This is a genomic window from Nitrobacter vulgaris, from assembly GCF_002028545.1.
GTDB lineage: Bacteria > Pseudomonadota > Alphaproteobacteria > Rhizobiales > Xanthobacteraceae > Nitrobacter > Nitrobacter vulgaris.
This window is the reverse complement of sequence record NZ_MWPQ01000031.1, coordinates 54,990-98,758: the sequence shown is the minus strand read 5'-3', so window position 1 is coordinate 98,758 and position 43,769 is coordinate 54,990. Positions and strand designations below refer to the sequence as shown.

40 protein-coding genes and 1 tRNA gene (1 of these 41 only partly in view) are annotated in these 43,769 nt (G+C 58.8%); 20 read left to right on the top strand and 21 right to left on the bottom strand.

Annotation, left to right across the window (positions count from 1 at the left end):
* Positions 1-93 precede the first annotated feature (93 nt).
* Positions 94-183, bottom strand: a tRNA-Ser gene (locus B2M20_RS07365).
* A gap of 353 nt (positions 184-536) precedes the next feature.
* Here B2M20_RS07365 and B2M20_RS07355 point away from each other — a divergent pair.
* The 13 genes from B2M20_RS07355 (at position 537) to B2M20_RS07290 (ending at position 13,433) form a co-directional block, all read left to right on the top strand.
* Positions 537-740 (top strand): cold-shock protein, encoded by a 204-nt coding sequence (locus tag B2M20_RS07355; protein ID WP_079446424.1) that lies wholly within the window; start codon positions 537-539, stop codon positions 738-740.
* 98 nt (positions 741-838) lie between these two features.
* On the top strand, positions 839-1,171 hold the full coding sequence (gene hmuQ / locus B2M20_RS07350; protein ID WP_079446416.1) for a heme-degrading protein HmuQ: 333 nt from the start codon (positions 839-841) through the stop codon (positions 1,169-1,171).
* Between the two features lie 352 nt (positions 1,172-1,523).
* Positions 1,524-1,787 (top strand): PilZ domain-containing protein, encoded by a 264-nt coding sequence (locus B2M20_RS07345; RefSeq protein ID WP_079446415.1) that lies wholly within the window; start codon positions 1,524-1,526, stop codon positions 1,785-1,787.
* A gap of 182 nt (positions 1,788-1,969) precedes the next feature.
* A complete protein-coding gene (locus B2M20_RS07340; RefSeq protein WP_079446423.1) occupies positions 1,970-2,902 on the top strand; it encodes a septal ring lytic transglycosylase RlpA family protein in 933 nt (310 codons plus the stop codon).
* A gap of 124 nt (positions 2,903-3,026) precedes the next feature.
* Positions 3,027-4,268, top strand: a complete 1,242-nt coding sequence (locus B2M20_RS07335) for a D-alanyl-D-alanine carboxypeptidase family protein (protein WP_079446414.1) — start codon at positions 3,027-3,029, stop codon at positions 4,266-4,268.
* On the top strand, positions 4,268-4,942 hold the full coding sequence (gene tmk, locus B2M20_RS07330) for a dTMP kinase (protein ID WP_079446413.1): 675 nt from the start codon (positions 4,268-4,270) through the stop codon (positions 4,940-4,942). The genes B2M20_RS07335 and tmk overlap by 1 nt, the downstream gene beginning before the upstream one ends.
* Positions 4,939-5,979: a DNA polymerase III subunit delta' gene (locus tag B2M20_RS07325; protein WP_079446412.1), complete on the top strand. Its 1,041-nt coding sequence runs from the start codon at positions 4,939-4,941 to the stop codon at positions 5,977-5,979. The genes tmk and B2M20_RS07325 overlap by 4 nt, the downstream gene beginning before the upstream one ends.
* Positions 5,980-6,031: 52 nt before the next feature.
* On the top strand, positions 6,032-8,062 hold the full coding sequence (gene metG, locus B2M20_RS07320; protein WP_079446411.1) for a methionine--tRNA ligase: 2,031 nt from the start codon (positions 6,032-6,034) through the stop codon (positions 8,060-8,062).
* Positions 8,063-8,492: 430 nt separating this feature from the next.
* Positions 8,493-8,675: a hypothetical protein gene (locus tag B2M20_RS19975; RefSeq protein ID WP_079446410.1), complete on the top strand. Its 183-nt coding sequence runs from the start codon at positions 8,493-8,495 to the stop codon at positions 8,673-8,675.
* A 410-nt stretch (positions 8,676-9,085) separates the two neighbouring features.
* Positions 9,086-10,525, top strand: coding sequence for a porin (locus B2M20_RS07310; RefSeq protein WP_244553447.1), 1,440 nt, complete (start codon positions 9,086-9,088; stop codon positions 10,523-10,525).
* A gap of 629 nt (positions 10,526-11,154) precedes the next feature.
* Positions 11,155-11,427, top strand: a complete 273-nt coding sequence (locus tag B2M20_RS07300) for a hypothetical protein (RefSeq protein ID WP_079446408.1) — start codon at positions 11,155-11,157, stop codon at positions 11,425-11,427.
* 414 nt (positions 11,428-11,841) lie between these two features.
* Positions 11,842-12,633: a TatD family hydrolase gene (locus B2M20_RS07295; RefSeq protein WP_079446407.1), complete on the top strand. Its 792-nt coding sequence runs from the start codon at positions 11,842-11,844 to the stop codon at positions 12,631-12,633.
* Positions 12,630-13,433: an MBL fold metallo-hydrolase gene (locus B2M20_RS07290; RefSeq protein ID WP_079446406.1), complete on the top strand. Its 804-nt coding sequence runs from the start codon at positions 12,630-12,632 to the stop codon at positions 13,431-13,433. Before B2M20_RS07295 ends, B2M20_RS07290 begins: the two co-directional genes overlap by 4 nt.
* A gap of 49 nt (positions 13,434-13,482) precedes the next feature.
* Here the strand turns inward: B2M20_RS07290 and B2M20_RS07285 are convergent, their stop codons facing one another.
* A complete protein-coding gene (locus B2M20_RS07285; RefSeq protein ID WP_079446405.1) occupies positions 13,483-14,124 on the bottom strand; it encodes a cation efflux transmembrane domain-containing protein in 642 nt (213 codons plus the stop codon).
* A gap of 436 nt (positions 14,125-14,560) precedes the next feature.
* Positions 14,561-15,208 carry a TetR/AcrR family transcriptional regulator gene (locus B2M20_RS07280; RefSeq protein WP_079446404.1) on the bottom strand — a complete coding sequence of 216 codons (648 nt, stop codon included), beginning with the start codon at positions 15,206-15,208 and terminating at the stop codon, positions 14,561-14,563.
* Between the two features lie 392 nt (positions 15,209-15,600).
* Here B2M20_RS07280 and B2M20_RS07275 point away from each other — a divergent pair, with 392 nt between their 5' ends.
* The gene (locus tag B2M20_RS07275) at positions 15,601-15,945 is read left to right on the top strand and encodes a carboxymuconolactone decarboxylase family protein (RefSeq protein ID WP_079446403.1); all 345 of its coding nucleotides are present in this window, start codon (positions 15,601-15,603) and stop codon (positions 15,943-15,945) included.
* 145 nt (positions 15,946-16,090) lie between these two features.
* Here the strand turns inward: B2M20_RS07275 and queC are convergent, their stop codons facing one another.
* On the bottom strand, positions 16,091-16,807 hold the full coding sequence (queC, locus tag B2M20_RS07270; protein ID WP_079446402.1) for a 7-cyano-7-deazaguanine synthase QueC: 717 nt from the start codon (positions 16,805-16,807) through the stop codon (positions 16,091-16,093).
* 134 nt (positions 16,808-16,941) lie between these two features.
* Here queC and mazG point away from each other — a divergent pair, with 134 nt between their 5' ends.
* Positions 16,942-17,790: a nucleoside triphosphate pyrophosphohydrolase gene (mazG, locus tag B2M20_RS07265; protein WP_079446401.1), complete on the top strand. Its 849-nt coding sequence runs from the start codon at positions 16,942-16,944 to the stop codon at positions 17,788-17,790.
* A gap of 72 nt (positions 17,791-17,862) precedes the next feature.
* Here the strand turns inward: mazG and B2M20_RS07260 are convergent, their stop codons facing one another.
* From B2M20_RS07260 to dusB, 9 genes are all read right to left on the bottom strand, one after another.
* Positions 17,863-19,299 (bottom strand): NAD-dependent succinate-semialdehyde dehydrogenase, encoded by a 1,437-nt coding sequence (locus B2M20_RS07260; RefSeq protein ID WP_079446400.1) that lies wholly within the window; start codon positions 19,297-19,299, stop codon positions 17,863-17,865.
* 201 nt (positions 19,300-19,500) lie between these two features.
* The gene (gene hflX / locus B2M20_RS07255) at positions 19,501-20,835 is read right to left on the bottom strand and encodes a GTPase HflX (protein ID WP_087881131.1); all 1,335 of its coding nucleotides are present in this window, start codon (positions 20,833-20,835) and stop codon (positions 19,501-19,503) included.
* Positions 20,836-20,903: 68 nt separating this feature from the next.
* Positions 20,904-21,152, bottom strand: coding sequence for an RNA chaperone Hfq (hfq, locus tag B2M20_RS07250; protein ID WP_079446421.1), 249 nt, complete (start codon positions 21,150-21,152; stop codon positions 20,904-20,906).
* A 180-nt stretch (positions 21,153-21,332) separates the two neighbouring features.
* Positions 21,333-22,190, bottom strand: a complete 858-nt coding sequence (locus tag B2M20_RS07245; RefSeq protein ID WP_079446398.1) for a D-amino-acid transaminase — start codon at positions 22,188-22,190, stop codon at positions 21,333-21,335.
* Between the two features lie 22 nt (positions 22,191-22,212).
* Complete coding sequence (gene ntrX, locus B2M20_RS07240) at positions 22,213-23,583, bottom strand: nitrogen assimilation response regulator NtrX (RefSeq protein WP_079446397.1); 1,371 nt, start codon at positions 23,581-23,583, stop codon at positions 22,213-22,215.
* A 17-nt stretch (positions 23,584-23,600) separates the two neighbouring features.
* Positions 23,601-25,901: a sensor histidine kinase NtrY-like gene (locus B2M20_RS07235; protein ID WP_079446396.1), complete on the bottom strand. Its 2,301-nt coding sequence runs from the start codon at positions 25,899-25,901 to the stop codon at positions 23,601-23,603.
* Between the two features lie 181 nt (positions 25,902-26,082).
* Positions 26,083-27,522, bottom strand: a complete 1,440-nt coding sequence (gene ntrC, locus B2M20_RS07230) for a nitrogen regulation protein NR(I) (RefSeq protein WP_079446420.1) — start codon at positions 27,520-27,522, stop codon at positions 26,083-26,085.
* 7 nt (positions 27,523-27,529) lie between these two features.
* Positions 27,530-28,705, bottom strand: a complete 1,176-nt coding sequence (locus tag B2M20_RS07225) for a two-component system sensor histidine kinase NtrB (RefSeq protein WP_079446395.1) — start codon at positions 28,703-28,705, stop codon at positions 27,530-27,532.
* Complete coding sequence (dusB, locus tag B2M20_RS07220) at positions 28,702-29,751, bottom strand: tRNA dihydrouridine synthase DusB (RefSeq protein ID WP_079446394.1); 1,050 nt, start codon at positions 29,749-29,751, stop codon at positions 28,702-28,704. Before dusB ends, B2M20_RS07225 begins: the two co-directional genes overlap by 4 nt.
* Before the next feature lie 191 nt (positions 29,752-29,942).
* On the opposite strand from dusB, the gene B2M20_RS07215 reads away from it, so the two are divergent.
* Entirely contained in the window at positions 29,943-31,139 is a 1,197-nt protein-coding gene (locus B2M20_RS07215) for a bifunctional 2-C-methyl-D-erythritol 4-phosphate cytidylyltransferase/2-C-methyl-D-erythritol 2,4-cyclodiphosphate synthase (RefSeq protein WP_079446393.1), read from the top strand.
* Position 31,140: 1 nt separating this feature from the next.
* Positions 31,141-31,767 carry a CinA family protein gene (locus B2M20_RS07210; protein WP_079446392.1) on the top strand — a complete coding sequence of 209 codons (627 nt, stop codon included), beginning with the start codon at positions 31,141-31,143 and terminating at the stop codon, positions 31,765-31,767.
* Between the two features lie 12 nt (positions 31,768-31,779).
* Here the strand turns inward: B2M20_RS07210 and B2M20_RS07205 are convergent, their stop codons facing one another.
* Both B2M20_RS07205 and lipA read right to left on the bottom strand, forming a co-directional pair.
* Positions 31,780-32,247 carry a type II toxin-antitoxin system RatA family toxin gene (locus B2M20_RS07205; RefSeq protein ID WP_079446391.1) on the bottom strand — a complete coding sequence of 156 codons (468 nt, stop codon included), beginning with the start codon at positions 32,245-32,247 and terminating at the stop codon, positions 31,780-31,782.
* 11 nt (positions 32,248-32,258) lie between these two features.
* Positions 32,259-33,218 (bottom strand): lipoyl synthase, encoded by a 960-nt coding sequence (gene lipA, locus B2M20_RS07200; protein WP_079446419.1) that lies wholly within the window; start codon positions 33,216-33,218, stop codon positions 32,259-32,261.
* A gap of 126 nt (positions 33,219-33,344) precedes the next feature.
* Between lipA and B2M20_RS07195 the strand changes: the two genes are divergently transcribed.
* Positions 33,345-33,968: a DNA-3-methyladenine glycosylase gene (locus tag B2M20_RS07195; RefSeq protein ID WP_079446390.1), complete on the top strand. Its 624-nt coding sequence runs from the start codon at positions 33,345-33,347 to the stop codon at positions 33,966-33,968.
* Here B2M20_RS07195 and B2M20_RS07190 read toward each other — a convergent pair.
* From B2M20_RS07190 to B2M20_RS07175, 4 genes are all read right to left on the bottom strand, one after another.
* Positions 33,949-35,115, bottom strand: coding sequence for an MFS transporter (locus B2M20_RS07190; protein WP_079446389.1), 1,167 nt, complete (start codon positions 35,113-35,115; stop codon positions 33,949-33,951). The genes B2M20_RS07195 and B2M20_RS07190 overlap by 20 nt on opposite strands.
* Positions 35,112-37,970 (bottom strand): valine--tRNA ligase, encoded by a 2,859-nt coding sequence (locus tag B2M20_RS07185; RefSeq protein ID WP_079446388.1) that lies wholly within the window; start codon positions 37,968-37,970, stop codon positions 35,112-35,114. Before B2M20_RS07185 ends, B2M20_RS07190 begins: the two co-directional genes overlap by 4 nt.
* Positions 37,971-38,283: 313 nt before the next feature.
* Complete coding sequence (locus tag B2M20_RS07180) at positions 38,284-38,940, bottom strand: PopZ family protein (protein WP_079446387.1); 657 nt, start codon at positions 38,938-38,940, stop codon at positions 38,284-38,286.
* A gap of 287 nt (positions 38,941-39,227) precedes the next feature.
* The gene (locus tag B2M20_RS07175) at positions 39,228-40,637 is read right to left on the bottom strand and encodes a TolC family outer membrane protein (RefSeq protein ID WP_079446386.1); all 1,410 of its coding nucleotides are present in this window, start codon (positions 40,635-40,637) and stop codon (positions 39,228-39,230) included.
* Positions 40,638-41,152: 515 nt separating this feature from the next.
* Between B2M20_RS07175 and rpmG the strand changes: the two genes are divergently transcribed.
* A complete protein-coding gene (gene rpmG, locus B2M20_RS07170; RefSeq protein WP_007603295.1) occupies positions 41,153-41,320 on the top strand; it encodes a 50S ribosomal protein L33 in 168 nt (55 codons plus the stop codon).
* 309 nt (positions 41,321-41,629) lie between these two features.
* On the opposite strand, the gene B2M20_RS07165 is transcribed toward rpmG, so the two are convergent.
* Positions 41,630-43,003 (bottom strand): PleD family two-component system response regulator, encoded by a 1,374-nt coding sequence (locus B2M20_RS07165; protein ID WP_079446385.1) that lies wholly within the window; start codon positions 43,001-43,003, stop codon positions 41,630-41,632.
* A gap of 10 nt (positions 43,004-43,013) precedes the next feature.
* Complete coding sequence (locus B2M20_RS07160) at positions 43,014-43,379, bottom strand: response regulator (RefSeq protein WP_011314701.1); 366 nt, start codon at positions 43,377-43,379, stop codon at positions 43,014-43,016.
* 228 nt (positions 43,380-43,607) lie between these two features.
* Here B2M20_RS07160 and B2M20_RS07155 point away from each other — a divergent pair, with 228 nt between their 5' ends.
* Positions 43,608-43,769, top strand: partial view of a DUF3572 domain-containing protein gene (locus tag B2M20_RS07155; RefSeq protein ID WP_079446384.1) — the 5' portion only. 141 nt of this gene lie beyond the right edge of the window; 162 of the gene's 303 nt are visible here — the first part of the coding sequence; it begins with the start codon at positions 43,608-43,610; the stop codon falls past the right edge of the window.

Here is a 43,769-nt window from a genome sequence, read left to right as displayed (position 1 = left end):
ATGTGCCGGCGTCGTCGGCATTCTTCTCAGTCCAAGTCACTTGTTATGTCATGAGAAGAAATACGACATAACAAATTGATTTTATTGATGATATGGCGGAAGGGGTGGGATTCGAACCCACGGTGGGCTTGCACCCACGCCGGTTTTCAAGACCGGTGCCTTAAACCACTCGGCCACCCTTCCAAACGGTTGACACTGTTTAGCTATCGTCGCGAGGCCGGTTGTCGAGAAAGGCCATTTGCTATTCAACGTCTCTGGTGCGCTTGTTTATGGCGGCACGTAACGCATCGTCAACCTGCGCCACGGCGTCGGCCTCCATATTCGGCAGGACGTGCGAATAAAATCCAGCGTGATCCCGACCCTTGCTATGGCCAAGCCGTCGCTGGCGATCTTCGGATCTGCCTCTTACAGCATACTGCAGGTCTCTTCGATGGCGCCGAGCAAAGAGACTCGCCGGCTTGAGCCGGCGGTTTTCCTTGCGGCCAGCGAAGCGAGCGCTCATGATAGCTCGATCGTTCCAAAAGGGAGTTGCGGCTGTGGCGACAGGTACAGTGAAGTGGTTCAATGCGACAAAGGGTTTCGGGTTTATTCAGCCCGACAGTGGCGGTAAGGACGTGTTTGTCCATATCTCAGCCGTGGAGAAAGCGGGCCTTAGCTCACTCAACGAGGGCGCCAAAGTGAGCTACGAGGAAGTAGCGAACAGGGGAAAGACCTCAGCAGAAAACCTGCGGGTAGGCTGATCTTCTTGCCCGCCGGCGCTCGCCGGCGGGTGATTTTTCGTCGAAGGGAACGCGTTCCACACTCCCGAGACCGGTACAAATTACCAGGAGACTTTCCGATGTTCATTGCCATGAATCGCTTCCAGGTCATCAAGGGAAATGAAAAGGCTTTTGAACAAATCTGGCTCTCGCGTGACACCTATCTAGGGAGTGTGCCTGGATTCGTTGAATTTCATCTTTTGCGTGGACCTGAAGCTGAGGATCACACGCTTTATGCCTCGCACACGATCTGGAAAAGCCGCGACTCTTTCTATGCATGGACCAAATCAGAGGCGTTCCGAGCCGCTCACGCGAACGCTGGCAGCAATAAGCCACTCTATCTGGGTCATCCTCAATTGGAGGGATTCGAAACGCTCCAGACCGTGACTGGTTCTACAACTCAAAATGAGTAACCCATTGGGAGTCACTCAGCGATTCGCGGTCGACTCTGCCGATTCCTTCAGCAGAAGGTCAGCTGCTTAATAGAAGATTTTGCGAAATATATTAAATTACCGATCTTGATTTTAAGCTGCTCCCCATATTCCTCCCTTACCACCCTAAGGCGCCGCTGAACTCTTATAGAGTGTCGCGACCCGCTTCCGCGAGGAGGGCACCTGGCGCGTCCTGCACGGGGATGAGTGCGGCCCGAACATGTCGGAATTTCTTGCGATTTGTGTTTTAGCCGGCCGCATAGAGCCATCCCGCACCTTCGGATGACGATCATATTGACGCTGTAAAACAGACACGCGTGCGGACGTACAGGCAATGAATGCACCAACAGAAGACCGCCGCAAACATCCGCGCGTCGAAATCGACGAGCCGGCTTACATTTCTACAAGCGGATTAAGCATGCGGTGCCGGCTGTTGAACGTATCTTCGCAAGGAGCCGCCATCGAGGTCCCAAATCCGGCCCTTGTCCCGTCGCGTTTCCAGCTGATGACCGAAAAGGATCGGGTGATTCGATTCTGCCGGGTCATCTGGATCAAGCAGGACCGGATCGGAATTACTTTCGATCCGCCAACTGCCTAGGCGGGCTCCGGCGTCCGAGTCGCGACCTTGATTGACCACCCGTTTCGCTTCTGAAGGGCTCACCCCATTTCCGCCTTGTTTGCTCTGCGATATGTTCACGGCTTGGTATGGTTATGGACCATATCGTGCTGACCGGCGCGGTGAAGTGGGGCAGTCTGCCGGGGACCGGGTCTTGGGGACGGATGAGGAAACCAAATTCAGATCGAATTGGGCATGCTGCATGCGCTGTGGCCGTCGCGGGCGCGTGCCTGATGCTGGCCAATTGCGGTTCATCAAACAACCTCAGCCGGATCGATCCTAAGTATGGAGTTTCGAGCAGCCCTCGGGTGATCGCCTCTGGCGAGGCGGTGCCAAAAGGCGGCGGCACTTACCGGGTCGGCAAGCCCTATACAGTCGCCGGGCGCATTTACGTTCCCGAGGAAAACACCAAATATCGCGCCGAAGGGCTTGCTTCCTGGTATGGCGATAACTTCCATGGCCGTCTGACAGCCAACGGCGAGGTTTTTGACATGGCCTCGCTGTCTGCTGCGCATCCAACCCTTCCCTTACCGTGTTATGTCCGGGTGACAAACCTGGGCAACAGCAAATCCCTGGTGGTCCGCGTCAACGATCGCGGGCCGTATCACGGTAACCGGCTGATCGATGTCTCGAACAAGGCCGCCGAGTTGCTGGAGTTCAAGCAAAATGGTGTCGCCTCGGTGCGGGTCGAATACGTCGGACGCGCGCCGCTTGAAGGTTCTGATGATCGGCAATTGATGGCGACCCTGCGAACGGGTGTGCCCGCACCGTCGCCGTCCACCGTCAGGATCGCCTCGGCGCGGCCGTTTGTCCCCGAACTCGCGCCGTCAGAACGCTCAATCGGTGGCGATGTCACGACTCCGCGAGGCCGCTCTCATACGCCCGACCATACCTCGATGGACGTCGCATCGATCAACGCCGATTCCGAGATGTCTGCGTCCGGCCGCACCCCGGCGCGTCGGCAGGCCATGGAAGGACCGCGGGAGGTTTCATACGGCGAGGGCAACGTTGCAGGCCATGTCCGCCCCGTCACCGCTTATGCGCCGGTGGACCAGCGCGGACCGAGCGAGCTACTCTCGGGCCGAGGGCTCTATTAAGGGTCGCGCACCTACCGGGAAAGCTTGAAATCTGCTTTGATTTTGTCCGGCCGCGCCATAGGCGCGGCGCCATGTTGTTTGCGACCATCCCAACTGATAAAAGGATCTACTTCGGAATCGCACCATGACAACCAGATCTTCCACGCCCGACAGACGCGGGGGATTCGCCTGGCGCGGTCTGGTGGCCGCCGCCGTCCTCACGATCGGCCTCGACGGAATCGTGCTGGCTGCCAACAATAGCGTTCAGGGTGCCAAGAAGGAAGAAATCTACGAGACCAGCGCCCCGACCGCAATTTTGATCGAAGCAAAAAGCGGCAGCGTTCTTTTCGAAAAAAACGCAGACGAACTACGTGCACCGTCCAGCATGATGAAGCTGATGACGGTTGAAGTCGTGTTCAACGCCATCACGAAAGGCGAGATCAAGCTCACAGACGAGTACGTCATCAGCGAAAACACCTGGCGCAAGGGCGGGGCGCCTTCCGGCGGATCGACCATGTTCGCCGCGATCAACAGCCGCGTCGCAGTCGACGATCTTCTGCACGGGGCAATCATCCAGAGCGGCAATGACTCCTGCATGGCGCTTGCGGAGGGTATCGCCGGCAGCGAAAGCGCCTTCACAGAAAAGATGATGGCCCGAGCGCGGGAATTGGGCATGACCCGCTCCACCTTCGCGAATTCCAACGGTCTTCCACATCCCGACAACAAGATGACCGTTCGAGAGCTTGCGGCACTCGCGCGCCACATCATTTTGACCTACCCGGATTTTTACAAGCTGTTCGGCGAACGTGAATTCACCTGGAACAAAATTCGTCAGTTGAACCGCAACGCGCTTCTGACTGCGATGGACGGAGCCGACGGGCTCAAGACCGGCTACACCAAGGAGGGTGGATACGGCATGGTCGGCTCGGTGGTCCAAAACGGCACCCGGCTGATCGTTGTCGTGAACGGCCTCGAAAGCGCCGACGACCGAGCGGCCGCCGCCAAGAAGCTGCTGGAATGGGGTTTTCGAAATTTCGAAATCCGGACCCTGTTTGCTGCGGACCAGCCGGTCGGCTACGCCAAGGTATTTGGCGGTGATAGCGGCTCCGTTCAGGTCGCCACGTCAGACCCGGTTCAAATCATGGTTCAGAAGAACGGCAGCGACAAACTGCTCGCGCGCATCGTCTATACCGGGCCGGTCCGTGCGCCGGTTGCGCCGGAGCAGCCGATCGGGGTCATCAAGGTATGGCGAGGCAAGGAAGTGGCGGTCGAGATGCCGGTTCATGCCACGAAAGCCGTCGGTGTCGGCTCGACCATGCGCCGCGCGTTGGATGGAGCGATCGAGCTTGTCATTGGGATGGTGCGCTCGGGCGCCGCGAAACTCTAATGGCCGACGCCACGCCCAAAGCCGACCCGCCGCGCGGACGTTTTATTACCTTCGAAGGCGGCGAGGGGTCCGGAAAATCCACGCAGATCAAGATTCTCGTCGAACGTCTTCAGGCGGCCAAGCTGCATGCCATCGTCACGCGAGAGCCCGGAGGATCGCCGGGCGCCGAAATCATTCGACACCTCGTCCTGTCGGGCGTGGGCAAACTGCTCGGCGCTGACGCTGAAACCCTGCTGTTTGCGGCGGCGCGCGATGACCATGTTCGCACCGTCATCAGGCCTGCGCTGGAGCAGGGCATATGGGTGCTCTGCGATCGGTTTGCCGATTCGACCCGCGCCTATCAGGGTCAGCTGGGACACGTGCTACCCGGCGTGCTGAACGCGATGGAGCGGGTAACCATCGGCGATCTCAAGCCTGACTTGACGGTGATCCTCGATGTCCCCGTTGAGGTAGGTTTGCAGCGCGCAGCCGCTCGCCGTGGCAGCGGCGCGCCGGATCGCTTTGAGGCGGAGGACCTTGCTTTTCACCGGAAACTCCGTGACGCCTATCGCGAGATCGCAGCGAGCGACCCGCAACGCTGCGTGGTGATCGATGCCGACGCCGACGTCAATACCGTCGCCGCGCGAGTGTGGACGGCACTGCGCGACCGCGTGCTAACGGCGGACACCGCATGATAGCGCGCTCAGCCACCGCGGAAATGCCGGTCCCGCATCCGCGCGAAACCACCGTGCTTTTCGGTCACAGCGAGGCGGAGCGGACGTTGCTCAATGCCTATCGCGGGGGCCGTATCCCGCACGCCTGGCTGATCGGTGGCGCGCCGGGGATCGGCAAGGCGACGCTCGCCTACCGGATGGCGCGATTTGTGCTGGCGCACGGCGATCCCAGCATGTCCGATGTGCAATCAGCGGAAACGCTCAAACTGGACTCGATGCATCCGGTGGCGCGCCGCATCGCGGCCGATACGCATGGCGGGCTCCTGACGCTGGAACGAACGCCCAACGAAAAGGGCGTTATGCGCACGGTCATCAGCGTCGAGCAGACCCGGGAGACGATCGCTTTCTTCGGCTCGACCGCCACCGGGGATGGGTGGAGGGTGTGCATCGTCGATACTGTCGACGAACTCAACCCCAATGCCGCCAATGCGCTACTCAAGGTGCTCGAAGAACCGCCGCACCGGTCGCTGTTTTTCTTAATAAGCAATGCTCCGGCGCGGGTATTGGCGACGATGCAATCGCGCTGTCGCAAGCTGATGCTGCGCCCGTTGGCAGCAGACGATGTGATCCGCGCGGCCGCGGAAGCAGCGCAGATCGCGCCCGACGATACGTCCTTGCAGGAAATCGCCTACGCGACCGAAGGAAGCGTCGCGCGGGCGCTGGCGCTCCTGGGAGGCGGCGCGCTGAAGCTCCATCAACGGACGACGGCGTTGTTGAACAGCCTTCCGCAAATCGACCCGGGCGAACTCCATGCGCTCGGCGACGCCATCAGCGGCAGCGATCGCGCCTCGCTTGGCGCTTTCGTCGACAGCGTGGACCGCTGGATTGGCGAGCGACTCCACACCAGCGATGCGAACGCCGATCTTCCTCGTCTTGCACGGCTCGCGGAGGTATGGGAAAAGATCAACAACGCCGCGCGCGAGACAGAGACCTATAATCTCGAGCGAAAACCCCTGGTTTTTTCGGTGTTCGGGCTTCTCGCAGAAGCTACCCGATAAGCACTCGGCTCCTGACCGTTCTTTTTCCTGCCTGACCGATAAGGATTTTGTTGTGGCTCCCGCTAAGAAGAAACTGGCCAAGAAAGCCCGCGTGAAGGCGCACAAGTCGCGTCCCGCCGCCACTGGCCGTAACCCGACGAAGGCGCGCAGCAAGAAGGCGACTCGAAAGACCACCAAACGCAAGAAGACGAGCGCGAAGGCGACAACGAAAGCGCGCGCGCCGAAGACGGCTAAAAAGGCGGTAAAGAAGAAGACAGTCAAGAAAACGATCAGGAAGACCGCCCGGAAAACCGCAAGGAAAGCGGTTAAAAAGCAGCCGGCGACAAGAACCCCGAAAAAGGTCGCGACCAAGAAGACAGCGTCAAAAAAGGCGACGCCGAAGAAAGCCGCACCGAAGAAAGCGACGCCAGAAAAGGCCGCGCCGAAGCGATCCGTCACCACGCGTCCGGTGAAAAAGACAACGCCGCGATCGCCGAGCAAGGTTGGCGCCAAGGTCGATACGACCGCTGCATCGCTCCCCTGCAGCACGGCATCATCGCACACCAAAACGTTCTATATCACCACGGCGATCGTTTATCCGAACGGCGCGCCGCACATCGGCCACGCATACGAGGCCATTGCCACCGATGCGCTCGCGCGTTTCCAAAGGTTGGATGGTAAGGATGTGTTCTTCCTCACCGGGACCGACGAGCACGGCCAGAAAATGGTGCAGACCGCGCAGCGGGAAAACATATCGGCCCTTGAACTCGCCACGCGAAACGCCGAACTGCTTCGTAAATTGGATGAGACGCTGAACATTTCGTTCGATCGGTTCATTCGCACTTCAGAACCCGCGCACCATAGCTCGGTCCAGGAAATCTGGAGGCGCATGGCAGCGAATGGCGATATCTACCTGTCGAGCTACGCCGGCTGGTATTCGGTACGCGACGAAGCCTATTACGCGGAGGACGAGACGCTCGTCGGCGACGACAATGTGCGGCGCGGACCGCAGGGTACGCCGGTCGAGTGGGTGGAGGAAAAAAGCTATTTCTTCAAGCTGTCGGCCTATCAGGACAGGCTGCTTGCGCTGTACGAAAGCCAGCCTGACTTCATAGGTCCGGATTCTCGCCGCAACGAAGTGGTCAGCTTCGTGAAAGGCGGCCTGAAGGATTTGTCGATCTCGCGCACCAACTTCGACTGGGGCATCAAGGTGCCCGACGATCCCGAGCATGTCATGTACGTCTGGGTCGATGCGCTGACCAATTACATCACAGGCGTCGGTTTTCCAGACGAGAACGACCGCAACTGGCACTATTGGCCGGCCGACGTGCACATTATCGGCAAGGACATCATCCGCTTTCACGCCGTCTACTGGCCTGCTTTTCTGATGTCTGCGGGCATTCCCTTGCAGAAGCGGGTCTATGCTCATGGCTTCCTATTCAACCGCGGTGAGAAGATGTCGAAGTCGGTCGGCAATGTCGTCGATCCATTCAGTCTCGCCGCGCAATACGGCGTCGATCAGGTGCGCTATTTCTTCCTGCGCGAGGTGCCGTTCGGGCAGGACGGCAGTTACAATCACGAGGCGATCGTGGCGCGCATCAATGCCGACCTCGCCAATGACTTCGGCAACCTCGCGCAGCGCTCGCTGTCGATGATCGCCAAGCAGCACGGCGGCGTTCTGCCGGAGCCCGGAGACTTCAGCGACGCCGATAAGGCGATCCTCGCGCAGGCGGACGGCATGATCGCAATCACGCGCGAGGCGATGAATACGCAGCAGATTCACCAGGCGCTTAATGCAATCTGGACCGTCGTCGCCGAAGCCAACCGCTATTTTGCGGGCGAGGCGCCCTGGGTCTTGGCCAAAACCGATCCGGCGCGGCAAAGGACGGTGTTGTATGTCACCGCCGAGGTGGTGCGCCAGATCGCGATTCTGGCCCAGCCTGCGATGCCTGTCGCCTGCGCAAAGTTGCTCGATATATTAGGTATCCCGCAAGGCGAACGAAGTTTCGCGATGCTTGGTGGTCAAATCCGGATCAAACCGGGCACGGCTTTACCTGCACCGGTGCCGGTGTTTCCGCGCTATGTCGAACCGTCCGCAGCCTGAACGGTTTACGCTTATGCTGGTCGACAGTCAGCATGATGGCTATTGCACCCGAAGCCTGGACTTGTGGGTGCAATGAGACGGTTGCTAGTCAGGATGTCGCGTGATGGCGAATCACACCGTTTCATCCTTCGACATGAAGTGTGCGTACCGATGGACTAACGCTTCCGGCCTGATTTCTGATCATCTTAGCTCTTTGCGGCTACGATGAACCAGAAATCCTCGCTTCGGAGGGGCCCCTCAATCTATCCAGGGTAACCGGTCGTTATAAGTCGTAGCCGCCAAAGGGCGCGAACAAAAGGTGCCGCTACAGGCGTAGCTGTTCCGAATGCCGTCATCATAGGCCATGGTTGGGTTGCGATAAGCGGAACAGCCCCACCTGTCGCAGCGATAACCATAGGCCCCGGTGCGCCAGCCGACCCCACGCACTTCGATGGTGTTTTTAGAACTCATCGATTTCAACGTCGCCGATTGTGTGGGCATCGGCCCGGCCTGGGCGCTCATGCCAAACATAGCGATGGTTGCAGCAAAAACAGCGGTGCGAAGAGAACTCGAAGACTTCATCCTCAATCTCCCGTGCATGTGGCGGCGCATTGGCGCGGCCGGCGCCGGCTAATGAGGGCCGACGGTTCCAGGCCATGCTGATCCTGAAAATAAATCTGTACTATGTGCCATTTTGTCGCAAAACCGTCATCTTAGGCTCCCGTTACAAAACTGTCATTTTAGGTTCACATTGGTCAGCCTTATCCGATTATTGCCGCCGCAGATTTGGCTCGCCTACCGAAAACCCTCTAATCGGATGGACCAGCCGGCACTCTCTCCAGATTGATTTGGTGACGTCCTGCAACTATCCCGATGCGAAAGTGTGGGATTGGAGTGACACATTCGCCTTCTTTCTGATCCCTCGCTCTGAGGGTTTGCCATGTAACAAGGGTGTCACATGCGACTGGAATAAAGCCCGCGTTTCAGCGAGTTCCAAAGAAAGGGAGCTCGAAATGGGGGGCAGAATTGATAACGATAAAGGGATTGAGCGCAGCAATATGCAGCGTTGGCTTAACGCTCGGAGCTTCCATTTTTGCCCCGGCCGACGCCCAACAATTGGACCTGTACGTCGATACGGTTACCAAGCAGGTTTATACGGCGCCCGGTAAAAACCGGGTGAAAATGGGTACCTTTCAGCAGGTGCAGAAAGAACCAGGCCAGCAAACAAAGAAGAAGAATTCAGGTCAGCCGGCACCAAAAGATTCAAGTCAGCAGGCACAGAGAGAACCGGGGCCAAGCTTCGTCCACGAACCGCTGCCTGTAAAAGCCAAGGACGAACACTGGTACGACAGAATTCACATGCGAGGCTATACGCAAATCCGCACCGGTAGCACCGTGAGTGGAGACAATAAAGAAGTCGTCTACTGGCCTGATAAATCGGTCGGCGATAACACGAATTTCTTGATCAGGCGGGCACGTCTGATTTTCTACGGTGATGTGACCGATAATCTCTATCTGTATTTCCAGCCTGATTTTGCCAGTACGCCGTCTGGATCCACCACAGGCAATTTCGGGCAGTTAAGGGATGCCTACGCCGATATCTCCTTCGATGACAAAAAGGAATTCCGTGTCAGGCTCGGGCAATCAAAAATCCCTTTCAGTTTTGAGAACATGCAATCCAGCCAAAATCGTCTTACACTTGATCGTGCTGACGGTATCAACACGTGCTGTCGGGATGAGCGTGACATCGGCGCATTCTTCTATTGGGCCCCAGCTGAAATACGCGAGCGGTTCAGAGACCTGGTGGCGAACAATCTGAAGGGATCGGGCGACTACGGCGTGTTCGCCTTCGGCGTCTACAATGGACAGGGCGCCAACCGCGTCGAGTTAAATAACGACATGCATATGGTGGCCCGCGTCACCTACCCCTATCAATTCAGCAACGGTCAAATTTTTGAAGCAGGCGTAGAGGGTTTGCACGGGCGCTTCGTTACATCGAACGGCCCTATAAGCATCGTTACACCGAACGGCCCTGTAAACATTACTCCGGTCATGGTCGCGCCCGCGCAAGGATTTGTCGATGAGCGTGTCGCGGTGCATGCTGTCCTTTATCCGCAGCCCTTCGGGTTGCAGGCAGAATGGAATTGGGGACGGGGACCTCAGTTAAACGCCGCTCAGAGGTTGATTACGGACTCCTCGCTCAACGGTGGCTATGTCCAGGCCACATACAAATACGATGCTGGAGCTTGGGGAATCATGTTCCCGTTCGTCAAATGGCAATACTACGAGGGCGGTCAGAAATTCGAGCGCAACGCCCCGAGAAACCTCGTCAATGATTTGGAGTTTGGCGTTGAATGGCAAGTCACCAAAGCAATTGAGCTCACAGCTGAGTATCACATGATGAATCGTACCGACGTTCTGAATGCCCCTTACAACCAATTCAGGGCCGATGTCGTGAGAGTCCAGGTCCAGTGGAATTACTGATACTCTCAAAGCTTCTCATCTCGTTCGTCCGCTCGGCCGCGATCTGCCGCCGAGCGGATCAGCGTTTGCCGGACGAACGGACCTGGAAGACTGCGACCCGCCGGCAGAGTCCACTGGCGGGTTCCGCATGGAGGAAGGCTCGGGAGCCCGTCGGGTCAGGCCGGAAAGACGGTTGTAGAAAGACTAATCCATTCCTGCGTGAAATCTGGCCGTCAGGAATCATAAGCAGGTCACTGCTTGGACGCTAGGGCCTCCAACTCCTTTATGCCAGCCGCTCCTAACTTGCCCGGCGCAATTGCAGCGCCGGGCTTTTTCTTTTGGGGCGAGACCGTGAGGCGATAGGCGACGAAAACTTCGGCATCACTGAATGACTCTAGCAGCTCACTACAGATCGGGCAGCGGAAATCCCAGCCTTGATTGGGCAACGATACCAGCTCTAGTCGTCCGAAGGCGGCTCCGCACTTGGTGCAAAAGACATCGGCTTGTCTCAAGGTACCCCTTTGTATGCCCGTCATGAATCAGAGGTAAACTGTCCCTATACTAGCGGGAAATCTTTGGCGTTATCCCGCTCGCCAAACGCCGGCCCGCACTTAATGTCCCGCGGGGCTTCACGCATCTAGGGTGATGAAATGAACCGGTTGCAAATGTTCGTTGAGCATAGTGTGACTGGCGGCTACAGGTCGAAACGCGCTGCATATGCGTTTGACCCCGAGAACCTGCCGCCGCCTGGCGAAAATCTGGAGTGGAAAGCGGTGTCCTCGTTTAACGCCGCTGACGAGATAATGCGGGACTCCGGTTTAAAAGACATCTTCATACTCGCGGTCGATAAGGGTTGCGCCATCGTAGAGGAAAGGGTCGAGCTCGCGCTTAACTTCGAGAATAGTCGTCAGCGGTGCAGATGACCAAAGGCATCCAGCCATTCTGACCTCTGTTCCGTCCACTCACGGCGCCGGGTCATAACCGAGTGGACGGCCTCGATCACGGGCCTCTTGGCCGGGTATGAACCAAAGTCCAAAGCCGAACGGCTGATCGAGGAGGGGCTGTTCCTTCTCCAGCACAAAAGGGCCGCACGCGACGTCGCCCGTTACCGGGCTCGCCTTTGGTAACGCTATCTACAGAATGAAATGACGATCTCGGCAGGATTCGAACCTGCAATCCGCGGAGTAGAAATCCGTTTCTCGCGCGGAATAAACGATGCAGCCCTTGACCTCGCGGCCTGTTGAAGGCACCTGTTGGCTGACTGGCGTTGTAGCCCCGTTTGTAGCCCGGCCAGAATCCCAACTGTCTCATGCCGTCTCCCGAGGGATCTGCCTGAAATGCTTGTCGACAGTCACTGCCATCTCGATTTTCCCGATTTCGCCGATGATCTCGACGGAATTGTTTCGCGCGCGGAAGCGGCGGGAGTTCGCCGCATGGTGACGATTTCGACGCGGGTGAGGGAGCAAGCGAAGCTGATCGCAATCGCGGAGCGGTTTCCGAATGTCTATTGCTCGGTCGGCACCCATCCGCATCATGCCGACGAAGAGGACGGCATTTCTATCGACGAACTCATCGCGCTAACACAACATCCAAAGGTCGTCGCGCTGGGGGAGGCGGGACTTGACTATTTCTACGAGCACGGCTCGCATGAGGCGCAGGCACGGGGATTCCGCACTCACATCGCCGCCGCGCGCGCGACCGGATTACCTCTGGTGATCCACACCCGCGAGGCGGACGAAAATTGCGGTCACATCCTCGAGGAGGAAATGACGAAGGGTGCGTTTCGGGCGGTGCTGCATTGTTACACTGGTGGCCGAGAGCTCGCAATGAAGGCGGTCGCGCTTGGATTGTATATCGGCTTCACTGGAATTTTGACCTTCAAGAAATCCGATGCGTTGCGAGCGCTCGCTGCGGAGTTGCCGGACGAGCGCATTCTCGTCGAGACTGATGCACCGTATCTTGCGCCTGGCAAGTTTCGCGGCAAACGCAACGAACCTTCTTATGTTGTGGAGACTGCGAAAGTTCTGGCAGAGGCGCGCGGCGTTTCGCTCGACAAAATTTCGCGACAGACCACCGAGAATTTTTTTCGGTTATTCTCCAAGGTGCCACACCCGGACGCAGCCGCATGACGCTGACGCTGACCATTCTCGGCTGCGGTTCGTCCGCCGGCGTGCCGCGTCCGGCATTGGGCTGGGGTGCCTGCGATCCCGCCAATCCGAAGAACCGTCGTCGCCGCTGTTCGCTGATGATGGAGCGCGCATCGAAGCAGGGGACAACGCGCGTCCTGATCGACACCTCGCCCGACCTGCGCGAGCAATTGATCGATGCCAATGTCGATCATATCGATGCGGTGTTTCTGACGCACGAACACGCCGACCAGACTCACGGAATCGATGACCTGCGCTCCGTCGTACTGCATCAGCGCCGCCGGATTCCGGTCTATCTTAATCAATCGACGTCCAAGGATATCCTGTCACGTTTTTCATACTGCTTCGTATCGCCCGAAGGCAGCGGCTATCCGCCGATCCTGGACAGCCATTCCATCGAGGCGGGCGAAAGCCAAACGATTGACGGCAAGGGTGGCGCGCTCACTCTATCGGCCTTTCTTGTGCAGCATGGCAATATCCCGGCGCTGGGCTATCGGATCGGCAACGCTGCCTATACGCCTGACGTGCATGATATTCCGCATGAAAGTTGGCAGGCGCTGGAAAACCTCAATCTGTGGATTATCGACGGCCTGCGCTACGCGCAGCATCCCAGTCATTTCAGCGTCGCGGATGCGTTGTCGTGGATCGACCGCTTCAAGCCCAGGCGTGCCGTGATCACCAACATGCACTCTGATCTGGATTATGAAGTCCTGCGGCGCGAGCTTCCAGAAAATGTCGCACCGGCCTACGACGGGATGCAGCTAGCGATCGATCCGGCCTGATGGATCGATCGGCTGAGATCTGGGACGCCAACCAATTCTGCTGAGGTGTCTACTCGGCTGCGGCCATGCGGCCGATGCGCAATTCGGCCGCCGCCTGCCGGATCACAACTGCCGCGCCCTGCAACGCCAGCCCGGCCATGATCGAGGCCACGACAACGTCAGGCCAGCCAGCACCCGTTCCGAACACACCCAAGGCGGCCAGTAGCACGGCCAGATTTCCCACCACGTCATTTCGGGTACAAATCCAGGCTGAGCGCATATTGGCGTCACCAGCCTTGTAAGCCCACAGAAGCCCGAACGACGCCGTATTAGCTGCAAGCGCCGCGAAGCCGACCGTACCCATCGTGAACGCGCTGGGCAGCGTTCCGTGGGTCGCGTGCCAGATAACCGTTCCGACAACCCACAGCCCGAATACGCCCATGGTGACGCCCTTGGCGAGCGCAGCCGTGGCCCGATAGCGAAGTGCCATGCCGACCACGAATAAGCTTACGCCGTAGTTTGCGGCGTCGCCTAGGAAGTCCAGCGCGTCGGCCTGAAGCGATGCCGAGCCAGCCGCAAGGCCTGCCGCGACCTCGACAACAAACATGGCCGCATTGATGATGAGCACAGCCCACAGCACGCGCCTATGGGCAGCATTCTGCTTTGGCGTGCTATTCAAATTCAGCGGCGGCGCGCAACATTTATCAGCCATCTATTTGTTTTCCTTGCGCCTTCACCACGGCCATGAACGCCTTTTGTCAAGCTAAGTATCGCCCAGGAATATTCCATAATATACCTTATGCGAATTATACGACGGGCGACACACGCCTGCGTTTGCGTTTGCGTTTGATTTGTCACTGATGCTTGGGCTGATCTGGTCATTGGGTCTCCCCCTGCTTTTCCTCGACTAAATCCGTCGTGGCTCCCGTTTACGCAGACGCCCACCTGTTCCGCCGGCACCGCGCCATGTCGTATCGGTGCAGCGACATGCCGCAGGCCAATCAGGCTTGCGACTCCAAACCCTACGTCAGACCCAGACCTTGGCCGCACGTGGGTTCGCGCCAAACTTAAGCCGATGCCGAACCAGGTCATGGCTTATGGTTCAGCCGCCACTCAAACTCGCATCAAATCCGCAATCTGGTTGCAGTTTAATGAGTCGGTGAACTGTCACGGATCAGCGAAATCGCCATCAAGCGCGCTCGTTGAATCGCACCCGACTTAGGCCTAAACGCCGCAGTGACCAAACTGCCATCATAGAGGATGGAAAGTTGTTCAGCAATTTCCTTTGCTGGTTTGATCCCCGCGGAGGTAAGCATCCGTACGAACGCATCGCGCACGGCGACTTTGTGAATCCGAACCCAGCGAGGCGCGGGCAAATTTCGACCATGCTGCTCAATTGCGGCAACAACAAATGCGCAACCTCGGAAGGTCGATTTCGACGCGGCTTCCAACAGCAAGTCAAATACATCGCTGATTTTTGATTCTAACGACGTAGCCTGGATTTCTATGCTCCGCAGCCGTTCGAGAGAGGCTTTATGACGCGATTCAAGGCAAGCCTCTACGAGATCGTCTTTGCTTGGAAAGGCTGAATAGAATGAGGCTTTTGCGACACCAGCCTGATCAATCAGCTTATTGATTCCTGTTTCGTGAATTCCTTCGCTAAAGAAAAGATCGTTAGCCGTCGCGAGAACGCGCTCTCTAACACCAAGGGTTCGACGCTTTGATCTGTCGAAATGCGATCTGCCGCGGATCGCGCGAGGTGAGATTTCTGCTTTCTTACTATATCTTGTTCCCATCCGTTTATTATCGCTCCGTAATTAAGACGCCAAAGGCGAGACCTCCGCTCAAACGCCGGCGAGACTCGTCAATCGTCGTCGGACAATCGCGCGCTATGATCTATACCCGACAGATCAACGGTGACGCATACATTGCAAATCATTACTGCGCCCCGGCCAATAACTACCCCTCTTCTGTGCACCAGGCGTCCACCACCTTGTAGCCACTGAATCACGCGCAGAAACGCGGTTGACAGTAGCCGATGATTCGTTAGCATGAACAGACTTGTCTGTCTAACTTTGAAGACATTCGCACCTTGAGGAAACGAGGAGTGTGAGGAGAACCAACCTTTAAGGAGGTCTCCGTTGCCCTCGGAGAGCAGCATCAAACACTAACGAACGGGAGATAGCGTATGCTTGATTGGGCTAATGTCAGGAGCAAGTTGTCGTCACGTGTCGGTGAACTACGCAAACTTTCGCCTGACACCGTGGATGCCTATCGAATGGCCGGTGGCGCAGGTGCCAAGACCGGACATCTTGATGAAAAAACGCGCGAGCTCATTTCGCTTGCTGTCGCGGTAACGACGCGCTGTGACGGCTGCATCGCCGTTCACTCTGCGAAGGCGGTAAAAGAAGGCGCAACGCGCGAGGAGATCGCCGAGGCGCTCGGTGTTGCTGTCGCAATGAACACCGGAGCCGCTGTCGTCTTTTCCGCAAGAGTTCTCGACGCATTGGATTCGGTCGAAGGCGCGCGATAAGTCGCGCTCTCCATTGGTTTCGCGCCGTGCGCGAATGCAACTCTTCCGGCTCGGAGCTGATCGAAAGCAACTTCGAGTCGGTTTGGCGGGTGGGTCGGCCGCCGTTCTCATGCCGACCGTTTCAGTTCGGCATCGCCGGCTGTAGTTAAACGGAGCGCGCCACGTATTCGCGCCAACCTTTCGCGCGCAACCCGCATGCCGGGCAATCGCCACAGCCATAGCCCCACTCATGCCGCGCGCCGCGCTCACCAAGATAACAGGTATGTGAGTGTTCGCGAATCAGATCGACCAACCCGGCTCCGCCGAGTTCATGCGCAAGCGACCAGGTTGCGGCCTTGTCGAGCCGCATCAGCGGCGTATGCAGTTCGAACTGTCTGGCCATTCCAAGATTGAGAGCGATCCGCAAGGCTCTGATGGTTTCATCTCGACAATCGGGATAGCCGGAATAATCGGTCTCGCACATACCGCCGACGATATCCGTCACGCCGCGCCTGTAGGCCAATGCGGCGGCGAAGGTCAGGAACACCAGATTGCGGCCCGGCACGAATGTGTTGGGCAATCCACCCTCGCCCATTTCGATCGCGACGTTCCGGGTCAACGCCGTATCGGAGATCTCCGCCAGCGTCGGGATGGCAAGCGTATGACTCTCGCCGAGTTTATCCGCCCAATCCGGGCGCAGCGATTTCAGCCCCGCGAGCAGCTTGTCGCGACAGTCAAGTTCGATGGCATGGCGCTGGCCGTAGTCGAACCCCAGCGTTTCGACGCGCGCGAAACGTTGAAGCGCCCAGGCAAGGCACGTGGCGGAGTCCTGTCCACCGGAAAACAGAACCAGTGCGGTTCGAGAGGCTGGTTCGTCGATCATGGCGATGCCAATAGCATCCCTCGGTACCCCACGCCAATCGGCGGAGATTGCTTGGCCGGCTGCCTGCTTTTTGCTGGGATAAGGGTGCGGCTTCCGGCATAGAGAACGCGAAAGTCCTTCGAACCGGTGAACCGATGACCCCTTCCCGCGATATCTCACGCCTGATCGAAATCATGGAGCAATTGAGAACGCCCGGCACCGGCTGCCCGTGGGATCTTGAGCAGACGTTTGCGAGCATTGCGCCCTACACGGTCGAAGAATCCTACGAGGTCGCGGACGCGATCGCGCGCAACGATCTGATCGATCTCTGCGACGAGCTTGGTGACCTGCTGTTGCAAGTTGTCTTTCATGCGCGCATGGCCGAAGAGCAGGACGCCTTTTCATTCGGGGATGTGGTCGAAGCGATTACGCGCAAAATGATCCGACGACACCCGCATGTATTTCCCGACGGCTCAGGATACATTGCGTCATCGGACGTGAAAGGAACCTGGGAACGCATCAAGGCGGAGGAAAAAGCCGAACGTGCTGCACGTAAGCCGATGAAGGAAGCGCCGGCCTCAAGCCTGCTCACGGGCATCAAGGCCGGACAGCCTGCGTTGGCGCGCGCAATAGCCCTGCAGCAAAAGGCCTCGACCGTTGGGTTCGACTGGAACGATCCCCGTGCCGTGCTCGACAAGATCCGCGAGGAAGCGGACGAGATCGAAGCGGCGTTGGATCATGGCGACAAGTCCGATATCGCGTCTGAGACCGGCGATCTCATGTTCGCGCTGGTCAACCTCGCACGTCATGTCGATGCCGACCCTGAAATGGCGCTGCGTGGAGCCAATGCGAAATTCGAGCGGAGGTTCGCTTACATCGAACAGGCGCTCGTTGCGAGAAATCGTTCTCTTGAGGAAGCGACGCTCAAGGAAATGGACGCGCTTTGGAACGAAGCGAAAGAGCGTGAGAAAGAGGGATCTTTCCGGATTCCTATATCGTCCTGAGACCTTCGCCGCTTGCGTTTTTGCCCGCACCGCCCCACGCCACAGCAGAAGGCATCGGTCGCGGGACTGCCCTTACACACCGGTCTGACTAATGAACTTGGTGATAAGATAGGAGTCCATCGCCTCCGTTCCACCTTCCGAGCCGTAGCCGGAATCCTTGACGCCTCCGAAGGGATTTTCCGGCAGAGCCAGAGCGACATTGTTGATTCCGACCATGCCGCTCTCAATTGCAGCACCAATGGCAGTTGCTGTCCTGGTCGAACTGGTGAACGCATAGGACGCGAGGCCATATGGCAGCCGATTCGCTTCCTCAGCGGCCTCGTCGAAACTCGAGAACGGCGAAATCAGCGCCAGCGGACCGAACGGCTCCTCGTTCATGGCGCGGGCGTCCTTCGGCACATCAGTGATTACGGTCGGTTCGAAAAAATAGCCCTTGTTGCCGACACGATGACCGCCTGCCGCAAGCTTGCCGCCCTTCCCGACCGCATCTTGAACAAGGCCTTCCACTGCAGAAACGCGGCGCGAATTGGCGAGCGGTCCCATGTTTGATTCAGGGTCAAGCCCGTTGCCAACCTTGATCGCCTTGGCAGCTTCCGTGAACCTGCCGACAAAATCCTTATACACCTTGTCCTGCACAAGAAGGCGCGTCGGCGCAGTGCAGACCTGGCCGGCGTTGCGGAATTTGGCGCCCGAGATGATCTTGACCACGCTTGCAATGTCGGCATCGTCGAACACGATGGCCGGCGCGTGACCGCCAAGTTCCATGGTCGCGCGCTTCATATGCAGTCCGGCGAGCGCTGCGAGTTGCTTGCCTACCGCTGTCGAGCCTGTGAAAGATATTTTCCTGATGATCGGATGCGGGATCAGATACTCGGAGATTTCGGCAGGCACGCCGAATACGAGATTGATCACGCCATCGGGCACTCCCGCATCGACGAACGCGCGGAGCAGCTCGGCGGGAGACGCCGGCGCTTCTTCAGGCGCCTTGACGATGATCGAGCAGCCGGCGGAAAGCGCAGCCGACAACTTGCGGCAGACCTGATAGATCGGAAAATTCCATGGTGTGAAAGCCGCCACCGGACCAACCGGTTCCTTGATCGCAATCTGATAGATACCCGGCCCGCGCGCCGGAATGACGCGGCCATACGTCCGTCGAGACTCTTCTGCAAACCATTCGATGACGTCCGCCGCAACCAGCGTCTCGATTCTGGCTTCAGCAAGAATTTTGCCGTGCTCCATGGTCATCAGTGTTGCGATGCTGTCGACCCGCTCCCGCATCAAGGCTGCCGCCTTACGCATGATCTTGGCGCGCTCGAACGGCGCGACCGCTCGCCAGATCTTAAATCCTTTGTCGGCAGCGGCGAGCGCCTCGTCGAGGTCGGCACGGTTGGCATGAGCGACCGTTCCGATCTGCTCTTCGGTAGCGGGGTTGAAAACGGCGATAGTCTTGCCGGAGACGCTGGAGCGCCACCTCCCGTCGATCAGCAGCGATGTGTTCTGATAGCTCAAGGAGATCTCCTGCGGCTTTCGTGAAATTGGTGGAGCATGGAATAGTCCGCAGCTTTGCTGGTCAAGACCGATCCTGCGCGACCCTGCTTTGCGAAAAGGAATCCGGTGACGCAGCTCACAGAGTCGCGATTCAACTGCGTTGAATCAAACTCTGCTTTATTCTCTTTCAACTGAGCGGTTTCCACTTTTCGGGGCTATGCTCTAAAGCGGGCGTGGTACCGCGCCATATTTGTTGACGAGTATGTCTCGTTTTGTCTCATCGACCCTGACGGTCATATCGTAATGGCCGTCGCGCAGTTCCTTGGCGAGCACTTCGGAGTTTCGATGCAGCCAACTGATCGCCGCGCCATTCGAGGCATCGACCGAAAGGTCCAGCGTGGTTCGGGTTGCCGCAAGTTGATCCTCGATCGCCGCGAGCAGCGGCTCGACCCCCTCGCCAGTTTCGGCAGAGACGAGAAAACATGGCACATCCGTCGAGCGCCGTGCAGCTATATTTTCCAGATCTTTGCGCTGATCCGCATCGAAGCGATCGATCTTGTTCCAGACCTCGAGAACGCGCGTCGTCCCTCCGGGATCGATGCCAAGTTGATGCAGCACCGTTTCGACGTCGTGCTGCTGCGCCTCGGTATCCTCGTGCGAAATGTCACGAACATGAAGGAGAATGTCGGCCTCTATCACCTCCTCCAGCGTCGCGCGAAACGCAGCGACGAGCTGAGTTGGCAAATTGGAAATGAATCCAACGGTGTCCGATAGCATTGCCTTTGCACCGTGAGGTAACACAAGCGAGCGCAGCGTGGGATCGAGCGTCGCGAACAGCATGTCCGCTGCCTGAACATCGGCGCGCGTCAATCGATTGAACAGCGTCGATTTGCCGGCATTTGTATACCCGACGAGCGCGACCACGCGATATGGCACGCGTTGCCGCCCGGCGCGATGCAGCCGTCGCGTCGCCTGTACCTTTTTGAGTTCGCTTTCCAGTCGCGTGATGCGATCGCCGATCAGACGACGGTCGGCCTCGATCTGTGTTTCGCCGGGTCCGCCCATGAAGCCGAAGCCACCACGCTGCCGTTCAAGATGGGTCCAGGAGCGCACCAGACGGCTACGCTGATAGTTGAGATGGGCGAGCTCAACCTGAAGCGCACCCTCTTTTGTCTTGGCGCGGCGCCCGAAGATTTCGAGAATCAAGCCCGTCCGATCCAAAACCTTTGTGCCCCAGGCTTTTTCCAGATTGCGCTGTTGAATGGGTGACAACGCACAATCCATCACCACGAGACTCGCTTCATCGGCGACGATCAAGCCCTTCAACTCTTCGACCTTGCCCTTGCCGAGATATGTGGCAGGCCTGATCTGGCTGACCGGAGCGACTATCGCTTGAACCACATGGAGGTCGATCGCCCTCGCGAGGCCGGCGGCTTCATCCAGCCGCGCGTCGGTATTGCGCAGGGTGCGTCCTGTCCGGGGCGTCTCGGCATCGCCGCCCCGCGCCCGCACATAGGGACCGATGACGATCGCTCGTCCGGTCGGCTTGTTCTGCATCGACCCCGACGGGTCGATGCTCCCCTCTAATTGTCGGGTTTCCAATCAGGAAACTTTCAAATGCATGCTCAAAGCGGAGCGTCCTCGCCACCCTCAAACAACTGAATCGGAGCACCCGGCATGATGGTCGAAATCGCGTGTTTATAGACCAGTTGCGAATGGCCATCGCGTCTAAGGAGCAGACAGAAATTATCGAACCAAGTAACAATTCCCTGTAGTTTGACTCCGTTCACCAGAAAGATCGTCAGGGGCGTTTTCGTCTTGCGAACGTGGTTGAGGAAAGTGTCCTGTAGGTTTTGTGCGCGCTCTATCGCCATTTTTGTTATCCGCAGTTTAGCTTTGTTTTTTGAGCCGGAAACAACCCTCCCGGAGCGTCCCATGGCCGCCGGCTCCCTCTGAGTTCCTCCTCATGGATCCGGCATCCTGGATTAGAGGGCAGAGCATGATGTTACGCAAGCCAGTTCGGGCCATAGGTTCGCCCGGATTTACAAAAACCATCAGGAAAATGCTGAAAAGCGGTGGAATTCTTCCCGAAGCTGCCTTGTGATACCGCCCGGCTGACCATTTCCCACCACCCGACCGTCGATCGCGACGACAGGCATGACGATCTGAGAGGCCGAAGTTACAAAGGCCTCCGCCGCCTCGCGCGCTTCCGCAGGTGTGAACGGGCGTTCTTCCAGCCTGATCTGAAGAGCCCCCATGACTTCCACGAGCACGGCCCGCGTGATGCCTGCGAGAATGCCACGGTCCACTGACCGGGTGACAGCGCGCCCGTCCTTCGTCACGATCCAGGCGTTGCTCGACGCACCTTCGGTAACGAATCCATCGCTGTCGACATACCACGCCTCATAAGCCCCCTTCTCGCGCGCTTCCTGCTTCGCCAGCACATTAGGCAGCAGCGACACCGACTTGATATCCACCCGCGGCCAACGATTTTCCGCCAGCGTGATCACCTTGATGCCGGTAGCGGCGGTTTGCTGCTTTTTTTCGTAATCGAGCGCACGGGCTGTGACGACGACGCTCGGTTTCACAGAGCTTGGCGGAAATGCATGATCACGCCGAGCGACACCACGAGTCACCTGCAGATACACTATCCCGTACGTCACGCGATTCCGCCGCACCACCTCTCGCATAATGATCGCGAGCGCCGTGATCGGCATCGGTTCGTCGATCTGCAACTCGCGCAGCGACCGCTGCAAGCGGACCATGTGCCGGGGAAAATCAACCAGCCTCGCGCCGCGCACTTCGCAGACCTCATAAACGCCGTCGGCAAACTGATAGCCGCGATCCTCGACATTGACGCAAGCATCGCGCAGATCGCAATATCGGCCGTTGACATAAGCAGTTCGCGACATGCGGCGAGTTCGCTTCAGGGTTCTAGTTGACGCCGAGCGCCTTGAGTTTGCGATGCAACGCCGAGCGCTCCATGCCGACAAACTCCGCGGTCCGAGAAATATTATTGGAGAAACGGCTGATCTGAGCGATCAGATAGTCGCGCTCGAAAACCTCGCGAGCCTCGCGCAGCGGCAAGCCCATGATGTGCTCACCATTGACGCCTGACGGCATTGCCGGAACCATGGAGCCCACATCCTGCGGCAACATATCCGCGGTGATGATAACCTCGGGACCTCCGCCGGCCAGGATCATCACGCGCTCGACGTTGTTTCGGAGCTGCCGAACATTGCCGGGCCAGACATGAGATTGCAGCACCGCCATCGCGTCATCGCCGATCTTTCGCTTCGGTAGCCCGCTTGCGGCAGAGATATGATCCATGAAAAATTCAATCAGCTCGGGAATGTCCTCGCGGCGTTCGGACAGTGCCGGAACGCGGATCGGCACCACTGATAACCGATGGTAGAGATCTTCACGGAACCGGCCTGCGGCAATCTCCTCCTCCAGATTGCGCGCTGTCGACGAGATGATGCGCACATCCACCTTGATCTTGGTCGTGCCACCAAAGCGTTGAAATGTCTGATCGACCAGAACCCGCATGATCTTGTTCTGAGTCTCGCGCGGCATATCGCCGATCTCGTCGATGAACAGCGTTCCGCCATGCGCTTCTTCCAGCGCGCCGGCCTTGCGGGGCTGTTGGCCGTCGGTCTGCTCGACGCCGAACAGTTCGGACTCCATGCGCTCCGGTGTAATCGCCGCAGCGTTAATGACGACAAACGGTCCTTCAGCACGGCTCGACTGATTGTGAAGCGTTCGCGCTGCCAGTTCCTTACCGGATCCGGACGGGCCGACGATCATGATGCGGCTGTTGGCTTTCGCCGCGCGCTCGATGGTTTGCCGAAGTTGATTCACGCATGGCGAACGTCCGACCAGCGAGCTTGCCGCTGGCGCAAGCTGCTTCAGTTCACGCACCTCGCGCTTTAGACGTGACGTTTCGAGGGCACGCGTCGCCACTAGAATCAGACGATCGGATTTGAAAGGCTTTTCAATGAAGTCATAGGCGCCGCGTTTGATGGCCGCGACTGCCGTTTCGATGTTGCCATGACCGGAGATCATGACCACCGGCATATCGGGACTGTCCTGCTTGATCATTTCGAGCAGTTGCAGCCCGTCAAGCTTACTGCCTTGCAACCAGATATCGAGAAACACCATGTGCGGACGGCGGTTTGAAACCTCCGCAAGTGCTTCATCGCTGTTACGCGCTGTTCGGGTCGTGAAACCCTCGTCTTCCAGGATACCTGCAACGAGGTCGCGAATGTCCGCCTCGTCGTCAACAATGAGAATGTCGTGTGCCATAAATTGGATCCGCCTCGTCAGTCGCCGGTAGCGACCTCAGTCTTTGTTTTTTCTTCGGTCACGTTATCGCCGTTAGTCGCTCCATCCTTGCTAATGGTTCCAACATTCGCCTGCCCTGCTACTGCAAACCGCAACCGCATCCAGGCTCCCCGCGCCTCCGGTTTTATCGCAGAAGCGTCGTTGAGTTCGAGCTTGCCGCCATGGTCTTGCAAGACGCGCCCTACAATCGCTAGACCAAGGCCGGTGCCCTTTTCGCGTGTCGTTACGTAAGGCTCCAGCAGCCGCGCGCGCGCAACTTTCGGTAAGCCAACACCATTGTCGATCACGTCAATGACGATGTCGTCTTCTTCCCGCGCCGCGATAACATCGATCCGGCCTTTTCCGAGTATCTCCGGCGGCACGGCTTCGATGGCTTCGGCTGCGTTCTTGATGATATTGGTCAGCGCCTGCGAGATCAGCCGCCGATCAAACTGCGCGCGCATCGGTTCATGCTTGATGTCGGCTTCGATATCGATCTCGGGATATCCGACACGCATCAGGAAAACTGTCTGGCGGACCGTATCAGCGACATCCTCTCCTTCCATCACAGGCTTCGGCATTCGCGCGAAACGCGAAAACTCATCGACCATCCGCCTGATATCCTCGACCTGACGCACGATCGTATCGGTGCACTGCTCGAAGATTGTCTTATCCTGGGTAATCGCCTTGCCGAATTTGCGGCGAATGCGCTCGGCCGACAGTTGGATCGGCGTCAACGGGTTCTTGATTTCATGAGCGATTCGTCGCGCCACGTCGCCCCAGGCAGACGTGCGCTGCGCGGTCACCAGCTCCGTGATATCGTCCAAAGTAATGATGTAGCTGTCACGTGATTGACTGGTTTGCTCGGCACTGACGCGCACCGAGATGTTACGCTCGCTGCCGTCTCGATTGAGCGTGAGCTGGCCCTGCACCAGCCGTTGCGTTCCTTCCCTCGCCGTCTGCATGAGTTCGCTCAGCTCGGGTACTACCTCGGACAACGGATGCCCCAGAGTTTCCGATTCGGAATGGCCGATCAGCTTCTCCGCCGACCGGTTCAGGATGCGGATGGTATTGGCGCCGTCGACGCCGATGATGCCGGCGCTGGCCGACGACAATACCGCCTCGATGAAACGCCGCCGGCTGTCGATCAAGCCGCTCGCGCTAACGAGTTCGTCGCGCTGAGTTCGCAACTCGGCCGTCATCTTGTTGAAGGTTTCACCGAGCTGCGCGAGGTCTCCTTCGGATTTCAGAACGGGTACCTGAACGTTCAGGTCGCCGGTGGACACGATGTTGGCTGCGTTCATCAGACGCCGGACGGGCGCGACGAACCGGTCGGCGAAGTTCAGGCCAAGCAATACCGACGCCATCAGAATGGTCAGCGCAATGACGGCAAACATCAGCGCGAGCGCCACCTGGATGCCGAGGCGCCGAGCCTCGATCGTGGCGTATACGGCAAGGCTTGATTCGGTCTGTTTCAATTGCGCGACGACGTAGGGGTCGAGCAGTCTTGCGACATAAAGAAAAGTGTCCTGGAAAGCGCTCAGGCGAATGACGGCGGCGACATAGTTTGCCTCTGGAATTAACGCGATCTGCGGATCGTCCTCGTTGACATTCTTGAGAAAGTCGGGGTTCGGTGTGTTGTAGGCCAGCTTGATGCCGGTTTGCGCCGATACAAGCATGTGGCCTTCTTTATCAATCAGCATCGCACCCCGAAGGTTGCGGGCATTGGCGCTCGAGGTCAGGAGCTGGAGAAATGTCTTGCGGTCCTGGTCGTATAACGGCCGCGCGTTAGAGATGTCATTGGCCATGCCGAGAATGTCGCCCCGAATCAGTTGGGCGTGTTCGTTCGCATAGGCGTGTGCGACGATCCGCGAGTTCTCAATGACCTCCTTGATCGGTCCTGAAAACAGACGGTCGAGTCCGCGATCGATCGTGATGCTGGCAACGACCGAGACCACGACCGCCGGCAGCACGGCAATGACCGAGAACAGACCGACCACCTGAACATGCAGCTTCGCGGCGGCGCGACCGCGGCGGCGTGCTTGCACGACACGCCAGACTTCGCGAGCGATAATGCCAACGAGCAGAAGGATGATGCCCGCGTCTATCAGCAGAAACGTGATAACGACTCGGTGGGTCGGCTCGATCGGCGTGAGACGAACCAAGACCACAAACGTCAGGAATGCCGATAGCAACGCCAAGCCGATCGCGACTGGCGCCAATAGCCGGCGCATGGTCCAGCCGCGCGACTCGGCGAGTGTCGGATCGTGTGATGGAACCGGCGTGTCTGCTGTGGTCATTCGCGAGAAGGTTGAGTGTTGGGGCTGGCGTCGGTCAAACCAGCGAACTGATGCAATCGTACAACAATGTTGCACAATTGGGACATTTCCGCGGCGCAAACATCGGGCGCGAACCGGCAAAACAACTGGAATCGTCAATCAAACGTGAGCAGTGGAAAACTGACTGGATAGCCCCCCGCTTCTATCCTGCGGACCGGTAGACTTGGATGTCCAGATCGCGAATTTTTTTGCGGAGCGTGTTGCGGTTCAAACCTAGAAGGTCGGCTGCCCGGATCTGGTTGCCATGGGTAGCCGTCAGCGCGGCGGTGAGAAGCGGAACCTCAATCTCCCTGAGAACACGGTGGTACAAGCCCGGCGGGGGGAGTCCATTCGGGAAGCTGGCGAAAAGCGATGACAGGTGCATTTCAACGGCGCCACTGAGACCGTTGATATTATGTCCGCCGGTTCCGGAGGCCACCGCAGGTGATGCAAGTTCGCAATCGATCACCGGGCCGGTGATGATATCTTGCGGGTAGAGCGCCGCAAGCCTGCGCGCCAGGTTTTCCAGCTCGCGGACGTTGCCGGGCCAGCGGTGCCGCTTCAAGCGCTCGAGCGCAAGCGTGTCTAGTTTCTTGGGCGGCAGCCCATCCCTTTCAGCGAGGACAAAGAAGTGCCGGATAAGATCCGGCAGATCCTCGATGCGTTCGCGGAGCGGCGGCAAGCGCAGCGGTACCACGTTAAGGCGGAAAAAAAGATCCTCGCGAAATAGCCCCTGCTGGATCAGGATACGGAGATCCTTGTTGGTTGCCGCAACGATGCGGACATCCGTCTTGATGGCGGTCCTTCCCCCGACGGTGCAATATTCACCCTGCTGAAGCACGCGGAGCAGACGTGTCTGCGCCTCCATCGGCATATCGCCGATTTCATCGAGGAAGAGGGTCCCTCCTTCTGCCTGCTCGAAACGGCCTGACGCGCGAGCGTTTGCACCTGTGAACGCGCCGCGTTCGTGGCCGAACAATTCCGACTCGATAAGGTCGCGGGGAATTGCCGCCATATTCACGGCTACGAAGGGACCGTTGCGACGCTTGCCGTAGTCGTGAAGCGCGCGCGCGACCAGTTCCTTGCCGGTGCCGGACTCGCCGGAGATCATCACGGTCAGGTCGGTCTGCATCAGCCGCGCCAGCACGCGGTAGATTTCCTGCATGGCGGGGGATCGACCGATCAACGGAAGGGAATCGCATTCGTTCTCGTCGCTGCCGGTGGCCGCGCGCTCCTTGGGCTCAGCGAGCGCGCGGCCCACGATTGCGATGAGCTCCTTGAGATCGAACGGTTTGGGGAGATATTCATATGCACCGCGCTCGGAAGCGCGGACCGCCGTCATGAAAGTGTTCTGCGCGCTCATCACAATGACCGGCAAGTTCGGCCTGATTTTCTTGATGCGCGGCAGCAGGTCGAAAGCGTTCTCGTCCGGCATCACCACGTCAGTGATGACGATATCTCCTTCGCCCTGGCTGACCCATCGCCACAGCGTTGCGGCATTGCCCGTCAGGCGCACATCATATCCAGCACGCGACAAAGCCTGATTGAGCACCGTGCGGATGGCTCCATCGTCATCGGCGATAAGTATGTTGGCTGGAGGCATTTTGTCCTCATACTGGATGGCGTGCGGCGCGTGACGACATTCCGGATGCGGTAACGTCATTGCCAAGCTGGTCTACTGGACTGGAATCGAACATCGGTAGCAGGATCCGGAAGGTGGTCTTGCGCGGCTGCGACTCGCACTCGACGATGCCACCGTGGTCCCCAACGATCTTGGCGACCAGCGCGAGGCCGAGCCCGCTCCCGGTCTGCTTGGTGGTTACGAATGGATCGAACAGGTTTGGCAGCAAATCCTCCGCTACGCCGGGACCATTGTCCTTGACGCAAAATTCCAGCGGCAGCGAAACCCGCGCTTTCTTGCCCGGGAGGGAAAGGTGCAAGCCGGGGCGGAATGCGGTCGTGAACTGGATTTCCCCCTCTTCTCCGAGATCAGAAACAGCTTCCGCAGCATTTTTGACAAGGTTCAGAAAGATCTGAACCAGCTGATCCCGGTCGGCGAGGACCGGCGGAAGCGACGGATCGTAATCCTCGATGAATCTCACCTTTCGCGCGAAGCCTGACTGCGCAAGCCGTTTAACATGATCGAGGACAGCGTGAATGTTGACGGGCCCCCACCTCATTGGCCGCTCGTCGCCGAATACCTCCATGCGATCAACCAGCGTGACAATGCGGTCCGCCTCATCGCAGATCAGGCGGGTCAGCATTCGGTCGTCCGGCGTCGCCCCCTGCTCGAGAAGCTGCGCCGCGCCGCGAATGCCGGAGAGCGGGTTCTTGATCTCGTGCGCAAGCATGGCCGCAAGCGCAATCACCGAGCGCGCCGCGCTACGATGGGTCAGCTGCCGATCCATCTTGTCAGCGATGGTGCGCTTTTGGATCATCACCACCACATGAGCGGGCCGTTCCGTGAGGGGCGCGACATGCAGGTCGACCTGACGATCCCGGCCGATCCTCGGCGTGCCGAGATCGACCTTGAACTCGTTTACAGGCGCACCGCTCTCGCGAACCTGATCGATCAGGGCCAGAAGCGGGCTGCCGAAGGGGATAAGCTGCTTCAGCGGCTCGCGTTGCAGGAACTGCTTCGACATCTCGAAGAAGGACTCTGCCGCGATGTTGGCGTCGACGATCCGACCGTCGGGCGCGACCAGCAGCACGGGGTTCGGCAGTGCGTTGAGAATAGCCTCGCCATCGCTGGGCGCGACGCGCGGGCGCTGTGCGATCGAACTCATGCCGCAGCCCTCCACGCGAAGTCCTCGAACGCATCCACCAGTGATCGCTGTACGCAGGCCGGATCATCAGCCTTCAGAATTTTCCCCCGCCACGTCTTCAAGATCGGTGTTGGTACAGCACGAAGCGCTGCCGCCGTATCGAGCGCCCAGCCGAGATGTTTTCGCGCATGACGAAGCCCTATGCGCAGGCCATAGTGCAGGAGCAGGTCGTCATAGAGCGTGCGGATATACGCCAACTGGTCCGCGAGCGGAGGATGCGGTTCTTCGATACCGGTTTCGAGCTGCCGCCCAATCTGACCAGGCATCCAGGGTCGGCCCTGCGCACCGCGCCCCACCATGACAGCATCGGCCCCCGACGCCTCCAACGCAGCGACGGCTGCATCGAACGACGTGATGTCGCCGTTGACGACGACGGGAATGCGGACCGCTTCTTTCACCGCTCGCACGGCCTGCCAATCGGCGTGCCCCTTGTAGAACTGGCAACGCGTACGGCCGTGAACCGTAATCATGTGCACGCCAGCGGATTCGGCGCGCTGCGCCAGCGAAGGCGCATTGAGCGAGCCATCGTCCCATCCGAGGCGCATTTTGAGTGTGACCGGTACTTTCACCGCACCGACCGTCGCCTCGATCAGATCGAGGGCATGATCGAGATCGCGCATCAGCGCCGAACCCGACTGACCGCCTGTCACGTGGCGAGCGGGACAACCCATGTTGATATCGATGATGTCGGCGCCGGCCGCCTCGGCGATCCGGGCGCCTTCCGCCATCCAGCCTATCTCACAGCCGGCAAGCTGAACGACGTGCGGTCCGTGACCGGTGGCTTCACAGCGGAGCACGGACATGGGCCGCCCCCGGACGAGATCGTCGCTGGCAGTCATCTCGGAAACAACGAGCCCTGCCCCCAGCGCTTCGGTAAGGCGCCGGAAGGGCCGGTCCGTGATTCCCGACATCGGCGCGAGAAGAACGCGGTTACAGATGGAAATACCTCCAACCGCGAATGGCTTGAGCCCTGATGACGGAGCAGGACCGGTCGGGCTCGTGCTCATGGTCCAACTACTCCGTCGTAGCCTTCTGACCGAAAATCAGCTTATTTATTAGGCAAAATAGATGCATGCCTATACAATAGCCAGTTTCCGGTATCTTGCAACTGCTGCAACGATTAATTCGCCACCTGCAGTTTTGCTACCTTCATGGTAAGGGCTTGCTCAAACAACCTGATTCCTTCACAGCGAGTCCAATGCTCACCTCAAAACGAACTGCCGCCATCATCGTTGCCGCTGGCCGGGGCCTGCGCGCTGGTGCTGGAGGCCCTAAACAATACCGGACAATTGGCGGACGAACCGTGATTTCGCGGGCGATGGAGGCGTTCTGCCAGCACCCCGATGTATTTGCCGTTCAGCCGGTGCTCAATCCCGATGACCTTTCCATGTTCAATCAGGCCGTCGCCGGATTCCGCTATCGCGAGCCGGCGAATGGCGGGGCCACCCGCCAAGCCTCCGTTCGCGCAGGCCTCGAGGCATTGGCAGCCGACGCACCGGACATCGTGCTGATCCATGATGCCGCCCGCCCGTTCGTAACACCGGCACTGATCACGCGCGCAATCGACGCCGCGGATAAAGCCGGCGCAGCGGTGCCCGCTATTCCCGTTACCGACACCATCAAACAGGTTGATGCATCCGGCGCGGTCAACGCGACCCCCGACCGTGCAAAGCTGCGGATCGCGCAGACGCCGCAGGCATTTCATTTCGATATGATTCTCGATGCGCATCGCCGGGCGGCGCGCGAGGGCCGCGACGATTTTACCGACGACGCCGCGCTCGCCGAGTGGGTAGGATTGACGGTTGCGACATTTGAGGGCGATGCTGCAAACATGAAACTAACGACTCCCGAAGATTTCGTGCGCGAGGAAGCGCGCCTCGCGGCATCGCTCGGCGACATCAGGACTGGCACCGGCTATGACGTGCACGCCTTCGGCGACGGCGATCACCTCATGCTGTGTGGTCTGAAGGTTCCGCACAATCGCGGTTTCCTGGCGCACTCCGATGGCGATGTCGGGTTGCACGCGCTCGTCGATGCCATTCTCGGAGCGCTCGCGGACGGCGACATTGGTTCGCATTTCCCTCCCAGCGATCCTCAGTGGAAGGGTGCGGCTTCCGATAAATTTCTGAAGTACGCTATCGACAAAGTTACCGCGCGCGGCGGCCGCATCGCCAATCTCGAAGTCACCATGATATGCCAACAGCCGAAGATCGGACCTCTGCGCGACCAGATGCGCGCTCGCATCTCGGACATCACTGGGGTCGCCATCTCGCGTATTGCTGTCAAGGCGACGACCAGCGAACGGCTCGGCTTCACCGGGCGTGAGGAAGGAATCGCGGCGACCGCCAGCGCCACTGTCCGCCTGCCGTGGAACGACAAGGGCTGGGGCACCTGACATGAGCGGCAGCGACACACGCGCCCTGTCGCGTTCGCTGCTCGACCTTTGCCGGATGCGCAAGCTTACCATCGCAACGGCCGAATCCTGCACCGGCGGACTGGTCGTCGGGGCACTGACCGAGATTCCCGGCTCCTCGGACGTCATCGATCGCGGTTTCGTCACCTATTCCAATGACGCCAAGCGCGCGATGCTTGGCGTTAAATCCATCACGCTCGACAGTTTTGGCGCTGTCAGCAAGGAAACCGCGACCGCAATGGCAGTTGGCGCGCTGGAACGCGCCGGCACCGATCTGGCCGTCGCCATCACCGGGATCGCCGGTCCCGGCGGCGCGACACCCGGCAAGCCCGTGGGCCTTGTTCATTTCGCGGCCGCAGCGCGTGACGGCCGCCTGATCCATCGCGAATTTCGCTTTGGTGCCATCGGCCGGAGTTCAGTACGGCAACGTTCGGTTGTCGAAGCCCTGCGGATGCTGATGGAATTAGCGCGCGGCCCGAAGCCGCCTGCGAAAGCCCGCCGCGAAAGCGTTAGCCGATCACGACCGCGAGCAGCGCGTACGCCGGCGCGTCGCACTTCCGAGCGGCGGCGCACCACAGGACCGGTGAAACCTTCTCCAAAGAAAACCTAAGACCGTATCGCGTCAACTCACCACCTTCGGCGAACCGTAGACAGCGTCTGCTCGTTTCTCGAATGCCGCTGCAAAGCGTTGGAATGCGGTGTCGAACATCGCGCCCATCAACATTGCCAGCATCCGGCTTTTGAACTCATACGTGATGAAAAACCCGACATCGCAGCCTTGATCCGGTTTCGGCTCAAAGGTCCAGCGATTTTCCATGTGGCTGAACGGCCCGCGCAGATATTCGACGAAAATTTTGAGGTTCGGCCTATCCAGCGTCACCCTGCTCGTAAAGGTCTCGCGCACGAGCTTGAACGACACGGTCATATCGGCGACCACGACCTCCTTACCGTCGGCCGCGGTGGTACGCTGACGCACCTTCAGCGACTGGCATAGCGGCACAAATTCCGGATAACGTTCGACGTCCGCCACCAGATCGAACATCTCGTTCGCGCTGTGACGAACGCGGCGTTTGCTTGAAAACAACGGCATCGTTGTAGCGCTTACCGCAATAACTTCGCGCGCGCGGCCCGCAGCTTTGCAAAATCCTCGCCCGCATGATGCGACGAGCGAGTCAGCGGACTCGCCGACACCATCAGAAAGCCCTTGGTGTAGGCGACGGTCTCATAATTCGAAAACTCCTCTGGCGTGACATAGCGCATCACGGCGTGATGCTTGCGGGTCGGCTGCAGATACTGTCCGATGGTGAGAAAGTCGACATCGGCCGACCGCAGATCGTCCATCACCTGCAAGACTTCATGACGCTCCTCGCCAAGCCCAACCATGATGCCTGACTTGGTGAAGATCGCCGGATCGATCTCCTTCACTCGCTGCAGCAGGCGGATCGAGTGAAAATAGCGCGCACCGGGCCGAACGGCGAGATAGCGCGACGGCACGGTTTCGAGATTGTGGTTGAAGACGTCGGGCTTCGCCGCCACGACCCTTTCCAGCGCCCCCTTCTTGCGGAGGAAATCCGGCGTCAGGATTTCGACGGTCGTGGTCGGGCAACGCTCGCGTATCGCGTGAATTGTCTCGGCAAAATGCCCTGCCCCGCCGTCGTCGAGATCGTCGCGATCAACAGATGTGACGACAACGTGGGCCAGACCAAGTTTGCGCGTCGCCTCGGCCACATATTCGGGCTCCGAAGCCTGCAACGCGACCGGCATACCCGTCTTGACGTTGCAGAAGGCGCAGGCGCGGGTGCAGGTGTCGCCCATGATCATGAAGGTGGCGTGCTTCTTGTCCCAGCACTCGCCGATGTTCGGGCAGCCGGCCTCTTCGCACACCGTGACGAGACCGTTCTCCTTGACGATTCGGCGCGTGTCCGAATAGCCGCGCGTGTTCGGCGCGCGCACACGGATCCAGTCCGGCTTCGGTGGCGACAGCGCGTCGGGCCGGTTGACCTTTTCCGGGTGCCGCGGCCGGACGGGGTCGGCGGAAACCGTATCGAGGATGACGACCATGGAATGATCCGGTTGTGCAGGAGACTTTAGGTAATCTGCGCGACGCAGGGCTGCAACCCGCTTCGCCAGATCAGTCAGATATGTAACATATCCCATTATGACCCGACCGCCCGCCTGCCTTGGAAAATGACCCCAAATCCCTCCCCATCCGACAGTCTGACGCCGCCTGCTCTCGGCAAGCCGATCAAACGCGGGTTTTTCAGTCGCAGCGTGCATGACGTAGCACCCGACCTGATCGGCGCGACCCTGCTGGTCGAAGGCATCGGGGGCATCATCGTCGAGGTGGAAGCCTATCACCACACCGAGCCAGCCGCGCATTCCCATCGAGGACCGACGCCGCGGAACATGGTGATGTTCGGCCCGCCTGGATTTGCCTATGTCTATCGCTCTTACGGCATCCACTGGTGCGTGAACTTCGTCTGCGAAATGGATGGCTCTGCCGCCGCGGTTCTGATCCGCGCGCTACAACCTACCCACGGCATTCCGGCGATGCGAACCCGGCGCGGGCTGCATGACGAGCGCCTCTTATGTTCGGGGCCAGGCAAATTATGCCAGGCGCTCGGCATATCGATCGCGCATAACGCGCTGCCGCTCGATGCGCCGCCGATTGCGGTCTTTCAGCGCACGGACGAGGTTGACGTCGTCGCCGGCGTGCGCATCGGCATTACCAAAGCCGCCGACCTGCCATGGCGATACGGACTGAAAGAATCGAAATTCCTTAGCAAGCCGTTCAAGAACGCTGGGTTCTGAAATCAATCCCCAGTGGCAGCACGATCATCGGTACGACGGCAAGACCGATCGGCACGAACGCAAAGGCGGCATTGCCGGTGATATCCCAGACCATCCCGCCGACGATGGAGACCAGCATGGCGATCCCGTAACCGATGGTGAACATTCCGGCCGAGTTGTGAGGCACGTCATCGGGAGCGACCAGCAGAACCGGTAACGTCAACACAAGAGTCAGACCCACGGCGCAGGTGAAGCCCACCAGCGCCGCCGAGCCAACGATCACCCAGAGACTTGTACTCGTCGCGACGCCGAGAACAGAAAGCAGGCCGAGCACGCCGCAAAGAATGAGCGGCCATCTTTTCCGCTCCAGGCGACTCGCCATCAGCATAAGGAGGGCCGACCCCGGCAACTGCCCGAGGTTAAGCGCCGATAGCGCAGGCCCAATCAACTCAGTATGACCAGTTTGCAGCAGCAGGCCCGGCAGAAACGCGTTAGTGCAGAAATAGAGCTGGTTGTTTGCGCTGGCGACGAGGCCGACTTTCCAGAGCAGCGGATCTCGCCAGTCCGGCATCCAGCGGCTGTGCTGAGCGGATGTATGTTCGCCGTCCGGCCGCGCAACGAAGATGATTAGTGCGATCACTGCCGCCGCGATCGACCAGAGTTCGAGACTCCCGCGCCACCCACCACCCAGCAAGAGCACGGCGACCGCTGCGAGCACGACCGGAAAGATTTCGCCGCATAGCAAACCGTTGGTGTAGACGGCTGTGGCAAAGCCAATCCTGCGAGGGACCCATTGCCGCACCAGCGGTGGAAACGCCGGTTGCATCACAGCGACGCCCGCCGCCATCAATGCTGTCGCCGCGAACAGAGTCATTGCGCCGACGGCAAAACCGCGTAGCGCCGATCCGACCGCTGCAATCATGAGGCCGACTACCAGCGCCCTGACAGCGCCAACGCGCGCGATCAGCAGCGATCCGGGTACCGCGACAAGCGCGAACAAACTCACCGGAATGGCATTGAGAATCCCGACCTCTGTTCCTGACAGTGCAAGATCGGAAATGATAAGCGCCAGTACCGGCGGCACGGCAAGGATCGTGAGCCGCAACCCTACGCCCCCAAGCCATAGCAGACTCAAAGGGCGCAGTGATGACGGCCGAGCAGCACTCACTCAGCGGCCTTCAAACGCTCCAAAGCCTCGACAAATTTTGCCTTGCGTGCGACTGCGGCTTCCCGCTTTTCTTTTTCGTCCTCGACGATTTCTTCGGGCGCGTTCGCAACGAAATTCTGATCTGCAAGCTTGGATCCCACGCGATCGATGTCGGCGTCAGCCTTGGCGATTTCCTTCTCTAAACGCGCGCGCTGGGCGGCGACGTCGACGATGCCTTTTAACGGCAGCGCGGCAACTTCGCCGCGGATCAGCAATTGCACGGCGCCTGCCGGTGCCCGGTCTGCGAATGAGATGTCCGCAAGCCGGGACATCCGCTTGATGACATCACTCCAGCGCTGCGCCCGCACCCTGCTTTCGGCGGATGCGCCTGCGAGCACCAGCGGCGCCAGGGTTGCAGGTGGAATGTTCATCTCCGCACGGACCGAGCGAATGGCTGTGACGAGATCGACCACCCAACCGATCTCGGCTTCGGCAGCATCGTCGCGGAAATAGGGCTCCAACAGATCGGTCACCGGCTCTGGTCCAGCGAAGGGATCGGCGGCCGCGATCAGCGTCCGCCGCTTGAGGGTGAGATCTACCTTGTTTGGCCACTCCGTCAGGGTCAGCAATTGCTTCCGCGCCGAAGTTACCGTCCATAACTCCTCTGTGATGAACGGCATGAACGGATGTAAAAGCTTCAAAATTTCATCGCGGGCCCAAGCGACCATCGCGCGGGTCTCAGACTTGGCGGGGCCATCCTCGCCCAAAATTACAGGCTTTGCGAGTTCAAGATACCAATCGCAGTAGACGTTCCAGACAAAGCGGTAGATCGTGCCGGCGGCGTCATTGAAACGAGAGGATTCAATGGCCTCGGTGACCTCGCACGTCGCGCGCGCAGTCTCATGGACAATCCATCGATTGAGCGTTTCAGTTGCGGCGGCCGGATCGAACTGCGCAGGAACGACACAATCGTTCATCTCCGCGAATCGGCACGCGTTCCAAAGCTTGGTCGCGAAATTGCGATAGCCTTCGACCCTCTGCGGAGACAACTTGATATCGCGGCCCTGCACCGCCATTGCGGCGAGCGTGAAGCGCAGCGCATCCGCGCCGTATTTATCGACCAGATGCAGAGGATCAATGACGTTGCCCTTCGACTTCGACATCTTGGCGCCCTTCTCGTCGCGAACGAGCGCGTGAATGTAAACGGTCGCAAACGGGGCCTCCTTCATGAAATAGATGCCCATCATCATCATTCGGGCAATCCAGAAGAAGATGATATCGAACCCGGTGACGAGCACGCTGGTCGGATAGTAACGTTTCAACTCCGGCGTCTCATCGGGCCAGCCGAGCGTCGAGAACGGCCACAACGCCGAAGAAAACCAGGTGTCGAGCACGTCTTCGTCTCGCGTAATGAAGCCATCACGCTTTGCCGGATCGCTCGCCATTTCGGCGCCTTGCTCGACGGTGATGACACCTTGCTCAACGTAAAAGCCGAGCGCATGGCCGATCGCTTCTTCCTCCGTCTCTGCGACAAACACCTTGCCGTCCGGACCATACCAGGCCGGAATCTGATGACCCCACCAGAGCTGCCTCGAAATACACCAGGGCTGGATGTTCTCCATCCACTCGAAGTAGGTCTTCTCCCAGTTCTTCGGCACGAATGTTGTTTCGCCCGAACGAACGGCGGACATCGCGGGCCGCGCCAGTTCCTTGGCGTCAACGTACCATTGGTCAGTCAGATACGGTTCGATGACGGTGCCGGAGCGGTCACCGTGTGGTACTGTGTGCACATGAGGCTCGATCTTGTCGAGAAAACCGAACTCTTCGAGACGCGCCACGATCGCCTTGCGCGCGGCGAAACGATCCAAGCCGTCGAATTCTTCAGCCAGAATCAACGCGCCAGCCGGAAGGCCGCGCAGAAAATCCTCGTTGTTGGATAGCGTCAGCCGGCCTTCGCGATCGAGCACACTGATTTGCGGCAGGCGGTGGCGCTTTCCGACCTCGAAGTCATTAAAATCGTGGGCCGGAGTAATTTTGACGGCGCCCGTGCCCTTCTCCGGATCGGCGTAGTCGTCGCCGATGACCGGAATGATCCTGCCGACCAAAGGCAGCACGACGTTGCAATCGATCAAGTGTTCGAGCTTCTCATTGTCCGGATGCACGGCGACGGCAGTATCGCCCAACATCGTCTCCGGCCGTGTGGTGGCGACGACGACATAGGTTGAAGGATCACTCGGATCAAAGTTCTTACCCTCGACCGGATAGCGCAGATGCCACAGGCTACCCTTCACCTCGACCTGGTTCACCTCGAGATCGGAGATCGCGGTGAGAAGTTTCGGATCCCAATTAACCAGCCGCTTATCCTTGTAGATCAAGCCGGCGCGATGCAGTTCGACAAAAACCTTGGCAACCGCGCGTGACAGCCCTTCATCCATGGTGAAACGCTCACGCGACCAATCGCAGGACGCACCGAGCCGTTTCAACTGGTTTACGATAACGCCGCCACTCTCGGCCTTCCACTGCCAAACCCGCTCGAGAAACCTGGCGCGGCCCATGTCGCGGCGGCCGGGCTCCTTCCGTTCCGCCAACTGCCGCTCCACCACCATCTGAGTCGCGATGCCGGCGTGATCGGTGCCTGGCTGCCATAAAACGTCGCGGCCACGCATCCGCTCGAAGCGACACAGCACGTCCTGTAAGGTGTTGTTCAGCGCGTGCCCCATGTGCAACGAGCCGGTGACGTTCGGCGGCGGAATGACGATCGTGAACGGCTCAGCCTCGCGGCGTTCAGGCTGGCCGGCTTTGAATGCACCGGCCTCTTCCCAAACGCGGGACATTCGATTTTCAATATCAGAGGGCTGGTAGGTTTTTTCGATCATGGCAATGCAATCACCGTCGGGGCGTTTCAGGTCAATTCACGGAATATATCCTCTGACCGCTAAAAGCCCTCCAGGGCGTATCAAGTCAACAAGATCGCCGAATAAACCGGCCTCAGCGCGTATTCCGCAAAAGTGGATACCGGTTTTGCGATCGGAATACGCGCGAGTTATTGATTGAGAGCATTTTCTTACGGCTAACCGGATTCCACTTAGCCGGAAAATGCTCTGGAGCGCAGATGTGAGCTCAAGGACGTCAGGAGGGCGGGACTTTCCCCGCTCCAATGGCCGCGGCTTTCCCGGCTACGGGAATGGATTACGGACGACCGCGCGAGACCCGCTCGATTTCAGCCTTGACGATGCGTTCCACCAGCCCCGGCAGGTTGTCATCGAGCCAGGACTTCAGCATCGGGCGCAGCATCTCCTTGACGAGGTCCTCAAGGGTGCGGGCGTTATTCGTCAGCACCGTACTGGCAAGCGAGCTGAAGGCCGTTTCGACGGCGGAAACCGTCGAATGCGACAGAATTTCCGCTGCTGCGGCATTTAGACTGGACGGTCGAGCCACGGTGGCTGGATCCGGCGGCATAGCCGGAACCTGCGCAATCTCGGCGAACTCCAAATCGTCCTGAGGCTCGATCTTCTGAAAAGCGGCTTGCGTTGCATTCGGCATGGCCATCTCATCCGTCAGTTCAAACACCTCCTCAGCCTGGGCGGGCCGGACTTCCTCCTCGGCGGTTGCGACGTCGAAGTTCGCAAGCATCGCGTCAATATCGTCTTGGCTGTTGGCGCCGTCAGCGTTTGCGGAAGGTGCCGGCTTAGGGACCGAACTGACAGATCCAGGTTTTGCTACAGCTGCGTCAGCAACGACGGTCTTTCCAGCCGCCGCGGGCTTCTCATCGTCCGCTATAATGCGGCGGATCGACGCCAGAATCTCCTCCATAGAGGGCTCTTGGACCTTTGCAGGCTGCGTCATGTCCAACTCCACATCTGTCACGATCCTGGCCAGCGCATTGGCCTCAAGCGAAAAAGGATTTTTCCGGCTCCAGATGCGGCCGCCGATTTCGATCGCAACCGGATTTGTTCCCCGAGAAAGCGTTGTGAACCGGTGACAATATCAATTCTCCGCGCGAACTTCCGCGGCAAGACCGATAGATAAACGCCGACTATCGCCCGAATCGCTTCATGCCCTTGCGTCAAGGTATGGCATGGCAACAACTGATTGCAAGCAACGGACTGTGAACGCGGCCGCCGTCGGCGCGATCACTGTCCATCCGGCGTACGCATACCCACCCAACTGTCGCGAACCTGATGGTAGTGGACACTCGGATCGTACACCGTGGTGTTTAGCTTAAGCACCTGCGGCGACAGCCGACCAACGGCATTCAAAACCGCATAAGAGGCAACCACGCGATCGTGTTGAGCAGTCACCAGCGCAACGCGCGCGCTGACGAGCGTCTGTTGCGCGACCAACACGTCGAACGTGGTCCGTTGCCCGGCCTTGGCCTCTTCGCGGATGCCGTTGACCGCAATCTCGGATGCCTCAACCTGTGCCTGCGCCGACTTCACCTGCAATTTGGTCGCGACGAGCTGGCCCCACGCCTGCACTACGCTGGCGCGTGCCTGGGTGCGGACCAACTCGAGGGTGAGACGTTGTTGCGCCAGCGTTTCCTTGGACTGGCGGATCAGCGAATATTCAGCGCCACCCTGATAGATCGGCACCGATACCTGTGCGATCGCAGATGCTAGGAGCTGTTTCGGCACCGTGAGCTGCTGGTTTTGGCCCTGTTGCACATTGGCCTGAAGGATCACGCTCGGGAACAGCGCCCCCTCCGCAACCTTGACCAGCAAGTGACTGACGTCGATGCCATACATCGCTGCGGTCACATTGGGATTTTGGATAAGGCCGAGATCCACGGCACCTGCGAGCGTTGGAGGCAGGAAGCGATCGACCGGCGACCCCGGTGCCAATTGCCCCGGTTCGTTGCCGATGATGCGCTGAAAATTCGCGCGCGTGGTCGTGAGGGTGGATTCAGCGGCCATAAGCTGGGTGCGACCGGAGGCGAGTTGCGCTTCCGATTGCGCCACGTCGGTGCGGGTCACCTCGCCGACATTAAAACGATCACGCGTCTGCTTCAGCGTCTCCTCAAGCACGCGGACATTGCTGCGCTGAACTTCCACAATGGCGGAATCCCGCAGATAGTCCATATAGATGGTTGCGGCAGCGAGTAGTACGGTCTGCTCGAGAACCCTTAATCCCTCGCGCGCGGCCGAAACCTGTCCTTCCGCAGCACGGGTTCTATTTGCAGTCTGGAAACCGTCGAATAGCGTCTGTGAAGCCGTGGCGCCGACAGCGAATGGTGTCTGATTACCCTTGATCCTCCCCAGTACATTTCCCTGACCCGGCAGACCTTGGCTAAAGGTAATGTCGGTATGTTGAAAGCCGCCGCTCGTGGTTACGGCGACTTTGGGCCGATAGCCCGACAGGGCTTGGGGCACGCTCTCATCGGTAACGCGAACCGAGGCGCGCTGAGCGTTGAGTTGAGGATTGCTCTGATAGGCTCGCACTAGTGCGGACTCGATGGTATCCGCGAAAACCCGTGTCGCCACCCCCGGCCACACGGTCGCAAGAGCCAACACAGCAGCTCCGGCCACCAGTCTCACACCACCCATCCGCGAAGTTCCATTCTTCATCTTATCAGACGTTAAGGCGGAGCCTCCACGCCGGATCATCCCCTCAAGTCGCTTGTCCCCGTGCGAAACATATTCGTCGTCGGGGTACTAAGGAAACCCCTTTGGGGCCGTTTCAGCGGAAACTCTACGTCTGGGGCGTTGGAGCCACACTTGACACTTCCGATTATCTTGAAGAGCCGAACCAGCCGCAGTTGAAGCTCATATCTTCAATTCTCCTGCCTTTCATAGAATTAAATGAACAAAATCCGAGAAATACACAAAAACTGACAATACCTATGACACCGATTGAAGAGCTTAAATGTAATGGACTCACGCAGGACGGCTTTGAAAACCGTAACACCTGCCCTCGGGGAGCGAGTGTGCCCGTCGTGGACTGATTTTTACGTTACCAGCCTCGAAATCCTTGACTTTCGATGTTTCGAGTCTAGTTTGCCGGCCAAATGCAGGCCTGATGCGGGCCGGCTTTTCCGTTTCCCGACATCAAGGGTTTGCACATGGCCAAGGCGGTCACCATCAAGGTCAAGCTGGTTTCCAGTGCTGACACAGGCTTCTATTACGTAGCTAAAAAGAATTCGCGCACCATGACCGACAAGCTGGTCAAGAAAAAATACGATCCGGTCGCGCGCAAACACGTCGAATTCCGCGAAGCCAAGATCAAGTGACGATCACGTAAGATCGCTTCATCGGCGGTGAATTGAGCGGAGCTTTCGGGCTCCGTTTTGCATTGGCTTGATGCCACCTTCGGCGTCACGGCTGGCGTTGCTGCCACCGGGGCTCAGCCGAGCGCCACGCCCCCGCCCATACGCTCGTCACCTTCAAAAAGGGCGCCGCGCACATCGTGCCTCGTCACCGTCGCGCGGGTCGCGACCGATGGCCAAGACGCATTTCATAGTGCCGGAGAAGAAAGCTGCGACCGATCGTTGGTTCGACGATGCACCACACGCGGGATCAAAATCGCATTGATATAATGACTACGCCGCCTCCGCCACGACGCGGTTTCGGCCGTCATGCTTGGCGCGGTAAAGCGCGACATCGGCGCGCTTGAGAACGTCAGAGACAGGCTCCCCCTTCCGCTCCAGGGTTGATAGTCCGATTGAGATGGTCACCTTGATCCGCTTCATCCCCTTGTGGACGGAAAACGGTTCGCCAGCAATCGCGCGGCGCAGACGTTCGGCCACCATGCTCGCGACATGCAGATCGGCCTCCGGCATCACGACCACGAACTCCTCTCCGCCGTAACGGCAGGCGAGATCGATGCCTCGAATGGTTTTGCGGATTCGCAGCGCGAACTCTCGCAGAACATCGTCACCGGCATCATGACCGTAGCTATCATTGATCGACTTGAAGTAATCTATATCGAGCATCATGAGCGCTAATGACTTGCCCCGCAGCGAGGCCTGCTCGGCCAGCGTCGCCAGATGGCTTTCCATGTAACGTCGGTTGTGCAGCCCGGTCAGTCCGTCCGTGACAGCCATTTCGATCGAACTCTGCATGCTGTCACGCAGGTGACCGGTGTAGCGGCGGCGGCGAACTTGCGTGCGCGCGCGGGCAAGTAACTCATTCTTGTCGATCGGCCGCATCAAATAATCATTGATGCCAATCTCAAGACCACGCAGCAATCGTCCGTTGCCGTCGGCATCAGCAACAGCCAGAATCGGAACGTGTCGCGTCCGCTCCAGCGAGCGCGCTTGACTGCACAACCGCAAACCGTCGAAATTTTCCAGCCCGAGCGAGACGATAAGGAGATCGTAATTGCTTTCTGCGGCACGAAACAGCGCTTCGGAGGGTTCGGTTTCAATATCAACGGTGTGTTCGGCGCTCAGCATCGATGCCAACCGCTCGTACGACGAGGGGCGGTCGTCGACCAACAGGATACGCCCGCCCTTCCCGCTATCACCAACCGCCTCACGCTCCGGCGCCTGCACGCCGATTTCGAGCGAGGTCACGGCCCTCATGCGCAGTTCGTCGGTCATCATCTTCAGGCGCGTCAACGAACGGACCCTTGCGGTCAAAATCACATCCGATACCGGCTTTGTCAGGAAGTCATCGGCGCCGGCTTCGAGGCCGCGCACGCGGTCGGACGGACTGTCCAACGCCGTCACCATCACCACCGGAATAAAATGGGTTGCGGGGTTTGCCTTCAGCCGACGGCAGACCTCAAAACCGTCCATGTCAGGCATCATCACGTCGAGGAGAATGATGTCGTACTCGGCACGGGCGCAGGTCTCCAGTGCTTGCGCGCCATTAGAAGCGGTTATGACGTCGAAATATTCCGCCGACAATCGTGCTTCAAGGAGCCGGACGTTGGCGGGGATGTCGTCGACGACCAGAACACGCGCAGACACTCTTATCTCCTCAACCCACGAACCGGCGGACGGTCTCGATGAACTTGCCAACCGAAATCGGCTTCGACAGGTAAGCCTCGCAGCCGCCCTCGCGGATACGTTCCTCGTCGCCTTTCATTGCAAATGCTGTCACAGCAACAACGGGGATCGCGCGCAGTTCAGGATCGTCTTTGATCCAGCGCGTGACATCGAGACCGGACACCTGCGGCAACTGAATATCCATGAGGACCAGATCGGGACGAAGTTTGCGAACCAGATCGAGCGCCTCGAAACCGTTGCTGGTCCCGGACGTGTGGTAACCATGAGCCTCCAACAGATCGCGAAAGAGCTTCATGTTAAGCTCGTTGTCTTCCACAATCAGGACCGTCTTGGCCACCCTGGCCCTCCAGTCGACTCGGTGCTCATCCACGCTGGTGAGCGAAAACATGCCGGCACAGCAATACTTATCCGCTAACTGGAGTTAGATTTGCACTAGAATTCGCTCTAAGCTGTTAAGACGTAAGACGATCTTTATGCGAGCGGATTAGCACTTGTTTGAAGGTTTCGGGACTCGGTCATGCTGGTTCCAAAGTAGAATTGATAGGTTACGGAAAGGCAAACGGTCGTGACGACAAAGCGTGTGCAAAACCCGCGCGAAGCAGCTGAATTGGTAGCAATTCAGGCCCTTTCGTTTGTCGCGGCCGACGCCGAAATTTTAGGCCGATTTCTAGCCGAGACCGGAATTGGTCCTCAAACTCTGCGCAGCTCTGCCTCCGATCCGCACTTC

Bases quoted from the DNA above. Each gene is read 5' to 3' on its own strand.
- hmuQ (WP_079446416.1), top strand. From the start codon at position 839: ATGTTCATTGCCATGAATCGCTTCCAGGTCATCAAGGGAAATGAAAAG.
- B2M20_RS07345 (WP_079446415.1), top strand. From the start codon at position 1,524: ATGAATGCACCAACAGAAGACCGCCGCAAACATCCGCGCGTCGAAATC.
- B2M20_RS07340 (WP_079446423.1), top strand. From the start codon at position 1,970: ATGAGGAAACCAAATTCAGATCGAATTGGGCATGCTGCATGCGCTGTG.
- B2M20_RS07335 (WP_079446414.1), top strand. From the start codon at position 3,027: ATGACAACCAGATCTTCCACGCCCGACAGACGCGGGGGATTCGCCTGG.
- tmk (WP_079446413.1), top strand. From the start codon at position 4,268: ATGGCCGACGCCACGCCCAAAGCCGACCCGCCGCGCGGACGTTTTATT.
- B2M20_RS07325 (WP_079446412.1), top strand. From the start codon at position 4,939: ATGATAGCGCGCTCAGCCACCGCGGAAATGCCGGTCCCGCATCCGCGC.
- B2M20_RS19975 (WP_079446410.1), top strand. From the start codon at position 8,493: ATGGTGTTTTTAGAACTCATCGATTTCAACGTCGCCGATTGTGTGGGC.
- B2M20_RS07300 (WP_079446408.1), top strand. From the start codon at position 11,155: ATGAACCGGTTGCAAATGTTCGTTGAGCATAGTGTGACTGGCGGCTAC.
- B2M20_RS07295 (WP_079446407.1), top strand. From the start codon at position 11,842: ATGCTTGTCGACAGTCACTGCCATCTCGATTTTCCCGATTTCGCCGAT.
- B2M20_RS07290 (WP_079446406.1), top strand. From the start codon at position 12,630: ATGACGCTGACGCTGACCATTCTCGGCTGCGGTTCGTCCGCCGGCGTG.
- B2M20_RS07285 (WP_079446405.1), bottom strand. From the start codon at position 14,124: ATGGCTGATAAATGTTGCGCGCCGCCGCTGAATTTGAATAGCACGCCA.
- B2M20_RS07280 (WP_079446404.1), bottom strand. From the start codon at position 15,208: ATGGGAACAAGATATAGTAAGAAAGCAGAAATCTCACCTCGCGCGATC.
- B2M20_RS07275 (WP_079446403.1), top strand. From the start codon at position 15,601: ATGCTTGATTGGGCTAATGTCAGGAGCAAGTTGTCGTCACGTGTCGGT.
- queC (WP_079446402.1), bottom strand. From the start codon at position 16,807: ATGATCGACGAACCAGCCTCTCGAACCGCACTGGTTCTGTTTTCCGGT.
- mazG (WP_079446401.1), top strand. From the start codon at position 16,942: ATGACCCCTTCCCGCGATATCTCACGCCTGATCGAAATCATGGAGCAA.
- hflX (WP_087881131.1), bottom strand. From the start codon at position 20,835: ATGCAGAACAAGCCGACCGGACGAGCGATCGTCATCGGTCCCTATGTG.
- hfq (WP_079446421.1), bottom strand. From the start codon at position 21,152: ATGGCGATAGAGCGCGCACAAAACCTACAGGACACTTTCCTCAACCAC.
- B2M20_RS07245 (WP_079446398.1), bottom strand. From the start codon at position 22,190: ATGTCGCGAACTGCTTATGTCAACGGCCGATATTGCGATCTGCGCGAT.
- ntrX (WP_079446397.1), bottom strand. From the start codon at position 23,583: ATGGCACACGACATTCTCATTGTTGACGACGAGGCGGACATTCGCGAC.
- B2M20_RS07235 (WP_079446396.1), bottom strand. From the start codon at position 25,901: ATGACCACAGCAGACACGCCGGTTCCATCACACGATCCGACACTCGCC.
- ntrC (WP_079446420.1), bottom strand. From the start codon at position 27,522: ATGCCTCCAGCCAACATACTTATCGCCGATGACGATGGAGCCATCCGC.
- B2M20_RS07225 (WP_079446395.1), bottom strand. From the start codon at position 28,705: ATGAGTTCGATCGCACAGCGCCCGCGCGTCGCGCCCAGCGATGGCGAG.
- dusB (WP_079446394.1), bottom strand. From the start codon at position 29,751: ATGAGCACGAGCCCGACCGGTCCTGCTCCGTCATCAGGGCTCAAGCCA.
- B2M20_RS07215 (WP_079446393.1), top strand. From the start codon at position 29,943: ATGCTCACCTCAAAACGAACTGCCGCCATCATCGTTGCCGCTGGCCGG.
- B2M20_RS07210 (WP_079446392.1), top strand. From the start codon at position 31,141: ATGAGCGGCAGCGACACACGCGCCCTGTCGCGTTCGCTGCTCGACCTT.
- B2M20_RS07205 (WP_079446391.1), bottom strand. From the start codon at position 32,247: ATGCCGTTGTTTTCAAGCAAACGCCGCGTTCGTCACAGCGCGAACGAG.
- lipA (WP_079446419.1), bottom strand. From the start codon at position 33,218: ATGGTCGTCATCCTCGATACGGTTTCCGCCGACCCCGTCCGGCCGCGG.
- B2M20_RS07195 (WP_079446390.1), top strand. From the start codon at position 33,345: ATGACCCCAAATCCCTCCCCATCCGACAGTCTGACGCCGCCTGCTCTC.
- B2M20_RS07185 (WP_079446388.1), bottom strand. From the start codon at position 37,970: ATGATCGAAAAAACCTACCAGCCCTCTGATATTGAAAATCGAATGTCC.
- B2M20_RS07180 (WP_079446387.1), bottom strand. From the start codon at position 38,940: ATGACGCAGCCTGCAAAGGTCCAAGAGCCCTCTATGGAGGAGATTCTG.
- B2M20_RS07175 (WP_079446386.1), bottom strand. From the start codon at position 40,637: ATGGGTGGTGTGAGACTGGTGGCCGGAGCTGCTGTGTTGGCTCTTGCG.
- rpmG (WP_007603295.1), top strand. From the start codon at position 41,153: ATGGCCAAGGCGGTCACCATCAAGGTCAAGCTGGTTTCCAGTGCTGAC.